The organism is Mediterranea massiliensis, assembly GCF_900128475.1.
In the GTDB taxonomy this organism is placed as follows: domain Bacteria; phylum Bacteroidota; class Bacteroidia; order Bacteroidales; family Bacteroidaceae; genus Bacteroides; species Bacteroides massiliensis_E.
In genome coordinates, this window is sequence record NZ_LT635838.1 from 658565 (window position 1) to 716235 (window position 57671).

General features: G+C 49.5%; 54 protein-coding genes and 1 pseudogene (1 of these 55 cut by a window edge). 21 read left to right on the forward strand and 34 right to left on the reverse strand.

Translation table 11 applies throughout. From position 1 onward, the window contains the following. The 15 genes from BQ7483_RS12635 to BQ7483_RS18190 form a co-directional block, all read right to left on the reverse strand. Positions 1 to 52, reverse strand: partial view of a glycosyltransferase family 2 protein gene (locus BQ7483_RS12635; protein WP_072546129.1) — the 5' portion only. 695 nt of this gene lie to the left of the window's left edge; only the first 52 of its 747 coding nucleotides appear in the window; it begins with the start codon at positions 50 to 52; the stop codon falls past the left edge of the window. Positions 53 to 56: 4 nt separating this feature from the next. Further along, the gene (locus BQ7483_RS12640) at positions 57 to 1148 is read right to left on the reverse strand and encodes a glycosyltransferase (protein WP_072546130.1); all 1092 of its coding nucleotides are present in this window, start codon (positions 1146 to 1148) and stop codon (positions 57 to 59) included. Between the two features lie 5 nt (positions 1149 to 1153). Beyond that, positions 1154 to 2242, reverse strand: coding sequence for an EpsG family protein (locus tag BQ7483_RS12645; RefSeq protein ID WP_072546131.1), 1089 nt, complete (start codon positions 2240 to 2242; stop codon positions 1154 to 1156). A gap of 494 nt (positions 2243 to 2736) precedes the next feature. Beyond that, positions 2737 to 3885 carry a non-hydrolyzing UDP-N-acetylglucosamine 2-epimerase gene (gene wecB, locus BQ7483_RS12650; RefSeq protein WP_072546132.1) on the reverse strand — a complete coding sequence of 383 codons (1149 nt, stop codon included), beginning with the start codon at positions 3883 to 3885 and terminating at the stop codon, positions 2737 to 2739. Positions 3886 to 3890: 5 nt separating this feature from the next. Further along, on the reverse strand, positions 3891 to 4619 hold the full coding sequence (locus BQ7483_RS12655) for a glycosyltransferase family 2 protein (RefSeq protein WP_235847360.1): 729 nt from the start codon (positions 4617 to 4619) through the stop codon (positions 3891 to 3893). A 415-nt stretch (positions 4620 to 5034) separates the two neighbouring features. Further along, the gene (gene tnpC, locus BQ7483_RS12660; protein ID WP_072544388.1) at positions 5035 to 6813 is read right to left on the reverse strand and encodes an IS66 family transposase; all 1779 of its coding nucleotides are present in this window, start codon (positions 6811 to 6813) and stop codon (positions 5035 to 5037) included. A 66-nt stretch (positions 6814 to 6879) separates the two neighbouring features. After that, on the reverse strand, positions 6880 to 7197 hold the full coding sequence (gene tnpB, locus BQ7483_RS12665) for an IS66 family insertion sequence element accessory protein TnpB (RefSeq protein ID WP_162274235.1): 318 nt from the start codon (positions 7195 to 7197) through the stop codon (positions 6880 to 6882). Between the two features lie 11 nt (positions 7198 to 7208). Next, complete coding sequence (locus BQ7483_RS12670; RefSeq protein ID WP_072544386.1) at positions 7209 to 7568, reverse strand: hypothetical protein; 360 nt, start codon at positions 7566 to 7568, stop codon at positions 7209 to 7211. Between the two features lie 509 nt (positions 7569 to 8077). Next, entirely contained in the window at positions 8078 to 8323 is a 246-nt protein-coding gene (locus tag BQ7483_RS12675) for a hypothetical protein (protein WP_072546134.1), read from the reverse strand. Further along, positions 8310 to 9461, reverse strand: a complete 1152-nt coding sequence (locus BQ7483_RS12680; RefSeq protein ID WP_162274255.1) for a glycosyltransferase family 4 protein — start codon at positions 9459 to 9461, stop codon at positions 8310 to 8312. Before BQ7483_RS12680 ends, BQ7483_RS12675 begins: the two co-directional genes overlap by 14 nt. 4 nt (positions 9462 to 9465) lie before the next feature. Further along, on the reverse strand, positions 9466 to 10746 hold the full coding sequence (locus tag BQ7483_RS12685; RefSeq protein WP_072546136.1) for a nucleotide sugar dehydrogenase: 1281 nt from the start codon (positions 10744 to 10746) through the stop codon (positions 9466 to 9468). 38 nt (positions 10747 to 10784) lie between these two features. Next, a complete protein-coding gene (locus BQ7483_RS12690) occupies positions 10785 to 11684 on the reverse strand; it encodes a glycosyltransferase (RefSeq protein WP_072546137.1) in 900 nt (299 codons plus the stop codon). A gap of 29 nt (positions 11685 to 11713) precedes the next feature. Continuing rightward, on the reverse strand, positions 11714 to 12847 hold the full coding sequence (glf, locus tag BQ7483_RS12695) for a UDP-galactopyranose mutase (protein WP_072546138.1): 1134 nt from the start codon (positions 12845 to 12847) through the stop codon (positions 11714 to 11716). Positions 12848 to 12853: 6 nt separating this feature from the next. Continuing rightward, positions 12854 to 14299, reverse strand: a complete 1446-nt coding sequence (locus tag BQ7483_RS12700; protein ID WP_072546139.1) for a flippase — start codon at positions 14297 to 14299, stop codon at positions 12854 to 12856. A gap of 311 nt (positions 14300 to 14610) precedes the next feature. After that, positions 14611 to 14739 carry a hypothetical protein gene (locus tag BQ7483_RS18190; RefSeq protein WP_262493923.1) on the reverse strand — a complete coding sequence of 43 codons (129 nt, stop codon included), beginning with the start codon at positions 14737 to 14739 and terminating at the stop codon, positions 14611 to 14613. A gap of 473 nt (positions 14740 to 15212) precedes the next feature. On the opposite strand from BQ7483_RS18190, the gene BQ7483_RS12705 reads away from it, so the two are divergent. After that, positions 15213 to 17297 carry a VapE domain-containing protein gene (locus BQ7483_RS12705; protein WP_072546140.1) on the forward strand — a complete coding sequence of 695 codons (2085 nt, stop codon included), beginning with the start codon at positions 15213 to 15215 and terminating at the stop codon, positions 17295 to 17297. 213 nt (positions 17298 to 17510) lie between these two features. Here the strand turns inward: BQ7483_RS12705 and BQ7483_RS12710 are convergent, their stop codons facing one another. Genes BQ7483_RS12710 through BQ7483_RS12720 form a run of 3 tightly spaced genes read right to left on the reverse strand, consistent with a single transcriptional unit; the run spans position 17511 to position 21373 of the window. Next, positions 17511 to 18632 (reverse strand): Wzz/FepE/Etk N-terminal domain-containing protein, encoded by a 1122-nt coding sequence (locus tag BQ7483_RS12710; RefSeq protein WP_072546141.1) that lies wholly within the window; start codon positions 18630 to 18632, stop codon positions 17511 to 17513. A 38-nt stretch (positions 18633 to 18670) separates the two neighbouring features. Beyond that, a complete protein-coding gene (locus BQ7483_RS12715) occupies positions 18671 to 21115 on the reverse strand; it encodes an SLBB domain-containing protein (RefSeq protein WP_072546249.1) in 2445 nt (814 codons plus the stop codon). A 39-nt stretch (positions 21116 to 21154) separates the two neighbouring features. Then, on the reverse strand, positions 21155 to 21373 hold the full coding sequence (locus tag BQ7483_RS12720) for a DUF4248 domain-containing protein (RefSeq protein WP_072546142.1): 219 nt from the start codon (positions 21371 to 21373) through the stop codon (positions 21155 to 21157). A 363-nt stretch (positions 21374 to 21736) separates the two neighbouring features. Here BQ7483_RS12720 and BQ7483_RS12725 point away from each other — a divergent pair, with 363 nt between their 5' ends. From BQ7483_RS12725 to BQ7483_RS12735, 3 genes are all read left to right on the forward strand, one after another. Then, complete coding sequence (locus BQ7483_RS12725) at positions 21737 to 22219, forward strand: HU family DNA-binding protein (RefSeq protein ID WP_072546143.1); 483 nt, start codon at positions 21737 to 21739, stop codon at positions 22217 to 22219. A gap of 128 nt (positions 22220 to 22347) precedes the next feature. Next, positions 22348 to 22455, forward strand: a complete 108-nt coding sequence (locus tag BQ7483_RS17750) for a smalltalk protein (protein ID WP_154673573.1) — start codon at positions 22348 to 22350, stop codon at positions 22453 to 22455. After that, on the forward strand, positions 22452 to 22862 hold the full coding sequence (locus BQ7483_RS12735; protein WP_072546144.1) for an N-acetylmuramoyl-L-alanine amidase: 411 nt from the start codon (positions 22452 to 22454) through the stop codon (positions 22860 to 22862). Before BQ7483_RS17750 ends, BQ7483_RS12735 begins: the two co-directional genes overlap by 4 nt. A gap of 124 nt (positions 22863 to 22986) precedes the next feature. On the opposite strand, the gene BQ7483_RS12740 is transcribed toward BQ7483_RS12735, so the two are convergent. Together BQ7483_RS12740 and BQ7483_RS12745 are read right to left on the reverse strand one after the other, a co-directional pair. Continuing rightward, a complete protein-coding gene (locus tag BQ7483_RS12740) occupies positions 22987 to 23628 on the reverse strand; it encodes a sugar transferase (protein ID WP_072546145.1) in 642 nt (213 codons plus the stop codon). 78 nt (positions 23629 to 23706) lie between these two features. After that, positions 23707 to 24249 (reverse strand): UpxY family transcription antiterminator, encoded by a 543-nt coding sequence (locus BQ7483_RS12745; protein ID WP_235847361.1) that lies wholly within the window; start codon positions 24247 to 24249, stop codon positions 23707 to 23709. A gap of 485 nt (positions 24250 to 24734) precedes the next feature. Between BQ7483_RS12745 and BQ7483_RS12750 the strand changes: the two genes are divergently transcribed. From BQ7483_RS12750 to BQ7483_RS12770, 5 genes are all read left to right on the forward strand, one after another. Beyond that, the gene (locus BQ7483_RS12750; RefSeq protein ID WP_072546146.1) at positions 24735 to 25607 is read left to right on the forward strand and encodes a hypothetical protein; all 873 of its coding nucleotides are present in this window, start codon (positions 24735 to 24737) and stop codon (positions 25605 to 25607) included. A gap of 220 nt (positions 25608 to 25827) precedes the next feature. Continuing rightward, entirely contained in the window at positions 25828 to 27315 is a 1488-nt protein-coding gene (locus BQ7483_RS12755; protein WP_072546147.1) for a TolC family protein, read from the forward strand. Positions 27316 to 27338: 23 nt separating this feature from the next. After that, positions 27339 to 28325 (forward strand): HlyD family secretion protein, encoded by a 987-nt coding sequence (locus BQ7483_RS12760; protein ID WP_072546148.1) that lies wholly within the window; start codon positions 27339 to 27341, stop codon positions 28323 to 28325. 146 nt (positions 28326 to 28471) lie between these two features. Beyond that, positions 28472 to 29647, forward strand: a complete 1176-nt coding sequence (locus BQ7483_RS12765) for an ABC transporter permease (RefSeq protein ID WP_072546149.1) — start codon at positions 28472 to 28474, stop codon at positions 29645 to 29647. Continuing rightward, entirely contained in the window at positions 29647 to 30897 is a 1251-nt protein-coding gene (locus BQ7483_RS12770) for an ABC transporter permease (protein WP_072546150.1), read from the forward strand. The genes BQ7483_RS12765 and BQ7483_RS12770 overlap by 1 nt, the downstream gene beginning before the upstream one ends. A 15-nt stretch (positions 30898 to 30912) precedes the next feature. Here BQ7483_RS12770 and BQ7483_RS12775 read toward each other — a convergent pair whose 3' ends face one another. After that, the gene (locus BQ7483_RS12775; protein ID WP_072546252.1) at positions 30913 to 31971 is read right to left on the reverse strand and encodes a porin; all 1059 of its coding nucleotides are present in this window, start codon (positions 31969 to 31971) and stop codon (positions 30913 to 30915) included. 210 nt (positions 31972 to 32181) lie between these two features. Between BQ7483_RS12775 and BQ7483_RS12780 the strand changes: the two genes are divergently transcribed. From BQ7483_RS12780 to BQ7483_RS12825, 10 genes are all read left to right on the forward strand, one after another. Further along, positions 32182 to 32676, forward strand: a complete 495-nt coding sequence (locus BQ7483_RS12780; RefSeq protein ID WP_022020994.1) for a 3'-5' exonuclease — start codon at positions 32182 to 32184, stop codon at positions 32674 to 32676. Positions 32677 to 32750: 74 nt separating this feature from the next. Beyond that, entirely contained in the window at positions 32751 to 33827 is a 1077-nt protein-coding gene (gene mnmA, locus BQ7483_RS12785; RefSeq protein WP_072546151.1) for a tRNA 2-thiouridine(34) synthase MnmA, read from the forward strand. Between the two features lie 18 nt (positions 33828 to 33845). Continuing rightward, entirely contained in the window at positions 33846 to 35210 is a 1365-nt protein-coding gene (locus BQ7483_RS12790) for a S8 family peptidase (protein ID WP_072546152.1), read from the forward strand. Between the two features lie 2 nt (positions 35211 to 35212). Continuing rightward, entirely contained in the window at positions 35213 to 36454 is a 1242-nt protein-coding gene (xseA, locus tag BQ7483_RS12795; protein WP_072546153.1) for an exodeoxyribonuclease VII large subunit, read from the forward strand. Positions 36455 to 36464: 10 nt separating this feature from the next. Then, positions 36465 to 36680 carry an exodeoxyribonuclease VII small subunit gene (xseB, locus tag BQ7483_RS12800; RefSeq protein ID WP_021846923.1) on the forward strand — a complete coding sequence of 72 codons (216 nt, stop codon included), beginning with the start codon at positions 36465 to 36467 and terminating at the stop codon, positions 36678 to 36680. 38 nt (positions 36681 to 36718) lie between these two features. Beyond that, positions 36719 to 36967, forward strand: a complete 249-nt coding sequence (locus BQ7483_RS12805) for a hypothetical protein (RefSeq protein ID WP_022020990.1) — start codon at positions 36719 to 36721, stop codon at positions 36965 to 36967. After that, positions 36961 to 37278, forward strand: coding sequence for a type II toxin-antitoxin system RelE/ParE family toxin (locus BQ7483_RS12810; protein WP_072546155.1), 318 nt, complete (start codon positions 36961 to 36963; stop codon positions 37276 to 37278). The genes BQ7483_RS12805 and BQ7483_RS12810 overlap by 7 nt, the downstream gene beginning before the upstream one ends. Positions 37279 to 37309: 31 nt before the next feature. Next, positions 37310 to 38329: a branched-chain amino acid aminotransferase gene (locus BQ7483_RS12815; protein WP_072546156.1), complete on the forward strand. Its 1020-nt coding sequence runs from the start codon at positions 37310 to 37312 to the stop codon at positions 38327 to 38329. Between the two features lie 11 nt (positions 38330 to 38340). Beyond that, positions 38341 to 39099 carry a tRNA (guanosine(46)-N7)-methyltransferase TrmB gene (gene trmB, locus BQ7483_RS12820; RefSeq protein ID WP_072546157.1) on the forward strand — a complete coding sequence of 253 codons (759 nt, stop codon included), beginning with the start codon at positions 38341 to 38343 and terminating at the stop codon, positions 39097 to 39099. Positions 39100 to 39113: 14 nt separating this feature from the next. Beyond that, positions 39114 to 40214 carry an Mrp/NBP35 family ATP-binding protein gene (locus BQ7483_RS12825; protein WP_072546158.1) on the forward strand — a complete coding sequence of 367 codons (1101 nt, stop codon included), beginning with the start codon at positions 39114 to 39116 and terminating at the stop codon, positions 40212 to 40214. Between the two features lie 163 nt (positions 40215 to 40377). Here BQ7483_RS12825 and BQ7483_RS12830 read toward each other — a convergent pair whose 3' ends face one another. Further along, complete coding sequence (locus tag BQ7483_RS12830) at positions 40378 to 42339, reverse strand: M56 family metallopeptidase (RefSeq protein WP_072546159.1); 1962 nt, start codon at positions 42337 to 42339, stop codon at positions 40378 to 40380. 98 nt (positions 42340 to 42437) lie between these two features. Continuing rightward, entirely contained in the window at positions 42438 to 42803 is a 366-nt protein-coding gene (locus BQ7483_RS12835) for a BlaI/MecI/CopY family transcriptional regulator (RefSeq protein ID WP_022020984.1), read from the reverse strand. Between the two features lie 251 nt (positions 42804 to 43054). On the opposite strand from BQ7483_RS12835, the gene BQ7483_RS12840 reads away from it, so the two are divergent. Then, the gene (locus BQ7483_RS12840; RefSeq protein WP_072546160.1) at positions 43055 to 43903 is read left to right on the forward strand and encodes an exodeoxyribonuclease X C-terminal domain-containing protein; all 849 of its coding nucleotides are present in this window, start codon (positions 43055 to 43057) and stop codon (positions 43901 to 43903) included. A gap of 4 nt (positions 43904 to 43907) precedes the next feature. Here BQ7483_RS12840 and BQ7483_RS12845 read toward each other — a convergent pair whose 3' ends face one another. The 7 genes and pseudogenes from BQ7483_RS12845 to BQ7483_RS12875 all read right to left on the reverse strand — a co-directional run bounded on the left by BQ7483_RS12845 (position 43908) and on the right by BQ7483_RS12875 (position 53669). After that, the gene (locus BQ7483_RS12845) at positions 43908 to 44897 is read right to left on the reverse strand and encodes a metallophosphoesterase family protein (RefSeq protein ID WP_022020982.1); all 990 of its coding nucleotides are present in this window, start codon (positions 44895 to 44897) and stop codon (positions 43908 to 43910) included. A 61-nt stretch (positions 44898 to 44958) separates the two neighbouring features. Beyond that, positions 44959 to 45438 (reverse strand): 2-C-methyl-D-erythritol 2,4-cyclodiphosphate synthase, encoded by a 480-nt coding sequence (gene ispF / locus BQ7483_RS12850; protein WP_022020981.1) that lies wholly within the window; start codon positions 45436 to 45438, stop codon positions 44959 to 44961. Between the two features lie 34 nt (positions 45439 to 45472). Continuing rightward, the gene (locus BQ7483_RS12855; RefSeq protein ID WP_022020980.1) at positions 45473 to 46090 is read right to left on the reverse strand and encodes a fumarylacetoacetate hydrolase family protein; all 618 of its coding nucleotides are present in this window, start codon (positions 46088 to 46090) and stop codon (positions 45473 to 45475) included. Next, positions 46090 to 46752, reverse strand: coding sequence for a redox-sensing transcriptional repressor Rex (locus tag BQ7483_RS12860; RefSeq protein ID WP_139247662.1), 663 nt, complete (start codon positions 46750 to 46752; stop codon positions 46090 to 46092). The genes BQ7483_RS12855 and BQ7483_RS12860 overlap by 1 nt, the downstream gene beginning before the upstream one ends. Positions 46753 to 46978: 226 nt before the next feature. Further along, positions 46979 to 49018 carry a RagB/SusD family nutrient uptake outer membrane protein gene (locus BQ7483_RS12865; RefSeq protein WP_072546162.1) on the reverse strand — a complete coding sequence of 680 codons (2040 nt, stop codon included), beginning with the start codon at positions 49016 to 49018 and terminating at the stop codon, positions 46979 to 46981. A gap of 11 nt (positions 49019 to 49029) precedes the next feature. Then, a pseudogene (locus BQ7483_RS12870) lies at positions 49030 to 52164 on the reverse strand (SusC/RagA family TonB-linked outer membrane protein). Between the two features lie 290 nt (positions 52165 to 52454). Further along, positions 52455 to 53669 carry a transposase gene (locus BQ7483_RS12875; protein ID WP_072545385.1) on the reverse strand — a complete coding sequence of 405 codons (1215 nt, stop codon included), beginning with the start codon at positions 53667 to 53669 and terminating at the stop codon, positions 52455 to 52457. 445 nt (positions 53670 to 54114) lie between these two features. Here BQ7483_RS12875 and BQ7483_RS12880 point away from each other — a divergent pair, with 445 nt between their 5' ends. Beyond that, positions 54115 to 54462, forward strand: coding sequence for a translation initiation factor (locus tag BQ7483_RS12880; protein ID WP_072546163.1), 348 nt, complete (start codon positions 54115 to 54117; stop codon positions 54460 to 54462). Between the two features lie 68 nt (positions 54463 to 54530). On the opposite strand, the gene tsf is transcribed toward BQ7483_RS12880, so the two are convergent. From tsf to rplM, 4 genes are all read right to left on the reverse strand, one after another. Continuing rightward, on the reverse strand, positions 54531 to 55523 hold the full coding sequence (tsf, locus tag BQ7483_RS12885) for a translation elongation factor Ts (RefSeq protein ID WP_072546164.1): 993 nt from the start codon (positions 55521 to 55523) through the stop codon (positions 54531 to 54533). A 130-nt stretch (positions 55524 to 55653) separates the two neighbouring features. After that, the gene (gene rpsB, locus BQ7483_RS12890; RefSeq protein ID WP_022020976.1) at positions 55654 to 56493 is read right to left on the reverse strand and encodes a 30S ribosomal protein S2; all 840 of its coding nucleotides are present in this window, start codon (positions 56491 to 56493) and stop codon (positions 55654 to 55656) included. Positions 56494 to 56673: 180 nt separating this feature from the next. Beyond that, the gene (rpsI, locus tag BQ7483_RS12895) at positions 56674 to 57060 is read right to left on the reverse strand and encodes a 30S ribosomal protein S9 (protein WP_021846901.1); all 387 of its coding nucleotides are present in this window, start codon (positions 57058 to 57060) and stop codon (positions 56674 to 56676) included. A gap of 6 nt (positions 57061 to 57066) precedes the next feature. Beyond that, positions 57067 to 57528 (reverse strand): 50S ribosomal protein L13, encoded by a 462-nt coding sequence (gene rplM, locus BQ7483_RS12900; protein WP_022020975.1) that lies wholly within the window; start codon positions 57526 to 57528, stop codon positions 57067 to 57069. Positions 57529 to 57671 lie beyond the last annotated feature (143 nt).

Sequence of the window (57671 nt, forward strand, 5' to 3'; positions counted from 1 at the left end):
CTTGACGTATAAAAGTACCAGAATTATAACAAGGCATTATAACCGAAAACATACCCTTACTTCAAGACATCTAAAAATTCAACAATGGGTTGAAACTGTTCGTTCCACCCGGACTCCTCTCCTTCATACCGTTCCAGAGCCTGCTTTTTCACTGACAAATCTTCTCTATGCTCCAAAACGTAATCTATAATTCGATTTATATCTGCCACATTATAAGGATCTACAACATAACCGATATTCTTCTCCGATACAAAATCGCCCAATTTCGTTTCTTTAGCATATACACAAGGTACATGATATGCAATAGATTCATGAAACTTGTTGGAAATGGCATACTTCACATTATAATCCTTGTTTGGGTAAGCCGCCCACACTAAATCTGCTCCAGCATACAAGCGAGGTAAATCTTTACCTTCATATCGACCGGTAAACGCCACATTGGAACAATTTTCCGCATACTTTTTCAAATCAGCCAAGTCCTGTCCTTCACCATGCAAAAACAGGAATACATTCTTACGTTCCCGTATTGCATCTATCAGATTTTTCAAGATATCTGCATACCTTACCAGGCCTATATACGAAATGACGAAACTCTCCGTATTCTTAGCGATGGGTGAAGAAGGGAATATCTGCAAAGGCTTGTTCTCCAACACGAACTTTTTCCCTGGGAAAAAGGTATATAAAGGCTCAAAAAAACGAGAAGCGAACACAATAGCATCTGTCCGTTTCAAAGCCCATCGTTCAATTTGCTCTAATATTTTCCGTACCCCCCGACAAGCAGCTGTAGGGATGTCCAAATTCTCATAAATTAAATACTGCCCTTTCTTTTTCATCAATGCGGCTAAGAACAGCATATCCCAATGCGAGGCTATAACAATTTTTGGATCCTTTAGCCGATTACATTCCTTCAAGAAAGAATAATATCCCACCAAATGCGTAAGCTTACTGAACAGATTTCCATAAGCAGACTTCGCACAATATATCATCATACCTGCATCAGTATCAACAATCTCCCTATCATCCCTATTCCAAGCCACATAATTCACTGCGTTATCTCCATAATAAGTTCGCAAGGTTTGCACAATGCGTTTATTTCTCGTATTTATTGGATATGAAGAGTCCAAAATCAAAAAAGGAAGTGAAGCCATAACCTTTAAAAAATAGTTTTATAGTAATAGAATTCCACTAGATGAGGAGTTGTTAATAATCGATGTAACAAAATCAAACTATATAAACATATTACAGCCGTAACCAACAATCTATTACGTTGTCCTTTAAATGCAAGGATCAAATAGGGTATTATAAAAATTTGAAATTCACGAAAGCCATAAGCCAATCGATGAGATAAAATCTCTATATTATTAAATATCAGAGAAATAAATATTGCAAAGAAAAATCCGTTTAACAACAAATTATACTTTTTTTCTGGCATATTTATCAATGCCCTGAATTTCAAGAATAAGATTAAAATAATAATTCGAAAGATAAGCCCTAAATTAAGTCCTACGCTTCTTGAATAGACATCAGACCTTAAATAATTATACAGTTTATCATATAAGTAGTTGTCATATCCTATAATGGTAAATATTAACTCCAACAAATCAAATCCTGTAACAACACATAATAGGCCCAAGCCCAATGAAATATAAATCCATTTTTCACTTAGCCGAACTCTTCCCAAAACAGGGATAAACATAAATAAAAATGAAGTATAATGAAATAGCCCGGCACATATTATAACAAAAATATATTTATACCACTTTTGTCCCTGTAAATACAACACACAAGCCCAATAAGATAATCCGATTGAAATACCTTGACGAATACCATCAAAATCACGTTCAAAGAATAGCCCAACCAAATATATCAATACAGAAACTGAAACAAAAGGAGATAAATATTTTATTACATAGAACTTTAGTGAGATGTTCAGGAACCCAGTTATCATCCAGAATATGGGAAAAGATGAAGTGAAAACAAGAATAACCTTCATCCACAGTAGAAATAAAGGTTCTACAAAATCTTCATTTATACTTGAAGGTTTTTCAAACATGTGCTGATATGAATAATAATCAGTTCCCACCGATCCCTTAAAACATACCAATCCAATTAAAATACTCCATATAATCCAAACGCCAAATCCCCTTATCTTTTGACAAATTGGCTCTACTCGTTGCCAAATATAAACCTCAATTATTGCAAATAAGGAGACTATTCCCCAAACAAAATAATATATCAGCATTTTTACCTATTATCAGTAAACACTTAATCAAGATACTCGCCCCTTAATATAAGAAACCACAATCAGGTTATATAAAATAATCAGTTTTGCAATTAGCATAAATCTGTAGTAAAAAAATCGTCCTATAATTATATCAATGAGCCAAGTATCCATTAAAATTCTATCCAATATAAATATTTTATACAACCACCACACATATGACATTATGATGAATAACAGCTATCTCTTATCTTCTATCATTCCTTGATATCATTCGAAATGCATACTTATGTTTGTCATACGTTATCCATTGGCTTTAAATTCTCGTCAACCCAGGCCGACACCTCCCTCATTGAACTTATAAATTAGGCAAAATCTTATTCCTCACAAAAAGGATAAAAGGATTCTAAAGCAATTCCTTACTCTGGTACATGGAATAAATATTTCTAAATATTCTGACTAGCAGCGTAGATAGAACATTCAAAACGACATGAATACTAACAAACCTACAGCAATCAAATCATTGTTACAATTCGACTACACGCCAATCCATCCCCATAAGGATTTATTGCCTTACTCATCTGATCATAACAATTTTGATTATCAAGCAATTCAGACACCTCTTGAACGATTTTATCATAGTCAGTTCCTACCAATTTTACAGTTCCTGCCTCCAGAGCTTCTGGGCGTTCAGTAGTATCGCGCATTACCAAAACAGGCTTTCCTAATCCAGGTGCCTCCTCCTGAATTCCTCCACTATCCGTCAGTACGATAGTCGATTTTTCCATTAAATAAACAAAACTCAAATATTCCAATGGTTCGATAAAGAACATGTTACCTAAGTTGGACAAATCCTCGCCAAAGACCTCATGAATCGGCTTACGGACATTGGGATTCAGATGCATCGGATAAACGAAGTCGACATCCGGATGTTTCTTCGTCAGATCCTTGATAGCCGTACACATGTGGATAAAACCGTCTCCAAAGTTTTCCCGGCGATGCCCGGTTATCAGAACGAGTTTCTTTCCATTAGCCAAACGATTGACATCATAACCGGCATTCTTCAGCAAAGCTTCCAGCTCTGCATCTAAGGCCTTGTCTCGCTTTATCTTATCCACTACCATATAAAGCGCGTCAATCACCGTATTGCCGGTCACGGCAATCTGATCTTCCTTGACACCTTCAGCCAACAGGTTCTGGCGGCTCAACGGAGTGGGAGCAAAGTGATACGTCGCAATGCGTCCTGTTATCTGGCGGTTCATTTCTTCGGGCCACGGACTGTAAATGTTATGGGTGCGAAGCCCGGCCTCCACATGTCCTACAGGAATCTGCTGATAGAAAGCAGCCAAAGCCGCTGCCGTAGAGGTTGTCGTGTCACCATGTACCAGTACCACATCCGGTTGGGCTTCCTTCAGCACATCACGCATGCCGGTCAGGACACGGGCCGTCACATCGTAGAGGTCCTGCCCCTGCTTCATGATGTTCAGGTCATAATCGGGTTTTATTGCAAAAATATGCAGAACCTGGTCGAGCATTTCACGATGCTGACCAGTCACACATACGATAGTATCGAATCGTTCAGGATATTTCTGAAATTCCTTCACTAAAGGAGCCATTTTTATAGCTTCGGGACGAGTACCGAAGACAAGTAAAATTTTTTTCATTTCTATTACTTAAACAGTTTCTTTATTAAATAAATTACACAAAACAGAAGATATAAAACGGAGCCTAACCATATAGAATACTTAATTCTAAAAATTTCTTTTTGTGTTCTCAAAGTTGACCTCGAAGAAATTCCTCCCGTTGCATCATATATCGCAACGATACAATTTACAAATTTATATTGCCAACCTGCTTTTTTGACCCTATAAAAAAAATCATAATCAGCAGCTATTTTATATTTAAGATTAAATGGAAAATCCAACAGCACTTGACGCCTACAAAAAATTGATTGATGGCAAGCAGGCATAACACTATGCATAGAACTACTTTTATATTCAATTAACACATCTTTTGCTGGATATCGAAAAATTGTATTTCCAAACACACTAGCAACATTTTCAGCTATAGACTCTACAAAAAGTGCAGAAATAGTTTCATTACAATAAAAGGAATCACCCGCATTCATAAAATTTATCCAATTACCAGAAGCAACAGATACCCCTTTATTCATAGCATCATAGATTCCATTATCAGGCTCACTGATCCAATAAGCCAACCGATCTGCATATTTTTTTATTATATCTACCGACCCGTCTATACTGCCTCCATCTATAATAATGTATTCAATATTGGGATAAGTTTGATTCAAGACTGACAATATCGTTTCTTCAAGTGTTGAAACTGCATTATAGCATACTGTTATAATAGAAATCTTTACCATTACAGAATATATCAAATAATTATTATCGTTTTCCTCACACCAAATTGTTTACAAAATCTTTATAAACCAAACCAACGCCTTCGTTCAAACTCACCAAAACTTTCTAAATCCAGGACTTTCGTTTTGGTTTACGTCCAACTATGTATACGGTGTGCCATTCGGGGGAATAGGTTTTCACGATATCTCCCCCATCGTAACCAATAATGCATCATAGTTTTACAGACTTCATTCTCTGTTCGCACAGATATTCAACTTTTCAGGATGACGTTCAAAAAACTTCACTAATTAATCACAACGTTAACAGTCTTTCTCAATAGTTCAAATCTAAAAATCTTCACTTACTGGTAAGCGTCCAATTTTGACGTACCCTACAGGGAAAGCCCCTTTGGGAAGCTTTCCTCTTAAAGTTTTCAAAAACCGGACTTGATTTTTAAAGTTTGTTAGTATTGATTCCGATGGTCATCGGTAGCAGATTCTCATAATCCCTACGCCCTTTGACCACCTCACGGAAAAATTTCTTTAAATAAGCCAGGGCGGAGATACCGTTGGCCCGGCAAGTAGATATCAAAGTATGATAGGCGGCTGACACATTCGCCATACGGTTGCTGCCAAAGAACAACGAGTTCTTCCGCTCACCCGCCAAGGGACGGATGAAACGCTCCGCAATGGTATTGTCGATGCTGTAGCGGCCGTCTTTCAAGTAGGCGAACAGCTGATTCCAGAAGTTCTTCAGGTAATTGACCGCCTTTTCCATCAGATCTCCACGGGGAGGATGACCCTCCGAAGTCAGCACATTCAGAAAACTGCGCATGCGGCCGATGACTTCCTTTGTCCGCAGGGAGTTCCGTTGTCGGGTTATCTCTTCAGCTGTCAGACCGGACTGGCGGTAACTGTCTTCCTGACCGTACAACCAGCCGATGTATTCCAGCATCTGTTTCGCATTCAGGTCACCGCCCTGCTCGTAGGCATACACGAACTTGGCACGCGCATGGGCCAGGCAGCAGAGATGTTCCGTGTCGTACAGCCTGTCTTCCAGATACATGTACACATTGTAGCCGTCCGACTGCAGCGCCCTGATCTGCCGGTCGCCCAAAATGTTCTTCAGGGCATCACGGCTGCGGGAACCTTCCTCATAACAATAGATGACAATCTTCTCTTCACGGTTGACCAGACACCAGATATATCTTTTACGATAACGGTCCTGTACCTTCACCTTGCACCAGGTCTCGTCGCAGTTCACGATGGCATCTTTCTCCATGGCCATATTCTTGAGCGTTTCAACCAGTCCCCTGGTAAACCCTGCACCTTTCTCAAGCCAGTTGGTCAAGGTCATGCGGCTCAGGAACATACCATGGTCGTTCAGACGGTACATCTCACGGTAATAAGGCACATCCAGCACAAAATGGTTGAAGGCCAGATGGGCCAGGAAATCAGCGGATGCATGGGTTCCCGGAACCACATCCATGTAATCGGGGCCTCCGTCTTTGGAAAGGTAGCCTTCGCAGATTCTACCGTCCGGCAGCTTGTAACGGACAACCTGATACCTGTGCTCCAGAATATAGCTCACTTGCTCGTAAGAATACTTGTGGAATGTCTTGATAATAACTGCTTCTTTCGGCAAACGGCAGAAATCGAAATCATGGCACACGGACTTATCTGCCTTCATACGTTTGTAAGACATTCCCTGGCGGTATGGCCGTTCCTGTTTACTACCGGCAGATGACGGAATGTCCGTTCCCCTCTCCTCCGAAGGAAGGTTGGGAGTGGAACTGCCGTCAAAATCTTCCTTGTCAGCTTCGCGGGAATCGGAGCCACGGTTCTTGGACGAAACCTTCTGGGTCTTGCCGTCGAAGCGGTTCTTGTCTGAAAGCTTCTTCTGTTCCTTCAAGGCGGCATTCTCCTTCCGGAGCTTTTCTATCAGCGCGTCACGATCCGACAGCATACGTTTCAGCTCATCAATCATCCTGGTTTGTGCTTGTGAGCTTTCATTCAGAGTCAGCAGCTGTTCGGTCATACGGTCGAGCTTCGCCAGAAGCCGCTCCCTTTCTGCCTTGTCAGCCTTGCGTAAGGCAAAAAGTTCGTCAAGCAACATTGATTTTTCCATGGAATTCATATCGGAATAACGGTCAGCCCAAGGTTCCGTCTCTTTTTCACGGAACCTCAGTTGTTCGGCCGAAGCCAATATCTTTTCAAATTCACGATCGTCCATGTCACTCTTTTTTATACCATAAAGATACTCATTTCCAGTGACATAAACAAATTATTTCACATTTATTTATCTGATATTCAACGAGTTGATCACAGGATCCTGTAACAGCACAACCACATCTTTCCATTGGATGCTATATACCGTTTCTTCACCCTGCCTGCATACCTGCATAAACTTATAACCCGAAGAGAAACGCTTCTCATACAGACTGAAGGAACGGCGGTCGTAAGAAAACAGCCTGACTTTCCGACGGTCCCTGGACATCACAATGAAGACTTCATCTTCTTCCGGCTCGCGGTTCAACTGCTGATGGATCACGGAAAGCACACGTTCATATTTGCAGCGCATGTCATGGAAGTTTCTCAGGTAATAAAACCTGTTCATGCCTGTAACATTCAGCATAGTCCCTCCAACTTCTCTACCAGGTCCTTCAAACCCTTGTAGCTTAAATTCCGTTGCTGGATGCGCATTCCACCCGTTATACGGATGTCTATCATGAATCTCAACGGAGGGGATGACAAGGCACCTCCCATCAATGGGGCGGAAGCTGAAAGATCCTTTTCCGGTTCTTGCTCCACCTGTTGTCCTTCTACCTGTACCGGGACAATGTGATGTCGGGTATCCTTGTACCATTTGTGAAACAGATTGTAGGGTACTTTGTTTTTCAAACAGAAGTCCTGGATGGACTCACCTTGCGGCATCGCCTCCGCTTTGTAACGGATGAACAGATGCTCAAAATCGCTGCTGCTATACATGCTTACTGGTTTTTGATTACAGCAGCGAAGATCGACTTTTTTATACTTTAGGGCAAGACGTCAAAATTGGACGCTTACCCCCTACCTACCTGATACTACGCATCACAAGACCTCATTGTACCAATATCGTCTATAAAATCTATTATATAGGAGGGCGTCTATCCACAGTTTTCAGAAGCAACTCATCAACCTAGATGAAACACCTCTAATTCTTTTCCGTCAGAATACTACAATCCGTATGTCGTACACTGAACATGACTCCTATAAAACATCCTAGAGAATTTTACTACATCAGACAATCTCTGAAAAATCTCTTGATTAAATTCTACTCTCTTCAACCCAGATATAATAGTGGTATTTCTCAAGCAAAAGGTCACTCCAAACATAATCTACACCTTCGAAATCTGTTTCCTTCGTATCGATATGTTTTCATCTTTACAGTAAGATTGTAACATGTGATTCCCTATTATTTGGATGTTGACAACCTTGGTTGTTCGAACTGAATAATCTTACCTAATTTCTCGCTCCACATTGGTGGAACCGCCATTCCATGAACCTGTGGTGTTTAACTCAATAAGTAACATAAAACTCACAAAAGCCCATGCTCTAACTGCATAATTTGTAAGATAGACACCTCCTGATAATCTACGATTTTTAACAACAATCATCGCAGAGGTATGCCTGAAGGCAATGCGTATCAAGGAGAAAAATAGTAGAGCAATCTCAGCTGATTTAACCATACTATTCTCTACCATTTGTTATTTCATCATATAATGCACAAATTTCTTCTGCATTAGCCTCTATTGTAAATTTCTTACTCGTTTTTACTGCGTTATCAATCATACAACTATATGATTCATAATTCTTTACAACTTCATCTATGCAGTTTGCCAAATCTACCACATTATTAACTTCAAAAACTAAACCATTTTGCTTGTTTACGATCAGTTCGGTATTAGCCCCCGAATTACTCACTATAGGAATCATCCCATTCCCCATGTACTCTATTGTAACTCTACCGAAGGCTTCATTTTCCGAAGCTAATATTCCAATATGACAGAATTGAGATTTTTCCACCACATTGGAAATGTATCCATAAAAGCTAACATAATCTTTCAATTTCAAATCGTCAACCATAGATAATATAGTAGCCTCATACCGTTTGTCGGAAAAGCCTCCAAATACATGTAAATGAACATTGTCTATATGATCAACATACACTACTCTATTCAAAGCCTTCAATATAACGTCAGGATGTTTCCCTTCATAAACAAGACCTATTACCGCAAGATGGAACATATTTTTCCCCTTCTCAACTATCATCTTATTACTTGTAGATACGCCATTATATATAGTGACAATCCTAGGTTTAGTTAAAAACTTAGAAAAGTAATCCCTTAATGAATTAGATACTGCGATAATAACTGTTGCACAATTATTCCATACGTAATATTGATATGCGTCCCCTAAATTAAATGAACATTTATAGTGTTCTTTTGCAAATTCCCTAAAATGCCAAACATGAGGGACCTTCATTAAACAAGAAAGATAGGCGCCAATATTGATAACACTTGAATTGGTATGGATCAAATTTATGCCTTTCTTTTTGAATTTCAAAAAAAGATAGAATGATACGAAACAATTAATAGCGGCTTTTATAAGATTCTTTATTTTGCTCAACCATCCCTTTCCTACATACATGGTTGAATATATGAAACATCTATGATACTCAATGCCCAAAGCATCAAGCTCAGAGTTAAAATCGCCTTGATGTCGAGGTACCAAGACAATAGGTGTATGATTTGTATGTGCCCTAACATATTTGAGCAGACCTAACAAAGAACGATTAGCACCTAATAACTCACTATAATGGGTCACATATAAAATTTTCATATTTTCACAACCTCCCATCAACCGTCTCCCGATCTAACACTTCTTTCACATCATACACTACACCGTTCTTGTCCTTCAAAAACTCACGAATCTCTATTTCCTTAAATTCATTATGAGCCACACATAATACCACGGCATCGAACTGGCCTTTCAGCTCGGAAAGTTTATGATTGGTAAGATCTAAGTTGTATTCATGTTTCACGTGAGCTACGTCGGCCCAGGGATCATATATAGTTATGTTATTAGTATACTCGTGTAAGGTTGAATAGATATCTACAATTTTCGTATTACGTATGTCAGGACAATTTTCCTTGAAGGTAATGCCTAAAAGCAGAATATGTGCGTCTTTCACAAGCACCCCTTTCTTGTTCATTAGTTTGATGACCTGGTGTGCTACATATTCCCCCATTCCATCGTTCAATCGACGAGCAGCAAACATTACGCGCGGCAATACCCCATACACTTGTGCCTTCTGAATCAAATAATAAGGGTCAACAGAAATACAATGCCCACCAACAAGACCCGGTTTTAGTTTAATGAAATTCCATTTGGAGGAAGCCGCTTCAATAACGTCATTGGTATCAATTCCCATTGCATTGAATATCTTAGCCAATTCATTCATAAAAGCAATATTCACATCACGCTGCGAATTTTCTATGATTTTGGAAGCCTCTGCCACTTTAATGGATGGGGCTTTATGCGTTCCATTTACAAGAACAGTATTGTACACACAATCCACAACATCCGCAATCTCAGGTGTAGATCCAGAAGTAACCTTTTTGATTTTCTCAACTGTATGTTCCTTATCACCCGGGTTAATACGTTCTGGCGAGTAACCAGCATAAAAATCTACATTAAACTTTAAACCGCTTACCCTCTCCACTACAGGTAAGCATTCTTCCTCTGTTACACCCGGATATACAGTTGATTCATACACAACAATATCTCCTTTTGATATAACTTTACCAACCGTCTCACTGGCCCCCCAAAGTGGACGAAGGTCAGGACGATTATTCTCGTCTACCGGTGTGGGAACAGCAACCACATAAAAATTGTAATCTTTTATCTCGTCCAGATTAGTTGTGCAACGGAAGCCATGCTTGTCAATTGCCTCTTGTAACAAATTATCATCCACTTCCAGAGTCGCATCATGTCCTGCATTCAGTGCATCAACCCGACTCTGATTCAGATCAAAACCGATTGTTTGAAATTTTGTTGAAAAAAGACGGGCCAAAGGAAGGCCTACATAGCCAAGCCCTATCACACAAATTTTAATTGAATTCATATTATAACTATTTCTTAATTAATCAATAACAAAAAACATCAATCCTTTTCAGGATAAACAACAACAGGATGAAAATTCACAAGAGAGAATATTGCCTTGAAGAAAATTCTTAAACGTTTTACATCAAAATGCACTATCAGCTTTGCAAACATTAAAAAAGATGATACTATCCATTTGAATTTTTCTTTCCAATTTTTATAAATTAAAGCAATGTGACCGTTATTTCTGATCTGATAAAAATAGAAATTCAATCTATTGGGATCAGTTTCTGTATAAAAGGACAAGGAGCATTGAATCTTTCTCTTATGTACCACTACACTACGACAGGCCATAAAACAATCATACTTGGATGAAATTCGTGAAGTATATTCGGTATCGTCACCCCAAATGAAATATTCTTTGTATGGTAAACCCATTTCTTTTATTGTTGCAATACTAAACAAAACTGATACAAAAGTAGCATCTACAATCTTAATCATACCGTAATCAGCTAACTCATGATAACAAGGATATCCGTTAGATGACGGGCGATTGTCCACGGTCGGGACATTCATCGGTTCTCCATCTATTCCCTTAACTCTACTGCATACAAAACCAATCTTTTCCTTCCTATAATAAGCCTCTAAAAGCTCAGCCAGTGCTTCTGGTGAGCAGATTACGTCATCATCCATTACCCAACAATAGTCATAATGCTGCTCTGCCACATATTTCATTCCGGTAAAAAAACCTCCTGCACCTCCCAAGTTCTCTTGCGTAATAGTTATTATATCACTTTGCTCATTTAACCAAGAAAGAGTATTGTCAGTTGAGCCATTATTTACAACTATAATATCAAAATTTGTATAAGTTTGTTTCCGTAAAGAAGTAATGCATTCTTTCAATAAAGATAATCTATTGTATGTAACAACTACGACAGCTACTTTTTTTGTATAATCCATAACAACACCTATTTAAAAAAGATAGATTCTTAAACTAGCCGAAATGCATTCATCACTTTCTCCACTATCGGTGCCATATCATAATATCTATACTCCGCCAATCGGCCACCGAATATTACCTTCTCCTCCTTATCAGCCAACTGTTTATATTGCTGATACAAACAGTTATTCCGTTCATCATTAACAGGATAGTACGGCTCCATACCTTCTACCCATTCTGTAGAATATTCTTTGGAAATAACTGTTTTTTGATAATCATAAACTTCCTGTCCAAACATCTCAAAATGTTTGTGCTCAATAATACGTGTATAAGGTACTTTACGTTCAGTATAGTTTACGACCGCGTTCCCTTGATAATTTGGTATATCAAGTATTTCTTCCTCAAATCGTACAGTTCGATATTCCAGTTTGCCAAAACGGTAGTCGTAATATTCATCTATCTTACCTGTAAAAACAATTTTTTCAGTAATATTTTCCCAATAGGTACGATTTGAAAAAAAATCTACTCCAGTCTTAGCTTCAATACCTTCCAGTAATCCATCAATCAATTTGTTATATCCACCGATAGGAATACCTTGGTATTTATCATTGAAATAGTTATTATCAAAAACCAATCTAACAGGCAGACGTTTAATAATAAAAGCAGGCAGTTCGGTACATTTTCGTCCCCACTGCTTTTCCGTATAACCTTTAATCAATTGTTCATAAATATCTTCGCCAATTAGCATTTGGGCCTGTTCCTCCAGATTGCGGGGCTCTGTTACCCCATCAGCCTTCATCTTTGCCACTATTGCAGCTTTCTGCCCTTCAATCTTTGCCATCGCTTCAGCTGGTGTAGTGACACCCCACATCTGATAGAAAGTATTCATATTAAAAGGCAGATTGTAAAGCTTACCTTGATAGTTAGCGACAGGAGAATTGGTATAGCGATTGAATTCCACTATGGAATTGACAAAATCCCAAACTTGCTTATTGGAGGTATGGAAAATATGCGCGCCATACTTATGTACATTAATCCCTTCTATGTTCTCACAATAGATATTACCGCCTAAATGCGAACGTTTGTCTATCACCAAGCACTTCTTACCTTCTTTATGGGCAAGATGGGCAAAAGTGGCCCCGTACAGCCCAGAACCAACTATCAGAAAATCGTATTGTTTCATAAAAAATTAGTGTTTTATCAACTTAAAAACGTATTGTAATACTTCACCGAACAACGAATCTTTCATTATCCACAATACGCCTACATAAACACATCCTCCAACAAGCGTAGAAAGAATTAGTAACAACAGAACGTTATTTAGCAACAAAGTCAGAGGAAATACCACAATTGCCATCACAAACGAAGCTATCAAATAATTTGCATTGCCCCTTTCGAAAAGTGAAAAAGGAATATAACGGTATCCCCACCAAATCTGTATCAACAGTACAGTTAATTCTGCTATGAAAGTAGAAATAGCTGCTCCCGTATATGACCAATATGGAATAAGTAATAAATTAAGTATCAGATTAATAACAGCTCCACCTACTGTACTCCAAATAACCAAATTTTCTTTGCCCAATGGATAAAGAATTTGGATACCAAACACATTACTCAAACCTATAAATATGATAATCGGAGCTGTCCATGCAAGAACCGATGCAGCATTCGCAAATTCCGGACCTCCAAAAAGAATTACAATCGGTGATGCCAATAGAATCAAACCAAATGTAGAGGGAAAGGAAAGAGCCAGCACCAGACGATATGACTTACGAGTAACAGCCGCAAATTCATCCATGCGCCCATTTTCAACCAAATTAGAACAGCGAGGAAGCAACACCACACCTAATGACGCCACAACAGTCAACACGATGTGGGAAATTTTATTACCTGCCGTATAATAGCCTACAGCACTGTCACCCTTCATAAAACCAAGCATTACTGTATTCAAATTCAAATATATACTCGTAACCAGATTGAATACAAAAATATGAAGCGAGGGCTTTAGATGTCTCCATACCTGCAAACGATTCCATGGGATTTGTTCTAAAGCAATATATTTACGAAGATGGATGAAATTGATGATGTTATTACCCACCGTAGATCCTACTATAACGAAAGCATATATCAACAAATCATCTTTCGTCTTGACAAATAGGAATAAGGCCATAGCCGCCAAAAGACGGAATATTACTGCCCGTACAGTAATAAATTTGAAATCTTCTATCGCCTGAAAAAACCAGTTTACACCCAGACTCGTAAATAGTATAGTCAAGCTCAACACATAGAACAAGGCCAGTTGGGAATGAATTTGAGGAATAAATTCCCCCAATATCCAGACAATGACATACCCACCTAAACATAAAATAAGGCTGAGCAGGGTTATCTCTACTGTAACCGTGTTTCGTTTGACAATATCATCACGGTATTTCGCCACTTCACGGACTGCATACATCGGAATACCCAGACTGGTAAGTAACACAATGTAGGCAACAATCGACTGAAGAAAGTTTACAGCACCGATACCGTCCGGCAACAATACACGTGCGGCATATGGGAACGTAATAACTGGAAAGACAATTCCAGTTATCGTATTCAAAAAATTAAAAACTACGTTCGCTTTTAAGGATGCCATAATAAATAGTTATTGTTTCGATTCAAAAGAAATTGATGATTAATAGTTAATAATGAATGATTAATGCCCCACGAGAAAAAAACTCGGGCTACACTTCGTACCACTAAGGGAATTACATCACAAGTTGCCACCCTGCCACCCCTCTCTACACACTTTCTCACGCGCGCGGGGGAGAGACAGTGTTAAATGCGTTAACACTCAGGTGGATATATACGTTCTATATAAAATGTCCGGTTTTCAGCATGCCAGGGTGTCAAGGCCGGGCGGAGAACAGGAACGGTTCGCACCGTTCCTGCCTTGCATGGACAGCATCAGTCACAACGGGACCGGCAATCAGCCTCCAGACTGCGGTAAAGCTCGCGGAGGAACTGACCGAGGGGCAGCTCACGACTGCCGGCACACACCGGTACGTAGAGCCGCAACACGACATAGTAGGGCATGAGGCGGGTTTCGACCCTTTTTTTACCCGTTTATAGGTCGACAGCGAAAGCCCTGTCTGCGTGGCAACCTCTTCGTTAGTCAGCGTACGCCCGTCCACAGGGACCAGACGTTGCAACAGCTGAATGTATTCGCCCAGATGGACGTGAATTTCAGTTTTTTTATTCATACAAAATCTCTTTTAAATTTTGAGTTCAATTGGATTTTGTACGCAACAGCTCTGCTAACGGATGTTAAGTAAGTTAATTTTTAACGGAATCAGTTCACACGTGCGGACCGACAGACTTGGCCGATTCACACAAAATTCGCTCCTTTACAGAGAGGAACAGTATGGATCCCGCATCAAGTGCGGGATGACAACCTGAATGCATCAAGCGCGGGATGACAACCAACATGCATCCGGTGCGGAATGACACATCGGGAAAAGGCCTCAATGTGTTATGATACAAAATTATTCACTTTAAAATCTGATAGGATGAAAAATCAAATTCTCAGCCTGTTTCAAGGCTACACGGACCTGCGTCCGACAAACACTACCCTGTCCAACCTGGCCGAACAAATCCGTACGGACGAACAGCTGAAGGCCTATACGGACAAACACCGGTACTACCTGAACCAGGAACAGGCCAAAGCGGCCGCAAGCATCAAGGCGACCTGCCCCTGCTTCGCCGTGTCGGTGCACTTCGACGGCGGAAAGCGCAAGGAGCACATCGACGGCTGGACGCACCTGTGCCTGGCGGACTTTGACCATATCGGCACCGGCAGCCTGGCGGACTGCCTGCGACGGGTGCGCGAGGACCCGCATACGCTGCTGGCCTATACCACCATCAGCGGGGAGGGGCTGCGCATCATCGCGGCCTATGAAGCGGCCGGGGACTACACGCCACGCTCGGAACAGGAGCTGCACGTGCTGGCCTTCCGGCAGATGAACGAGCATTACGCCCGCCTGACGGGACTGCCCTATGACGAGAAGTGCAAGAACTGCACCCGGCTGAGCGGACTGGCGCACGACCCGGAGGCGTACTTCCAACCGGCAGCTACGCCGTTCATCATCGCAAAGCCACGGCCGGAAGAACATCCGGCCCGGCTGAAGGCGCAGCGGATGAAGCTGCGCCGCCTGGTGGAGGCGGCGGAACGGGTGCTGGCCGACGAGGGCGTGGCCTACACGGCCCACCACCACAACGAATACATCATGCGCATGGGCTACCTGCTCAATGCCTACGGGGCCGACCGGGAGGCGGCTACCGACTGGGCGGTGAAGCACTTTGCCGACTACGACGGCGACGTGGCCGCCATACTGCGCTCGTGCTACCAGCGCACCGACGAACACGGCACGCGCGCTCCCGAAACGGACAACCGCCGCAAGCGGACGGCCGACAGCCCGGGAAAAGCCACCGTGGACGTCATCGAAGCCTTCCTGACCCGGCAGGGACGCTTCCGCAAGAACACGGTGACGGGAAAATATGAGTTCGCTCCCGAGGGAACGGAGGATTTCTGTGACCTGACGGACCGCGAGGTGAACTCGCTGTGGCGACGCCTGTGCAAGGAGGAAGCCCCCGCCCGCAAACAGGACGTGCAGACCGTCATCGAATCGGACTTCGTGGAGCTGTACAACCCCTTCCGCGAATATGTGGACGCCCTGCCCGCCTGGGACGGCACCACCGACTACATCGGCCGGCTGGCTGCCGCCGTACACGTCAGGGAGGACGGCGACCTCTTTGTCCGCTTCTTCAAGAAATGGCTCGTGGCAATGCTGGCCTCGCTGCTCGACGAGGAGACAGTGAACCACGAGATACTGGTGCTCATCGGCCGCCAGGGCATCTACAAGACCACCTGGCTGAACAACCTGCTGCCGCCCGAGCTGCGCCGCTACTTCTACCTGAAGTCCAACAGCCGCAACATCACGCGCGACGACCTGCTGACGCTCTCGGAGTTTGCCCTGGTGTGCCTCGAGGAGCTGGACGAGATGGAGAGCAAGGAGCTGAACCAGCTGAAGGCGCTCACCACCATGCGCCACGTGAGCGAACGGGCGGCCTATGCCCGCTACAAGGAGGTGCGGCCCCACATTGCCAGCTTCTGCGGCACGAGCAACAACCGCCAGTTCCTGAACGACCTGAGTGGCAACCGCCGCTGGATGCCTTTCGAGGTGGAGAGCATCGACAGCCCCTACGACCATCCGGTGGACTACCGGCACGTCTATGCCCAGGCATATGCCCTGATCCGCCGCGACTTTCCCTACTGGCTGGACGACGACGAGATACGGGCACTGAACCAGCACAACCGCCACTTCGAAGTGCCCTGCCTGGAACAGGAGCTCATCCTGACGCACTACCGCCGCCCGATGGAGGGCGAGACCTGCCTCTTCGTGACGAACGCGCAGATACTGGCGCGCATCAACGCGGGCCTGCGCCACAAGCTGAGTCCCGTGAAAATCGGGATGGTGATGACGCAGGAAGGCTTCCAGCAGATCCGCGTCAGCGGCAAGCGGGGCTACCGCGTCGTCGAGCTGACGGGCGACGAAATCTACCGGAACCAGCAGGCGATGGGGAGGTTTGCTTAATGAAGAATGAAGAACGAAGAATGGAGAATTCTAAAAACGGGATCCTTCACGATGTTCAGGATGACAGGTACTTCATTTTCAATTTCCCATGATCCATTATCATGTTCCTAAAGTCCATAGTTAGTGCGCTAATGTACATAGTTAGCGCGCTAAAGTAGGTAGTTAGCGCACGAAAGTAGGTAGTTAGCACACGAAAGTAGCTGATATCGGACTTTACTCCTCTTCTTTCTTTTTCCGGAATCCGGCCAGCAAATCACGGGCAAAGAGTATCCAGCCTACGGAACCGACACCGGCCAGGAAGACGAAGCCAATGAGAATCATGGGCTTGGAGGGCTTGGAGGCACGAAGAGGAACTGTAGCCTCCTGCACCACGGCATAAACAGGGGTACTCTCCTGCACCTTGGCTTTGGCCAACTGAAGTTGCTGGGCTGTCTGGTTATACAGATTATAAGCCAGATTCATCTCGTTCTGGAGACGTTCCTGACGGGTCTGTACACTGAGAAAAGACAAATTCTGGTTCATGTCCACAAAATCGGCGTAAGCCTGCTGAGCCTCATAATACTTCTGACGAGCCTCATCGTACAATTGCTGGGCGAATTCCAAATCGCCCCGTGCCTTGCTGGTGCGATAGTCCGTAATATATTGCTGAAGACGGTCCATCACCGTATCTGTCAACGTAGCAGCGATGAGAGGGTCCTGCATGGTGACCGACAAGGTTATCATATAGGTTTTCTTGTCTACGGATACGACAATACGCCGTCCCAAAGCCCCGACAATGCCCGCCTCCTCATGGGTCAGATGAAAAGGATTGACCGCAGCAGCAGACAGCGTATCAGCCTTTTCCTCACGGAAAAGCGAAAGCCCCCAGCCCAAACATCTGGAAGGGAAACCGATAACAGCACGCCACCAGGGGGCGCGTTGATAATCCTTCAGATATTCATACAAACTTATTTGCAGCGAATCGTCCATTCTGCGAAGAGGAACGGAAAACAGACTCGTGGAAAATCTCACCGAAGAGACGATGTCCGGGTAAAAATTAGGATTGATCGCATCGCGTGTATTGTTGGTCTGCAAATTGATGCCAGCAATACTGGCCAAACTACTCAGGCTACCGAGTGAAGAACTTCCTCTGGAGAACTCCGGAGCCAGCGTGACGGTAGCCGTATATTCTTTGGGAATGCTGAAGGCTACGACAAGAGCTACCAGTACGGCAATGCCGCAAGACTTAAAGATCAATTTACGACCGGCCCATACCCGGGCGATCAATGCCAGCAAATCAATTTCCTGTTCCCCTGATTTCGGAGTGACAGGATTCTGTCCTTGATTGGTTTCCATATGTTGTCAAACAAATATCAAATGAATAATGGGACTTTCTACTTCAACAAACTGGAAATAGTGGCGGCCATCGTACCCAAGGAAGCGGCCGAAGTGGTAAGAGATACAATCTCGGCAATGCTCATGCCCTTGCGTTCCTTCTTGGTGGGCACAATAATTTGGCATCCGGGTTCTATCTGCCCGCTCTTGAACCGCTTGATACGGGTGACAGTACCGTTCATACGAACCACATAGGCACTTCGCTTTTTGGCCATTCTGCCATAACCGCCGGCCTGGTCGATGTAATAGGACTTGGGCTTGCCGGCTATGTACGTGACCGTATTGGGGAACTGGACTTCTCCCGTAATCTTGACCGTACTGACATATTCGGGAATATATAAATAGTCTCCTTCGCGCAGCACCACATCGTAATCGGAACCGGGATTGGCCAACGCCTTGTCCAATTCGATACCCACCGTATACAAATCACTCAGACGAAGTTTTGCTACAGACACGGAATCGCTGCCGGCATTCATCAAAGCCATATCGAGGGCTGCCTGACGCTGAACACGTTCCTCTTCGTTCATCTTCCGGATGAGACGACCGCCCCGTACGTAGGCTTCAGAAGTAAGCCCTCCCGCACGCTTTACCAAATCGGAAAGCCGCTCATTCTTACGCGTCAGCGTATAGCCTCCGGCAAAAACCGCCTCACCGGCAATGGTAACACGACGCTGTATCTGATAACCGGGACTGCGGCGCACTTCAACAACATCATAAGGCTCCAGCACAAAACCGGGGGTACCGTCGATGACAAATCCTTCCTTGACAGCGAAGGTGAAAACTTGAGCTGTCTCCTTACCCACTTGCAAACTCTTGGGGTCTCGAAGACGACGGGAGATGTCTACACGTACCGTAGAAGCACTCTCGAGCAGACCTCCGGCCTGTACCAACAAATCTTCCAGGGTCGTGTTTTCAGCAAAGGGGTAAATGCCCGGGCGAGTCACCTCGCCTTCAATGGTTAAAGCACCCTGAGCCTGAAGTTCCTGAATACTGGGGATACTGAGCACGTCTTCGCGCTGCAAAGGGATATCCGGCAAACGGCCGCTCATCACGCCAGCCAGATCGACGGCTATCACTTCATGCGTAAGATCCTCGCGTTCGCGCGTAAGAATAACGCGTGAACAAAAGGCATCGCCCGTCAGCCCCTCGGCCCGGGTAACCAGATCTTTGACGGTTTGGAGGGTTCCACCCAACTCATACATTCCAGGGCGGTAAACGGCTCCCTCAATCTCGACACGATTGGCAAAACGGTCCAGAACAGCACCGACAGACACCGAATCGCCATCGGCCAGCATCCAGGTAGGATAAGAAGTGTCTACCACACTATAAATGCTGTTTTCGCGCCCACTGCGACGCACGACTGTAACTTCCTTGCGATAAGCATCGCCGGCAAAACCACCGGCATAACCAATTAAGGCGGCCAAAGGCTCATCCTGCTTCATCTCATAGAACATGGGGCGCTTGACTTTCCCCTGAATCTGCACCAACTGATCATAAGGCGGTACTAAAATGACATCCCCTTCTTCCAGACGGACGTCGTCATTGAGGGCCCCCTTCATCAGATAAGCATAAATATCGACGGTAGCTACCTGCCGGCCGGCACGCATCACACGGATGCCACGCAACGAACCAATGTCGGATACACCACCTGCCCGGTAAAGAGCATGGAAAACGGTTGAAAAGGAAGACAGACGATAAGTGCCGGGCACGGTAACTTCACCCATGACATTGACTTGAATGGTACGAATCTGTCCCAACGTAACCCGAACCTGCGATTCAGGATTTTCACCGGAAATGCCGGCATATTTACGGGAAAGGACCTCACGAATCTTATCGGCAGCCTGGGATATCGTAAGACCACTCAGATAAACAGGTCCTATCTGACTGATCATGATATTACCCTCTGGAGTAATTTCCTGACGAATAGTAGTTTCATTGGCACCCCAGATATCAACAATCACCTCATCACCAGGGCCCAAACGATAATTGACAGGAGTCGCCATATTTTCGTTAGGCTCGAAAGTAAGTTGACGATTGGTAAACAAATTATGTCCATAAATACGACGCTCGGGAGGAAGCTGTTCTTGCACTTGGGTTGAATCAGCAAAAATTTGCATCCAGGTATCCGTGCTATCCTCTGCTGCCGTTGTCATGAAATTCTCTACCAGACGGCGCTCCCTTAAACGGCTGTTCACACGGGGAGTAGGATCATTGGGATTGGCCTGCTGGCTTTTGTCGTAGTTTTCCTTTATACGCTGCAACTGCTCACGGGTAACGCCTCTGGAAACAAGCATCTTACCAATTTCCTCATCACTTTTTCCTGCGGTCTTTTGTTCTTTTACCAAAGCTATCACCTGATCGTCACTGATCTGCTGGGCATACAAAGATGCCGACAAACTAAAAAGGAGGAATGTCAATCCTAAAATACGAAAAAAAATCTTCATGAAGTAAAGTATCAATTATTTATCTGTTTATTTACAAAACTAAGGTTCCCCAATCGCCTCGACAATCATGCGGACATGCACGGGCATGTAGACGCGGGCATGCGGATTGCAGCCGGCGGCCCGAAGGCGTTCGCGCAGGTGGGGATAATAGTCAATCCAGCTCTGCAGCTTGCGATGGGCCACTTGCGGATTGAGCGTGGGAAAGTAACACTGGGCCAGCTCGGTGCGGCCATAGGCACGGATGGTAAATGCTTCCATAGGATGAATTCTGATTTTGTCTTTACTGACGTAAAGATACTGAAAATCAGGCAGAATACCATACACCGGAGCAACTATAATCAACGATAATCAACTTTAATCCATCCTAACCTACCCTTACCGACCGTTACGGACTTCCCAGGGGGAGGAGGTTGTATCTTTGTAACGTTCACCACGAAGGAAACTGAGCTTTCACCACAGATTACACTGATCACACAGATTTGCTCAAATATCATCAGTTGATTGCTTAACACAATCTGTGTAAATCTGCGTAATCTGCGGTTCAGAAAATACGCTGTGAAACTCTGTGTACTCTGTGGTGAGCAGTAATTTTATTTATTAACTTTCAATTATCAATTCACTATGATTCTCTACAGAAAAGTTCAAATCACCGGCGAGAACCATCCGTGCAACGGATTGTGGTATGCCCGCCCCGTCATCAACGAAACGCTGGACCTCGAAGCGCTGTCCAAGCACATGTCGAAACACAACACGCCTTTCTCGCCCGGCGTCATCAAAGGGGTGCTGGCCGAAATGGTGGCCTGCATCAAGGAGCTGATTCTGGACGGCAAGAACGTGAAACTGGACGACCTGGCCATCTTCTCGGTGGGCATCGTCAGCGACCACGGCGCCGCCAGCGCAGCCGAGTTCAAGGTGAGCGAGAACGTGGCGGGCCTGAAGCTCCGCGCCCGCGCCACCGGCGAACTGAGCAACGCCAAAATCAACCTGGAAGGCACGCTGCGCGAACAGAACGAGTACTCCGTCGAGGGCAGCAGCACGTCCGGCACGCCCGGCGGCAATAGCGGCGGCACCGGCGAAGACGACCAGGAAGGAAGTCCGCTGTAAGATAGCGGTAAACGGTCAGGGGTGAGTGGTGAGTATCCATTCGGATGAAATGCTCACCGCTAACCGTTAACCACGCACCACTCTATTAATTTTCAACTTTCAATTCTCAATTTTCAATTAACTTAAAAATGGCTCAAACCAAGAGAAACGTATGGAGCATTGTGCTCAAAGCTATTGTGGCCGTGGCTACTGCCTTGGCCGGAGTATTCGGTATCTCATCGTGCATCGGCCGATGAGAACCATCACCCTGATTATTGTCCATTGCTCTGCCACCCCTGAGGGGCAGAGCTTTGGCTTTGAAGCTTGCCGCACGGACCATGTGCGCCACCGCCGCTTCCGCGACATCGGCTACCACTTCTACATCACCCGCGACGGCGAAATACACCGCGGACGGCCGATGGAACAGGTGGGAGCGCACTGCCGCAACCACAACCGGCACAGCATCGGAGTGTGCTACGAAGGCGGACTGGACCGCCTGGGCCGTCCGAAGGATACGCGTACCCTGGCACAGAAAGGCAGCCTGCTGGCGCTGGTGCGCGAACTGAAACGCCGGTTTCCGAAAGCGCTCGTCGTGGGGCACCACGACCTGGACCCGATGAAGGCGTGTCCATGTTTTGAAGCGGCGAAGGAATATCGGTTTTAGGTTTGGCAGATGATTCATCAATCATTCAACATCAACCATTATATGAGATCCTTCACTTCGTTCAGGATGACAGAAAGAACGACAGGATGACAGAAAGAACGGGCCTCAAAACTCATACTTAAAACTAAAATTTCTTGCCAAAAACGATATAGATAAATGTTTTAGCCAAAATTTTAAAGTCGAACCACCAGGAACGGTGCTCCAGATAGAAGAGGTCGTAGCGCAAACGACGGAGCATCTTCTCGATGGTATCGGTATAGCCGTTATAAAGCGTGGCATAGGACGTGACCCCCGGACGAATCTGGAACAGATAGCGATAGCGGGGGTCATGTTCCATAATCTGCTTGATGTAATACTCACGTTCGGGACGGGGACCGATAAAGGCCATCTGCCCGCAGAACACATTCCACAACTGCGGCAATTCATCCAAATGATGGTCACGCAGGAACCTGCCCACTTTCGTCATGCGGTCATCATTCTCACCCGCATAAAGTGCCGGTCCATCCTTTTCAGCATCTACCTTCATGCTGCGGAACTTATAAATATAGAAAGGACGACCGAAACGCCCGATGCGTTCCTGCTTGAAGATGGCAGGACCGCCGTCTTCGCGCTTCACGGCAATGTAACAAATAAGGAACAAAGGTGAAAATACGATCAATGCAACCAGAGCGGTCAAACAATCTGCTATACGTTTGACATTCCGTTCAAATCCGTTCATCCCATCGGGGATGTAATGATCGTCCTTTTCGATTTTTTCAAAATCCATATAAAGTATAGTTTAGTATAATATCCAAATAATCAATATCAAACAAATGCCACGTCACCCATTTCATGGAGGCCATGTTCATAGAGGCTCTACGAGAGAAGGAGGAACAAAGGTAGTGGCTACCGCCGTAATTCCTTCGATGCACACCACCACCCGACGATCGTGGCGTACACGGATAAAAACGCCTTCCACGCCCTCGAAAACGCCTCCGGTGATGCGGACACGAGTACCTTTCGACAACTGAAGATCAACCGGATCCAAATACAGAACACTCTCCTCGTAATTGCCTGCCACGGCAATAAAATTCTGCATCTGACTGTCAGGGATGACAAGCGGACGGCGGGTCTCGCGGTTATAAAAGTGACGCACCGGTACAGGCAGTTCCGGATGACTGCAAAGAGACTCAAGTCCCCGGCGGCTGGTATGGACAAAAACCAGATTGTGAACAGCCGGAACCAATTTACGCAACTTACGCCCCTCCTTCTCTATCAGTTCGTACCGCATGGGGACAAAATTGACTGTTCCTTGCTCATCCAACCAGGACTTCAAGACCAGCTCACGGCAATAGGTAACCCGCAAGGCATACCAATGCACGGGTGCAACCACTTTATCCAAGTCCAAATCAATTCTTTTTTTCAACAACAAATATTTTTCAAAAAGACATTCTTCAAGGACACCGGGGTGGCCAAGCACCTTCCGGTCAAACCATGAAATGCGAATAGTAAAGCGTAAGTCTATGCACTCATTTCTATTCAAAAAGTATCCACTATCCCAGAAGGATGCCTTCCGAACCATTATTTTCACGAGCAACTACAATAATATAGTGCCTACAGATTTGCAAAGTTAAGAGAGTTTTTCGGACTGACAAAACATTTTACGTTAAAAACGCCCCTCATCTTAACATTATGGGAGATTGAGAATCATAAAGTCTGCGGGATTAAATAAAATATTCAAACAAATAAAAACAACTTCAACACAGCAAAATCCAAGGGGAAGCAGAGATATTTCAAGCACATCTTAAAAAAATATGTTATTAAGGCAACGAGAAGTAGCTGAAATCTGACAGATTATCACTAATTTTGCGACCAAATTTGAACGAACTTTTTATGAACAAGAACAAATCACTGATAATCATAGGAGCCGCGCTGGTGGTACTGCTGATAGGCGTAACCGTGCTGCTGGTGATGGAAAAAACAACGAACAAGGAACTGGTACAGGAGTTCGAACTGGAAAAGGAAGACCTGGAAAACGAATATACCCGCTTCGCCCAGCAGTATGACGAACTGAAGCTGACCGTATCGAACGACTCGCTCTCGGTACTGCTGGAACAGGAGCAGCTGAAGACGCAACGCCTGCTGGAAGAACTGCGGACGGTGAAGAGCAGCAACGCCTCGGAAATCAGACGACTGAAGAAGGAGCTGGCCAGCCTGCGCAAGGTGATGATCAGTTACATCAATCAGATAGACTCGCTGAACCAGCTGACAGCCCACCAACAGGAAGTGATCAAGGACGTCACGCGGAAATACAACGCAGCCTCACGCCAGATCAGCAGCCTGTCCGAAGAGAAGAAGAGCCTCAACGAGAAAGTGGCCCTGGCCGCCCAGCTGGACGTGACGAACATCCGCATCACCACCCAGAACAAACGCGGAAAGCAGACGGACAAGGTGAAGAACGTGGTGAAATTCAAGATTGACTTCAGCATCGTGAAGAACATCACTGCACAGACTGGCGAAAAGACCATCTACGTGCGCATCGCCAAGCCGGACAACAGCATCCTGAGCAAGAGCGACAGCGGCACCTTCGACTACGAAAACCGCCAGCTGACCTACTCCATCCGGAAATACATTGAATACACGGGCGAAGAACAGGCCGTCACCATGTACTGGAACGTGGAGGAATACCTCTACGCCGGCCAATACCGCGTGGACATCTTTGCCGACGGAGCCCTGATCGGGTCGGGGACGTTCCAGTTGAAATGACAACAGCGGTGAGTGGTTAGTGGTGAGCGGTGAGCAGCCATGCGGGCGGATACTAACCACTCACCACTAACCGCTCACCACTAACCACTCACCGCTAATCAAATTTTCCATAAAAATTTGCTTGGAGTATCGAGAACTTTTCTACCTTTGCATTGTTGTTTATGCAATCATTGCCGATGCTTGGAGGCAATCAACAGAAACGTAAATTACAATGAATGCAATGAAAAAGTTCTTATGTTCCACCTTATTAGCCCTGACGGCCTATGCGGCGGGCGCCCAACAGGTACTGAGCCTGGATAGTTGTCGTGCATTGGCCATGGCCAACAACAAGGAGCTGCTGATAAGCCAGGAGAAAATCAACGCCGCACACTACCAGAAGAAGGCGGCCTTTGCCAACTACCTGCCCAAGCTGGACGCAACGGGCACCTACATCCGCAACCAGAAAGAACTGTCGCTGCTGAGCGACTCGCAGAAAGAGGCGCTGTCCAACCTGGGCACCAACCTGAGCGGCGCCCTGCAGAGCGGCGTGCAGAACCTGATAGCCCAGAACCCGGGCCTGCTGCAGAACCCGCAGTTCGTGCAACTGGTACAGGCCTTCGGGAGCATAGACCTGGCCGGACCGCTGAACCAGGTGGGCAACTCGCTGGTGGACGCCCTGCGCACCGACACGCGCAACATCTTTGCCGGAGCCGTCACCCTGACGCAACCGCTGTACATGGGCGGAAAAATCAGAGCCTACAACAAAATCACCAAATATGCGGAAGAACTGGCCCGCCAGCAACACAGCACGGGCATGCAGGAAGTGATACTGAACACCGACCAGGCCTACTGGCAGGTGGTGTCGCTGGTACACAAGAAGAAGCTGGCCGAAGGCTACCTGGAGCTGCTGAAAAAGCTGGAAAGTGATGTGGACAAGATGATCAACGAAGGCGTGGCCACCAAGGCCGACGGCCTGTCGGTAAAGGTGAAGGTGAACGAGGCCGAAATGACGCTGACCAAGGTGGACGACGGCCTGAGCCTGTCGCGCATGCTGCTGTGCCAGCTGTGCGGACTGGACCTGACGACGGACATCGTGCTGGAGGACGAGCGGGAAGAGAGCCTGGCAGAAGCCGGAGCGGCCGGCAAGGAGTTCAACATGGAAAGTGTATATGCCACGCGCCCCGAAGTGCGCAGCCTGGAGCTGGCCTCCAAGATCTACGACCAGAAGGTGAACGTGACCCGCTCGGAAATGCTGCCCTCCATCGCCCTGATGGGAAGCTATATCGCCACCAGTCCGTCGGTGCTGAACAGCTTTGAGAAGAAGTTCAAAGGCATGTGGAACGTGGGCGTGATGGTATCGGTACCTCTGTGGCACTGGGGCGAAGGCATCAATAAGGTGAAGGCGGCCAAGGCGGAAGCCAACATCGCCCGCTTCCAACTGGCGGAAGCCAAGGAAAAAATACAGCTGCAGGTGAACCAGTCGGCCTTCAAGGTGAACGAGGCGGCCAAGAAACTGGTGATGGCCGAGAAGAACCTGGAGAAGGCGGACGAGAACCTGCGCTACGCCACCCTGGGCTTCGAGGAAGGGGTGATACCGGCCAGCAACGTGCTGGAAGCCCACACGGCCTGGCTGTCGGCCCAGTCGGAGAAGATCGACGCCCAGATAGACGTGAAGCTGACAGACCTCTACCTGAAGAGGGCAACGGGAGAACTTATAAATGAAGAATGAAGAATTAATTTTCAATTATAGAAATGGATACAAAATCGCAAAACAGTAACATGCTGCTGGCCTTCCTGACACTGGTGGGCGTCATCGCAGTAGTGGCCCTGGCAGGCTTCTTCATGCTGCACAAAGGGCCGGAAATCGTTCAAGGACAAGCAGACGTCAACGAATACCGCGTATCGAGCAAGGTGCCGGGACGCATCCTGGAGTTCCGCGTGAAGGAGGGACAACAGGTGAAGGCGGGCGACACCCTGGCCCTGCTGGAGGCACCGGACGTACAGGCCAAGCTGGAACAGGCACGGGCCGCCGAAGCCGCCGCACAGGCACAGAACGAGAAGGCCATCAAGGGAGCACGCCAGGAGCAGATACAGGGCGCCTACGAGATATGGCAGAAGGCACGTGCGGGGGTAACCATCGCCGAGAAGTCGTACAAACGAGTGAAGAACCTGTACGACCAGGGCGTGATGTCGGCGCAGAAGCTGGACGAAGTGACGGCGCAGCGTGAGGCGGCCATCGCGACGGAAAAGGCGGCCAAGTCGCAGTATGACATGGCCCGGAACGGTGCCGAACGCGAGGACAAGGAGGCTGCCGCAGCCCTGGTGCAGCGTGCGCGCGGAGCCGTGGCCGAAGTACAGTCGTACATCCAGGAAACGTACCTCATCGCCCAGACGGCGGGAGAGGTATCGGAAATCTTTCCCAAGGTGGGCGAGCTGGTGGGAACGGGAGCTCCCATCATGAACATCGCCGTGATGGAAGACATGTGGGTGAGCTTCAACGTGCGCGAAGACCTGCTGAAGGGACTGACCGTGGGTACGGAGTTCGAAGCCTATGTGCCGGCCCTGGACCGCAACATCCGGCTGAAGGTATATTATATGAAGGATCTGGGCACCTATGCCGCCTGGAAAGCCACGAAGACCACCGGCCAGTTTGACCTGAAGACGTTCGAAGTGAAGGCCAGTCCGCTGGAGAAGGTCGAGGGACTGCGGCCGGGAATGAGCGTGGTGCTGGAGAAATGAAGAATGGGGAAAATGAAGAATGAAGAATGAAGAATGAGGAATGAAGAATGCTGTGATGGAGATCCTTCACTACGTTCAGGATGACCAATACTTTCATTTTCAATTCACAATTCTCAATTTTCAATTATCAATTTTCAATTAAATAAATGAACGCAACAAAATACAAAGCCTTGTGGAACGTGATGAAGCGCGAGGGAAAGCGCCTCGTGTCGCGGCCGCTGTACCTGTTCTGCATGGTGGTGGCTCCACTGTTCTGCTACGTGTTCTTCACCACCCTGATGGACTCGGGGCTGCCGCAGAACATGCCGGTGGGCGTAGTGGACGAAGACATGACGACCACCTCGCGACAACTGGCGCGCAACCTCGACGCCTTCGAGCAGACGGCCGTCGTGGCCCACTATCCCAACGTGACCGAGGCCCGGCAGGCCATGCAGCGGGGCGACATCTACGGTTTCTACTACATTCCCGACGGCACCACTGCCAAGGCGCAGGCCCAGCGGCAGCCCAAAGTGTCGTTCTACACCAACAACACACTGCTCATTGCCGGCTCGCTGCTCTACAAGGACATGAAGATGATGAGCGAACTGGCCTCGGGAGCCGCTACCCGCTCGGTGCTCTACGCCAAGGGAGCGACGGAAGACCAGGCCATGGGATTCCTGCAGCCCATCGTCATCGACACGCACCCGCTGAACAATCCGTGGATCAACTATTCGGTCTACCTGAACAATACGTTTGCACCGGGCGTACTGATGCTGCTCATCTTTATGGTGACGGTGTTTTCCATCGGTGTGGAAATCAAGGACCGCACCGCCCGCCAGTGGCTGCGTACCGGCAACAACTCCATCTGGATATCGCTGGCCGGCAAGCTGCTGCCCCACACCGCCGTGTTCTTCCTGATGGGCATCCTGTACAATGTCTATCTGTACGGGTTCCTGCACTTCCCCTGCAATAGCGGCATCGGGCCGATGCTCTTTGCCACCCTGTGCCTCGTACTGGCATCGCAGGGCATGGGCATCCTGATGATCGGCGTCCTGCCCACCCTGCGCCTGGGGCTGAGCTTCGCCTCGCTGTGGGGCGTGCTGTCGTTCTCGATGTGCGGCCTGTCGTTCCCGGCCATGGGCATGCACCCCACGCTGCAGGCACTGGCCAACCTCTTCCCGCTGCGCCACTACTTCCTGATCTACGTGGACCAGGCGTTGAACGGGTATCCGATGATCTACTCGTGGACCAACTACGTGGCCCTGCTGCTGTTCATGATGCTGCCGTTCCTCATCGCCCACCGGCTGAAGGCGGCCCTCATTTACTATAAATACGTACCGTGATGAAAAGAATGACCTTCAGACAAAGAGTCGTACAAGGCATCTACGACTTGTTCTATATATGGAGACAGGAGTTCCGCACCACCCTGCGCGACCAGGGGGTACTGATCTTCTTCATCCTGGTGCCGCTGGTCTACCCGCTAATCTACTCGTTCATCTACACCAACGAGACGCTGCGCGACGTGCCCGCCGTGGTAGTGGACTGCTCGCGCAGCTCGCTGAGCCGCCAGTACGTGCGCATGCTCGACGCCAGCCCCGACATCCGCGTGGTGGCACAGTGTGCCGACATGGAGGAAGCCAAGCTGGCCTTGCGCGAACGTGACGCCTACGGCATCGTCTACCTGCCCGAGACCTTCAGCGACGACATCGCCGCCGGACGGCAGACGCAGGTGAGCATCTTCTGCGACATGAGCGGACTGATGTACTACAAGGCCATGCTGAGCGCCAACACGGAAGTGTCGCTGGAGATGAACGCGGAAATCAAGATAGCCCGGGCCGGAAACACCACCGACCGGCAGGACGAGATTACAGCCTACCCCATCGAATACAAGGACGTGGCGCTGTACAACCCCACCAACGGATTTGCCGCCTTCCTGATACCGGCCGTGCTGATACTGATCATCCAGCAGACGCTGCTGCTGGGCATCGGCCTGTCGGCAGGAACGGCCCGCGAGAAGAACCAGTTTCGAGACCTGGTGCCCATCAACCGCCACTACAACGGCACGCTGCGCATCGTCATGGGCAAGGGACTGAGCTACTTCCTGGTGTACACACTGGTGTCGGCCTACGTGCTGTGCGTGGTGCCCTGGCTGTTCAGCCTCAACCAGATAGCCCTGCCGGGCGAACTGATTCTGTTCATTCTGCCCTACCTGAGCGCCTGCATCTTCTTTGCCATGACGGCCTCCATCGCCATCCGCAACCGCGAGACGTGCATGCTGCTCTTTGTCTTCACCTCGGTGCCGCTGCTGTTTCTGTCGGGCATCTCGTGGCCGGCTTCGGCCATCCCGCCCTTCTGGCGCTACTTCTCGTACCTGTTCCCGTCGACCTTCGGCATCAACGGATATGTACGCATCAACAGCATGGGCGCCACGCTGAACGAAGTGCAGTGGGAATATCAGGCCCTGTGGCTGCAGACCGGCATCTACTTCCTGACCACCTGCCTGGTGTACCGCTGGCAGATTATCCGCAGCCGCAGGCACGTAATCGAAGCCTACAGGCGGTACAAGGCTATGAGGGAAGCGGCCGGCAAATAGAAAGACTGTGCTGAATCAGAAGCGGACCATCAGTTCGAGCACCACCTTGTCCTGCTCGGACTCCTTGGCGATGCTGCCCGCGGGATAGAAATACTTCTCATAGTTCAGGCGGAGGTCCGTACGGAAAGCCTTGCTGAGACTGAAGGTGATGCCTCCCGTCAGGCGGTGGCGCTTGTAGTCGGTGACGGTCAGGGCGCCGGTGGCCTCGTCGCGGGTCTGGGCATCGCTTTGGTCGGTCATCATGTCGTAGCGGGCCAGGAAAGACATCTTCTGGAAAACTTTCTTTAGGGGCAAGTCGTAGTTGATGAAGGCGTCGACCGAATGGACGTCCTGAAAAGCGTTATCAGAATATTGCTTGTAGAGGTATTCACCCTCGATGTGGAAACGGCCCGCTTCGTAATAGGTACCGATGTCGTAGGAGCGCATCCACACCTCTTCGGGCTTGATGCCTTGGACACTGAGGGTGAAGTTCCATCCGTCAGCAGGCAATACCACCGCCTTGGCGGAGTAGTTCACCTCCTTGTGCCACACTTTCTGGTTGGTAAGACCCGTACCGTTGTAGAGTCCGCCCTCCAGCGTGACCGGCAGGCTGACGGGCAGCTGATAACCCAGCGTGACGCCGACATCGCGCACGTTGCCCACCTGCTTGGCGATGAACGAACGGTTGGCGAAGTACTGCTCGTGGGGCGAACGGTGGGCATCGATGGTAAAGGGCACACGCATCTGTCCGGCCGTCACCGTCAGGCCCTTGGCGGGGAACACGCGGGCGTAGGCGTCGAGCATCTTGATCTGTCCTTCGTCGGATAGGTCTATCTCGGCCTTGTAGGCCACGATGGGAAGAATGTTGCCCGTGAGGCTGACGCGCGCGTTGCGTACCTCGAAGCGTCCGGCTCCCATCCCCGTCTGATATTCGTACTTGGCACGGATGGTTCCGTTCACTTTCGGCAGGTAGTCCTTGCCTTCCAGACGTTCCTTGTCGATTTTCTTTCCGTCTTCATCGTTTCCCGCACTTTGCGCGGAGAGAGTGGTTGCGGCCAGCAGGGCAGCCGTCAGCAGGAGAATGCTCTTCTTCATCATATTTTGATCTTGTCTTGAAATGGGTTGTTCACTCGTTTTTCGGCCGCAAAGCTCGGAAATATGCGTTATGGGAATGTGTCATACGTGTTTCGTTTGTGTTACAGCGGCGGAAGGCGGCCCGGGACAGCCCAAAGAAAAAACTCCGTATTTCGTTTGACTATCCGCCCTACTTTCACTATTTTCGCCCGAAGTTAAAGAAGAACAAGGATGAAAGACTTTGCAGCCATCGATTTTGAGACGGCCAACGGCGAACGGAGCAGCGTGTGCAGCGTGGGTATCGTCATCGTGCGCGACGGGGTAATCAAAGAAAAGATCTACCGCCTGATACGCCCCTACCCCAACTACTACAGCTACTGGAACACGCAGGTACACGGACTGACCCGCCGCGACACGGACGCTGCACCGGAGTTTCCGACGGTTTGGCAGGAAGTGGCCCCGCGGCTGGAAGGACTGCCGCTGGTGGCCCACAACAGTCCCTTCGACGAAGGGTGCCTGCGGGCGGCGTTCCAGGCTTTCGACATGGGCTATCCCGACTATGCCTTCTATTGCACCTGCCGTGCCTCACGGCGCACCTTCGGGAAGCAGCTGCCCAACCACCAGCTGCAGACGGTGGCTGCCCGCTGCGGCTACGACCTGACGCACCACCATCATGCCCTGGCCGATGCCGAGGCCTGTGCCTGCATCGCCCTGGCCATCCTGTGAGAAGAGGGGGATGAACCGCATGCCGAAAGATTTTGTTATATAGACTTTCATCCATTTAATAGAAATTACTGCTTATGAACGGACCTGAAAAGAGAGTTTTGGTGGGCATGAGCGGCGGCATAGACAGCACCGCCACGTGCCTGATGCTGCGCGAGCAGGGCTACGAGATTGTGGGGCTCACCATGTGGGTGTGGGGCGACGAGCCGGTGGAGGCACGCCGCCTGGCCGAGAGCATGGGCATCGAGCACCACGTGGCCGACGAGCGCGAGGGCTTCCGCCGCACCATTGTACAATATTTCATCGACGAATACCGCGCGGGACGCACGCCCAACCCCTGTGTGATGTGCAACCCGCTGTTCAAGTTCCGCATCCTGACGGAGTGGGCCGACCGCCTGGGTTGTGCCTACATCGCCACGGGCCACTATACGCGGCTGGAAGACAGGAACGGCAAACGCTACATCGTGGCAGGCGACGACGACAAGAAGGATCAGTCGTACTTCCTGTGGCGGCTGGGGCAGGACGTGTTGCTCCGCTGCCTCTTCCCCCTGGGCGAATACACCAAGCTGAAGGTGCGCGACTACCTGCGCGACAAGGGCTACACGCTGAAGGCCGACGAGGGCGAGAGCATGGAGGTGTGCTTCATCAAGGGCGACTACCGCGACTTCCTGCGCGAGCACAGCCCCGAGATAGATACGGAGGTGGGCAAGGGATGGTTTGTGAACGCCGAGGGCGTGAAGCTGGGCGAGCACAAGGGCTTCCCGTACTACACCATCGGGCAACGCAAGGGGCTGGAGATAGCCTTGGGCAAGCCGGCCTACGTGCTGAAAATCAATCCGCAGAAGAACACCGTGATGCTGGGCGATGCCGAACAGCTGAAGACGCGCTACATGCTGGCCGAGCAGGACTGCCTGACGGACGAGGCGGAGGTGTTCGGAAGCGACTGCCTGACGGTGCGCATACGCTACCGCAGCCGTCCCATTCCCTGCACGGTGAGCCGCCTGGAGGACGGACGCCTGCTGGTGCACTTCCAGGAAGAGGCATCGGCCATCGCACCCGGCCAGTCGGCGGTGTTCTACATCGGCCGTCGCGTGGTGGGCGGAGCGTTCATCGCTTCGCAACGGGGAATTGGAATGTTTGTTGAAAATGGATAATGGAAAATTGGAAATGATATGAAACGAATGATTGGGTTATTGGTTGGCATCCTGACCGTCCTGTCGGCGGGTGCACAACAGGACACGCTGAAGTATCGCATCTGCCTGAAGGACAAGGCGGCTACGGAGTACTCCTTGCAGCGTCCGGAAGAATTCCTGTCCGCGAAGGCTTTGGAGCGCCGCCACCGCCAGGGGTTGGAGGTGGACTCTACCGACCTGCCTGTATGTCGAAGCTATGTGGACGAGATACAGCGGCAGGGAGTGAACATCGTGGTGACGGGCAAATGGGAGAACTTCGTGACGGTGTCGTGCAACGACTCGTCGGCCATCGGCCGCATCGCCGCCCTGCCTTTCGTGCGCTCCGCCGAACGGGTGTGGATGCGCCCTGCCAAGGAGGTGGTGACGCCCCAACGCGACTCGCTGGTGAACCGCCCCGAGAAACATCCTGAGAGATACTACGGTGCAGGCGCCGCACAGATACAGCTGAGCCGCGGCGACAAGCTGCACGAGGCGGGCTTCCGCGGGCAGGGGATGACCATTGCCGTCATCGACGCGGGTTATCACAACGCCGACCGCATCACGGCCTTCGACATGAACCGCGTGCTGGGCGTGAAGGACTTCGTCAATCCTCGTGCCGATATCTTTGCCGAGCAGAGCCACGGCATGGCCGTGTGGTCGTGCATGGGGTTGAACCGTCCGGAGGTGATGGTGGGCACCGCTCCCGAGGCTTCCTACTGGTTGCTGCGTAGCGAGGACGACTACTCCGAGAACCTGGTGGAGCAGGACTACTGGTCGGCCGCCGTCGAGTTTGCGGACAGCGTGGGGGTGGACGTCATCAATACGTCTCTCGGTTATTACACCTTCGATGACCCTTCGAAGAACTATGAGTTCCGTCAGCTGGACGGCCGGTACGCACTGATGTCGCGCCAGGCTTCGCACGTGGCCGACAAGGGCATGGTGCTGGTGTGCAGCGCGGGCAATGCGGGTGCAGGGCCGTGGAAAAAGATTACCCCTCCGGCCGATGCCGACAATGTGCTGACCGTGGGAGCGGTGGGAAAGGACGGCGTGCTGGCCACTTTCTCGTCCATCGGCAATACGGCGGACGGACGCATCAAGCCCGATGTGGTGGCCGTGGGCTACAAGGCCGACGTGATGGGTACCGACGGTAACCTGACGCAGGCCAACGGCACTTCCTTTGCCTCGCCCATTATGTGTGGCATGGTGACCTGCCTGTGGCAGGCCTGCCCCAAGCTGACGGCCAAGGAGGTAATCGAACTGGTACGTCGTTCGGGCGACCGCGCCGCTTATCCTGACAATATTTATGGCTATGGCGTGCCCGACCTGTGGCAGGCCTATCAGGAATACCTGTCCCAATCCCGCTGACCATGGACGCTTTATCCCTATACGACCTCAACGCCCTGGTGCGTCGAAGCCTGGAGCAGTGTCTGCCCGATGAATATTGGGTACAGGCCGAGCTGAGCGAGGTGCGCATGCATCCCGCTACGGGGCATTGCTACGTGGAGTTCGTGCAGAAGAACCCGCGGGGCAACAACCTCGTGGCCAAGGCGCGCGGCGTCATCTGGAGCAACGTCTTCCGCCTGCTCCGTCCCTACTTCGAGGAGAGCACGGGGCAGGCTTTCGAGGCGGGTATCAAGGTGCTGGTGCAGGTCAGCGTCTCCTTCCACGAGCTCTACGGCTACAGCCTCACCGTGCACGACATCGACCCCACCTATACCCTGGGCGACATGGCGCGCCGCCGCCGTGAGATTCTGAAACAGCTCGAAGAGGAAGGCGTACTGACGCTGAACAAGGAGCTGCCCATGCCTGTGCTGCCCCAGCGGGTGGCCGTCATCTCTTCGCCCACGGCGGCAGGTTATGGCGATTTCCGCCATCAGCTGGAGCACAATCCGCGTGGCTATGCCTTCCAGGTGACCCTCTTTGCCGCCGCCATGCAGGGCGACCGTGTGGAGGCATCCATTCTCGAGGCGCTGGACGCCATCAACAACCGGGCCGACCGGTTCGACGTGGTGGTCATCATCCGGGGCGGAGGCGCCACGTCTGACCTCTCGTGCTTCGACACATACCTGCTGGCCGCTGCCTGTGCCCAGTTCCCCCTGCCCATCATCACCGGCATCGGGCACGAACGCGACGACACCGTGCTCGACTCCGTGGCCCACGTCCGCGTGAAGACCCCGACCGCCGCCGCCGAATACCTCATCGCCCGTATGGACGAGGCGGCCGACCACCTGAACGAACTGGCCGTCCGTCTGCACGAAGGCGTGACCGCCCGCCTGGAGCAGGAGCGCCGGCGTCTGTACCAATGCCGCAACCGCATCCCCGCGTCGGCCGTCCGCCGCGTGTCGTCCGCCAAGCTGGAGCTGCTCACCGCCCGCAAGGACCTGCACCGCTCGGTGGAGACGCTGCTGGCACGTCACCGTCATCGGCTGGAACTGCTCCGCCAACGCCTGGCCGACGCTTCGCCCGAGAAGCTTCTGGCCCGTGGCTACAGCCTGACGCTGAAGGACGGGCGGGCCGTGAAGGACGCCTCCCGGCTGTGCGAGGGCGACGTGCTGGTGACGCAGGTTCATAAGGGAACATTCACTTCAATCGTAAAAAACATCAAATAGTAATCAAGATATGCCCGTACCCAAGAAAAAAGAAACCTACTCGCAGGCCATGGCCCGCCTGGAAAAGATTGTCAACCAGATTGACAACAACGAACTGGAGATTGACCAGCTGGCCGAGAAAATCAAGGAAGCCAACGAAATCATCGCCTTCTGCGAGAGCAAACTGACGAAAGCCGACCGGGAAATCGAAAAAATACTGGCCGAAAAGCAAGAAAGTGAAGAATAAAGAGTATTTTTGCCTGAGAACAAAAACGTAAGCAAGTTATGAGTACAATGAAGCTGAGGCAACAGGTGTTGCAGGATGTCATTTCCCTGATGGACAAGGACTGGGCTATGGATGTGCTTCAAGCCTTTCTGCAAGATTTGAAGGAAAGGGAGAAAGACGGACGTATCCCGGGATTGCCTTATACGGAGGAGGAACGGAGGGAAGACCTGATACAGGCCGAAAAGGAGATTGTGGAAGGAGAAGTCACTCCATGGGAAACCTTTAAAGAGGAGATGCAGGCATGGTAGTTATCGTGCGAAACGGAGCGAAGAGGCAAATCCGTGAGATATTCGATTATTATCGTACAGTAGCAAACCGCAAAGTTGCCAAGAAGATTGTTTCTAAGATCAGTGAAACAATTGATCTGCTGACCGTTCATCCCCATATAGGGGGCATTTTGTCAGATTATGCAGATTTGCCGTTCACATACCGATCCATCGTCGCACATCCGCATTATAAGGTCATCTATCGTGTGGAGGATGACAAGGTGATTGTCATATCCGTATGGGATTGCCGTCAGGACCCTTCGGGATTGGACAATGAGCTTCAAGAGGAATAATTTGGAAAACAACATATAACATCATAAAATTATGAAAGAAATTGATTGGTCAAATCTGTCCTTCGGATACATGAAGACAGACTACAACGTGAGAATTTACCATCGTAACGGTCAGTGGGGCGAGCTGGAAGTATGCAGCGAGGAAACCATCCCCATGCACATGGCAGCTACCTGTCTGCACTACGGACAAGAAGCCTTCGAGGGCCTGAAGGCCTTCAAGGGCAAGGACGGCAAGGTGCGCATCTTCCGCCTGGAGGAGAACGCCGCCCGCCTGCAATCCACCTGCCGCGGCATCCTGATGCCCGAACTCTCGACCGAACGTTTCCGCGAGGCCGTGCTCAAGGTCGTGAAGCTGAACGAACGCTTCATCCCGCCCTACGAGAGCGGTGCGTCGCTCTACATCCGTCCGTTGCTGGTGGGCACAGGGGCACAGGTAGGCGTCAAACCCGCCAATGAGTATCTGTTCCTGATTTTCGTCACGCCCGTAGGCCCGTACTTCAAGGGCGGATTTGCCACCACTCCCTACGTCATCACGCGCAAGTACGACCGTGCGGCTCCGCTCGGTACCGGTACGTTCAAGGTGGGCGGCAACTATGCGGCCAGCCTCCGCGCCAGCAAGGAAGCCCACGAGGGCGGCTACTCTGCTGAGTTCTACCTCGACGCCAAGGAAAAGAAATACATGGACGAATGTGGTGCCGCCAACTTCTTCGGCATCAAGAACAACACCTACATCACGCCGTTGTCCACCTCTATCCTGCCCAGCATCACCAACAAGAGCCTGATGCAGCTGGCCGAGGACATGGGCTTGAAGGTAGAGCGTCGTCCTATCCCCGAGGAAGAACTGGCTACGTTCGAAGAGGCGGGTGCCTGCGGTACGGCCGCCGTCATCAGCCCCATCCAGCGCATCGACGACCCCGAGAACAACCGATCCTACGTCATCTCGAAGGACGGCAAGCCGGGCGAAATCAGTACCAAACTCTATCACAAGCTGCGTGCCATCCAGTATGGCGACGAGCCCGATGTTCACGGCTGGGTAACGATTGTGGAATGACAAACTGATTTATGGGAAAAGGAAAATTAGCGAAATTTGCAGATATGGCACGTTATCCACACGTGTTCGAGTATCCCTACTCGGCGGTGGACGACGTGCCATTCGACATGAAAGGCCGGTGGGGCGAGGCGTTCTTCAAGAACGACCGCCCCATTGTGCTGGAATTGGGTTGCGGCCGCGGCGAATACACCGTGGGCCTGGGCCGACTCTTCCCCGAGAAGAATTTCATCGGAGTGGATATCAAGGGGGCTCGCATGTGGACGGGAGCTACCGAGTCGCTGCAGGCGGGCATGACCAACGTGGCCTTCCTGCGCACCAACATCGAAATCATCGACCGCTTCTTTGCCCCGGGCGAGGTGAGCGAGATATGGCTCACCTTCTCTGACCCGCAGATGAAGAAGGGCACCAAGCGGCTGACGTCCACCTACTTCATGGAACGCTACCGCCGCTTCCTCGTGGACGGCGGACTGGTGCACCTCAAGACGGACAGCAACTTCATGTTCACCTACACCAAGTACATGGTGGAGCACAACCACCTGCCCGTCGAAGTGATGACCGAAGACCTCTACCACTCCGGCCTGGCCGACGAGATACTTGGCATCCGCACCTACTACGAGCAGCAATGGCTGGACCGCGGCCTCAACATCAAGTACCTCCGCTTCCGACTGCCGCACGAGGGCATCCTCACGGAACCCGATGTGGAAATCGAGCTGGACGACTACCGGAGCTACAACCGCAGCAAGCGGAGCGGACTTCAGACAAGCAAATAAAAAACAGATATATTATGACTCTCTATCCGAAACTCATTCTCGACGCACTGGCCACCGTGCGCTATCCGGGCAACGGCAAGAACCTTGTCGAAGCCGAAATGGTGGCCGACAACCTGCACATCAACGGCATGAAGGTCAGTTTCTCGCTCATCTTCGAGAAACCCACCGATCCCTTCATGAAGTCCATGCTGAAATCGGCCGAGACGGCCATCCACACCTACGTGTCCCCCGACGTGGAGGTGACCATCACCACCGAAAGCCGGCAGGCCGCCCGCCCCGAGCCGGGCAAAATGTTGCCGGGCGTGAAGAACGTCATCGCCGTATCGAGCGGCAAGGGCGGCGTGGGCAAGAGCACCGTGGCCGCCAACCTAGCCGTGGCCTTGGTGAAGCTGGGCTACAAGGTGGGCCTGCTCGACGCTGACATCTTCGGTCCCTCCGTTCCCAAGATGTTCCAGGTGGAAGACGCCCGTCCCTACGCCGAACGCATCGATGGTCGCGACCTCATCGTCCCCATCGAGAAGTACGGGCTGAAGCTGCTCTCCATCGGTTTCTTCGTCAACCCCGAACAGGCTACCCTGTGGCGTGGCGGCATGGCCAGCAACGCCCTGAAACAACTTGTGGGCGATGCCGACTGGGGCGACCTGGACTACTTCATCCTTGACACCCCTCCGGGCACGAGTGATATCCACCTGACGCTGCTCCAGACACTTGCCATTACGGGCGCCGTCATCGTCAGCACGCCGCAGCAGGTAGCCCTGGCCGACGCACGCAAGGGCGTGGACATGTACACCAACGAAAAGGTGAACGTACCCATCCTGGGACTGGTGGAGAACATGGCGTGGTTCACTCCCGCCGAACTGCCGGAGAACAAGTATTACATCTTCGGCAAGGACGGCTGCAAGCAGCTGGCCGAAGAATTGCACGTGCCGCTGCTGGGACAGATTCCCATCGTGCAGAGCATCTGCGAGAGCGGCGACAAGGGTACACCCGTAGCTCTTGACTCGGACACCGTCACCGGCCGCGCCTTCCTCCAGCTGGCTGCCGCCGTGGTGCGCCAGGTAGACAAGCGCAACGTGGAGATGGAGCCGACACGGATTGTGCAGGTAAAGAAATAAAAAAATCACCACAGAGCAACGAGGGCGTTTCTGTTTCACCACAGATTACCCAGATTGACGCAGATATTTTGTTCATCTGTGATAATTCGGATAATCCGTGGTGAATATTTTCGGGAGCACCCTGTCCTCTGTGGTGAATCAATTATGTATAAGAGAGAATTTACTATTGCAGACGGAACGTGATCGGGAAGGAGTACTTCACGTTTACCGGCGTGCCGTCCTTGGTACCGGGTGTCCAGTCGGGCATGGTACCGGCCACGCGCAGGGCTTCCGCATCCAGACTGGGGCTGACGCTTTGGACAATTGTGGCGTTGGTCGCTTTTCCTTTGGTGTTGACAATCACCGATACGACGACTCTTCCCTGTATACCCTTCGCGCGGGCGTCAGCCGGATACTTGACGTTTTTGCTGAGGTATTGCATCAGGCCTGTCATGCCGCCGGGAAATTCGGGCATCTTGTCCGCGACTTCATATACTTCGCCCGTCACGGGGGCGTCGGGGGTTCGGTAGCCCACTACTATCATCTCGTCTATCTTCTCCACCGGTTCGGAGGGGATGCGGAACATCACGGGGACCGTATATTTCACTCTGACCGGCTTGCCTTTATGGGTACCCGGTTCCCATCGGGGCATCATCTTGATAACGCGGATGGCTTCAGCATCCAGGTCGGGATTGACACTTCTCAGTATTTTTACGTCATCGATGCTTCCGTCCTTATCGACAATAAACTGCAGGGTGACGCGTCCCTGCACTCCGGCCTTGATGGCAGCTTCGGGATAGCGGATGTTTTCGTTCAGATACTGCATCAACGCCTGCATACCTCCGTTGGGGAAGCGGGGCATGTTTTCCACGACTTCGTAGATTTCATCATCGGCAGTAGAATGCGTAATGTTTGCCGGAATCAACTCAATGACCATCTTCTTGGAATCCATTTGAGCCAAAAATTCAGGTGTACACCACCGCATCAACATACTGCCGTCACCTTTGGCATGTTCAAACAGAATACTCGCTTGAGGTGAAGTCACTATATGAAACTCTCCTTGAGCGTTAACCGTACTTGTGGTAACAGACTGGAACTTCTGGTCGATGATAATTCTAACCTTTCCAATCGGATTGCCCGCTTCGTCTACAATCTTTCCTTTATAGGTCACCAGCTCAGTTTTCTCCTGTTGTGTCGATGGGGCCCAAAGCTGTGCTTCAGGCGTTTCGGCAGGCGTGACGGTCTCGAAAACTTCAGCTGTAATTCTCTGTGTGGCACGTGCCACGGCCTCGATGTTGCTGACAATCATCAGCAGGGCGGCCAGCGGGAGAAACATCAGGTACTTGGTTCTCCCTATTGCTCGGGTTCTTCGTTTGTTCATCATCATGATACGCTTTTTTAAGGGTAAGACATTGAAACTATTATATATGGTTGCTGCAGCCTTATGATGTGACAAACCCAACAGGTGATATTGGTAGGTACGCGAGTCGTGGCCGGTCTCCAGAACCTTTTCATCGGCCAGATACTCCAGGTTGGTCCGTATCTCCCGCTTCATGAGCCAGGCAAAGGGATTGAACCAGCAGACGATGCACGCCAGCTCTCCTATCAGCACGTCGATGGAATGCCATTGGCGGGCATGAGTACACTCATGAGTCAATATCTCGTGCAATTCTTCGGCAGTATGCGTACCGGGACAGACAAATATCCAGTGGAAGAACGAGAACGGGCCTTCCGGTCGCGGAAGCAGGTGTACGGTAGTCCCGTCTATTTTCTGCGTAGGGCAACGACGTGCCAAGCGGACGATGCCTGCCAGCTGTACAAGACAACGCACGGCCAGCAGGACTGCCACAGCCCAGTAGGCCATGCCGATACCGTCGGCCATCAGCAGCTTCCTGTCGGTTTCCGTCTGCACCGTGGGAGTGATTTCCGGCAAGACCACGGTTGCATAGAGGTCGGCCACGGCCACCATCGGTTCCTGCCGCTCGACCCAGGTCTGGATGTTGAACAGCGGTACCACAGCCGACACGGCAAAGAAGCACAGCAGGGCCGTCCGTCTCCAGACGAAGAACGTATCCTTGTAGAAAAACAGCCGGTAGAAGGCATAGAACAAGGCAATCGCTACATTGATTTTCAGAAAATAGACCATCGTATCAGTGGTAAATGGTTAATGAATAATGGTTAATGACGAGAGATGGAAAGCAGGCTGGCGGTTTGCAATGCGCGCCGCCCACCGTTCACCGCCCATCACTTCTCCTTGCCTTTCTCTATCATCTCAATAATATCTTTCAGTTCCCCGGCCGAGATCTTCTGATCTTTGGCGAAGAACGACACCATTTCCTTGTATGAATTGGCAAAATAGTTGCGCACAAAGCCGCTCATGAACGTCCGCTTGTACTCACTTTCCGGAATCAGCGGTTTGTAGTAGTAGGCATTTCCCACATGCGACGGCTTCACATACTGTTTCCGCTCCAGGTTCTTCACTACCGAAGCCACCGTCGTATAGGGAGGTTTCGGTTCGGACATCTCAGCCAGAATGTCTTTGATGCAACAATTCTCCAGTTTCCAGATGTACAACATCACATCTTCTTCTTGTTTCGTTAATTTTTCCATGGAATAAAGTTCTAAAATTGAATTCGCCACAAAGCTACGATTAAATCGTAATATAGCAATAAGCAGAGCGTTAATAAGTATAAAAGAGTAGAAAATATTTTCGGGAAGCACAAAGGGCACAAGCTGTTCCTCCCATCAAGCATGACAGAAGACAGCCGGTACAAGCCATCACCGGCACTCACGATTTTCCTTGAAAGATTTGCTTTTCTCGTCCGAAATCACTATCTTGGACAACAGATAAACCGACGGCCATGGCACAACTGAAACTTCCGCATCTCTCCGACAACGAACAAGCCCTGCTGTACCAGAAACTCAACCAGTACAACCGGGGAAGAGCCTCCTACAAAGAGGCCGGTGCCTACCTGCTCGTGCTTCCGCGCGAAGGCAAACCCCTGTACACCCTTTGGATTTATGCGCCCCTGCCCAGCCGGCAGTCCATCTTCTACCTCTGCGACCTCTCGGCCAACATCCACGAAGCCCTGCGCATGGCCAGCACCCTCTGCTTCTACTCCACCCGCTGCCTGTTTCTCATGGAATACAACGCCAAACGCATGCAAAGCAAAGGCGAAGACCTGATACCCTTCGGCAAATACCGCGGCCACTTCCTGCACGAGATTCTGAACATCGACCCGGCCTACATCGGCTGGATAGCCTACAAGTTCGAACCCCGCATCCCCAAGCAGGCTCGCCTCGCCCTTATTGCCCGCATCTACTACACGGCCTATCAGGACATCCAACGCAGGAGAATGTATCAGAAACCTACAGGCAGCTTCCTCGGAAAAGAGGGGGACAGGCTGGAAAACCTGACACTGACGGTGACCGCCGTACGGATAGAAGACAATCCCTACCGGACCTGCGTACGCAACGGAACTCCCTTCTTCTACGTCCGCCAGCAGCTCCGGCTGAAGGACGCGGAGGGCAACTGCGTCGCCCTCACCGTCAACGCCCGCACCGCCAGCCGCCACTCGTGTACACTACCTGCCACGGAGCACGCCTACCAGGTGGGCGAAACCCTGAAAATAGCCTCGGCACGGGTGGCCCGCACCTACATGGTGGGACGTACACCGTACACAAGGCTGCACTACGTCCGACTGCTGTAACATCCTATTTCTTCACGAAGCTGTCGGGATAAGTCGCACGGTTCACCTGCCGCCCGCCAGCCAGGTCAATCCACGTATCAAACGTACGCCGGCCTTCCTTCAGCACGATGACACGTGCGCCGTTGGACAGGTGGTTGTAAACGGTGTTTCCGCCCGTATAGCGTCCGTAGGCCAGCAGGATGCCATGCCACATCACGGCATAGTCGTTGTCATGGTCGTGCCCCACGAAGACGCCCATCACATCGCCCGCCTCCTTCATGGCAGTGAACATGCCCGTATTCAAAGCGGGTGCACAAGCTTTCTCCATGCGTGTACCCACCAGAATGGCCCCTTCATCGGAAGCAGCCCGGTTGAATTCGGGTAGCGGAATGTGAAAGAAAGACAGGGCTGGCAACGGCTGTCCCCCGTTGGCCTCCGTAAACGCAGCACTCTGGCGGCGGTAGTTCTCCACCTGGTCGAACGTCAGCCAGTCGTACCCCTTCACATCCTCCAACTTGGAATACGAATGGGAATCGAAGAAATAGAGCACGGCAGCATGACCGCCTTTCCCGTCGGACGACTGCACCGTCAGCGTATAATCCGGCGAAGCCTGCCCGGCACGGTCGGGCATCAGGCAGCCCGGTACGGAGCGGATGAGGTCGTACAGCTGTGTACGGGTCATGCCCTGCTCGTCGTCATGATTCCCGAACGTTACAACAAACGGCACCTGATGGGCCGATACCCGTTCGAGCACCGTCCGCATCCCCTTGTCGGCAGGTGCGGCATAGATGACGTCGCCCGTCAGCACCACCAAGTCGGGACGCTCCGCCTCCAGCACTTCATCGATACGCTCCAACGCGATGTCCGAGGCCGGATTGCCATACTTGAAATGCACGTCGGTAAACTGGACAATCTTGAACTCACCCGCCTGGTTGAACTTCAAGGTAGCGCTCTGGGCATACAGGGTGACCCACCCCATCCCCAGCAGAAACAGGAAAGACAAAATACGTTTCATGGGAAAAGAAACCAAAGAAATAAATTATGAATCGTGAACAATAAACGCCGATACCTCAAACCTATTCTTTCACCACCAGCACCGTCGCATACGCCGAAATGCCTTCCTCGCGGCCTGTGAAGCCCAGCTTCTCGGTCGTGGTGGCCTTGATGGACACGTCGTCCTCGTCGACCCCCATCACGCGGGCCAGCGTCTGCTGCATCTCGGGGATGCGTGCCTTCAGCTTGGGGCGTTCGGCACAGACGGTAGCGTCGATGTTTCCCACCGTGTAGCCCTTGGTGGCAATCAGTTCCACGGTCTTCTTCAGCAGAATCTTGCTGTCGATGTTCTTGAACTCACCGGCCGTATCGGGGAAATGGTAACCGATGTCACGCATATTGGCCGCCCCCAACAGGGCATCACAGATGGCATGTATCAGCACGTCGGCATCGCTGTGTCCCAGCAATCCTTTCTCGTGCTCCAGGCGTATGCCGCCCAACCACAACTCACGGCCTTCCACCAGCTGGTGGACATCGAAGCCGAAACCTACACGTATTTTCATAATGGAAAATGGAGAATGGATCATTGAAAATTCTTCATCGGATATGGAAGTCGAGCAGCTTCTCGTCGCCCAAATACCCCTGCAGATGCTGGCCGATGCTCACCGGCCCCACACCGACCGGCGTACCGGTAAAGAGCAGGTCGCCTATCTTCAGCGTCATGAAGCGGCTGACGTAGGCGATGATGTCGTCCACGCGAAACAGCATGTCTGCCGTACAGCCGCGCTGCACCGTCTGTCCGTCGATATCCAGGTGGAAGTCCAGCCGCTGCACGTCGCCCCCCACCTGCTCCAGCGGTACAAAAGTGCCGATGGCCGCCGAGTTGTCGAAGCCCTTGCAGAGTTCCCACGGATTGCCCGCCTCGCGAAAGCGTCGCTGCAGGTCACGGGCCGTAAAGTCGATGCCCACCGTCACCGCATCGTAATACCGGTGCGCAAAGCGCGGCGCGATGTGCTTGCCCAGGCGGCAGATGCGCACCACCACCTCGGTCTCATAATGGACCTCGTTCGAGAAGTCGGGAAGGAAAAACGGCTTGCCATCCTTCAGAATGGCCGAGTCGGGCTTCATGAAGATGACCGGTTCCTTGTTTTCCTGCCGATGCCCCAGCTCCTGGTTGTGCAGGGCATAGTTCATTCCTACAGCTATAATCTTCATTATTTGATTTCATTAAAGTTCAGACGGTTGAACATCACGGCCAGATGGGCATACAGCGACGTGTTCTGTACGACGATGTTCTCGGGCACCCGGATGCGGAAGGGGGTAAAGTTCCACACGGCCTTGATGCCGCCCTCCACCATGTAGTCCGTAATCTGCTGGGCAATCTCGATGGGTACGGTCAGCACGCCGATATGCACGTCGTACTCCTTCATCTTCCGGGGGAATTCATCGGTATGAAAAATGGGAATGCCGTTCAGCTTCGTGCCGACCAAAGCGGGATTGACGTCAAAAGCCGCCACAATCTCCAGGCCGAAGTGCCGCAGACCGGAGTCGTGGAGCAAGGCGCCTCCCAGACTTCCCACACCGAACAGGAACGCCTTGTGCAGGTTGGTGAAGCCCAGGAAATCCTCGAGCACGGCAATCAGGGTATCCACCTCATAGCCCACCCGCGTACGTCCCGAAATATTGACATACGAAAGGTCCTTGGCTATCTGCGAGGCGTCTACATTGATTTCCTTGGATATCTGGGTGGAAGACACATAGCGTTCTCCCTTCTGTTTCAGCAACTTGATATTGGAAAGATACCACGGAAGACGGCGCAAGGTAGGCTCGGGCACTGTCATACGATTCTTAAGTTGAATTGCCAAGTTCGTGGTCATTCTATTCATTATAATATCGTTAATAGTTTGGCAAAAGTAGTTCTTTTTCCGCAAAAGGCGGATGACAGTTAACATAATTTCCACTTTGAAACAGGTTATCCGATCACAAGGTCCCTTTACTTTTTACAGTTTCCGATAGGAGCCGTACCTTATCTAACAAAAACTGCCCGCACACCCTCCTCAAAGGATGTACAGGCAGTTATGAATTCAGGCAGTCATGCCGTCTTTATTTCTCTGCTTCCATATTAGGTTTGGTAGGCCATCCCCAAGTCTGGTAAAGGACAGACGTATCAATCGACTCATCTGGCGACAATAGTTCGATTTCACGAATCGGCATCGGAGAATTATAGTGAGCGTTCATCCAAGTATAACCATTGAAGACAGGATTGCTGCTCTGGATGCGATAAGGACGAACATACTTGCTCTCGGCACTGGAAGAGATGTTGGCTTTCTCATTCTCTGGTCCTTCAACAAATGTTACAATATTCTTTTCATCATAACCTTCGCCGTCATAGATTGCTGTCCGGTACATACTTGTCCAAAAGTTACATCCTTCGGGAATAAAGTAGGAACCAACCAATTGATCCATAGCCGACCAGCGAACAAGATCATCCCAACGCATGGCCTCACCAATAAACTCACAACGACGTTCACGACGAATGTTGTACAAAGTAGCATCAACCAACTGTCCTTGTGAATAGGCTCCCCAGTCGCCCTTGGCCTCCTGGGCCATGTCAGTAGCGTTGATGGTCTTATTAAAATCGGCATCCACTCCGGCACGTGTACGGACAGCTTTCCAGTAAAGTTCTGACGTAGCATCCAATCTTCCATCTTTCATGTACTGAGCTTCGATGTAGTTCAGATAAGCCTCTACACCACGGAACAAGATCTGGCCGATGGTCCCCTCTGCCTTACCATATACGTTTTGGGTCTTGTCAAAGCTTTCGCCCTTACGCATACGGTAACCGGTCATATCACCCATTTCGTTGACACGTTGCGGAACCAGTACCGGCAAGAACTTATGCACCTCATCATTGCCAGTAGAAAGGATAGGCAAGTTATTACTTTCACCAAACACGAACAACTGCAGACGTCCGTCTCTGTTTGCTTTCACATTGTCGAGTGTTTCATCGCCCATATAGGGTTTCTCATCAGAAGCAGCATAAATAGGCAAACCGTCCTCCATCAAGAAGCTCTCAATGTAGCCCTTGAGCAAGCCATTATAGGAACCGGTAACAATATAGGCCGACACACCACTGGCAATAGTAGCCGTACCAACCGAACCATAGGCTTTCCACATCAAGACTTCGTCAATCCCTGAAAGATCCTGGGAAGAGAACATCTCGAAATAGGGATTCCAACCGGTAGAAGGAGACAGAGGATTCTGGTCCAGCACCATAGTATTGGTAGTCAAGGTTGTAGCATCGGCCACCGCCTTGGCTGCCTCCATAGCCTGCGTCAGCAAGGAATTGACATGCGCATTTACATCCAGCTGATATCCCGGATGTACTTTTTCGCCCGGCCATCCTTCATCACCCGGTACTCGTCCGGTTCCCTTGTGATATTTCTCATAGGAGGCTTCGTACAACGCCACACGCGACTTAACGAGCAATGCCACCTGCTTGTTGATTCTGTTGTTTGCTTCAAAACCTTTTTCATGCAACATACTGATTGCTTTATCCAAATCGGAAAGAATAAAATCAGCCACTTCATTACGGGGCATACGTTTACCATGAGCAATCAGGTCCTCTTTATTGTCCGTCAGTACATCAGTTACAATAGGGTAGTCACCGTAGGTCTTCAAGCGAGAAAAATAGATCCAAGCTCTGATAAAATACATCTCACCAATATAATGTCTGGCATCAGCCTCATTGCTTGCCGCATATACACCGGCCTCGTATTTAGGAAGAACGGTCTCAAAGAAATAGTTACAATAACGGATCAAAGACATACCCAAGTCGCCACTCTGAGAAACTTTCCAATAGTCTTTGGTAAAGCGCGACTGGTTGGCCGCTCCAGCCACCATATTATCAGTATTGGCGTCACCATTCAGAACACTACCCTGGCTCCATCCTGTCGGATAAGTAAACAGATTGTTATATTGGGATATTGCATACGAACCTAATTGGTCTGATGTCTCGAAATATACTTCCGGTGTCACCTGATCCAACGGAGCCAAGTCCAAAAAGTCGTTGCAAGAGGTAGCAAACAGACCTGCACCTGCCAGCATATATGCTGCAAAAATGCCTTTATATTTTTTTATCATTTGTCTTTTTTTTAGAAGTTAATATTTACACCCACAGAAATGACGCGCTGCAAAGGATAAGTTTTACCAGAATCGCCATACAACGAGCCGATGTTTTCAGGGTCGAAAATCTTACTCATCTGAGTGAACGTAAGCAGGTTATCGCCGGATACATATACTCTGACGTTCTCAATACCAGCCTTTCTGGTCAGAGTCTGAGGCAACGTATAACCCAATGTAATATTCTTCAGACGGCAATAAGCACCGTTCTGCAGATAGCCGGTCTGTGTCTGATGGTTACGGCCAGTCCAGGACGGACGTGCATAATACGCATCAGTATTTTCGGGTGTCCAATAATCCAAGTGTTCAGTGAACACATTAGACTGCCACATGCCACCATTCGTACCCCAGAAATAGGTACCGCCCAACCACAGATCACGCTTGGCTGTACCCTGGAAGAACAAGCGCAAATCAAATCCTTTCCACGCACCATCCAGAGTGATACCGTAATTGTATCTGGGAGTTGAGTTTCCGATTACTCGTCTGTCACCCGGATCGTCTACAGTATTAGAACCCGAGTTAACTCTTCCGTCGCCGTCCAAATCAGCGTACATGATATCACCGGCACCCCATCCGCTGCCCAACGAGCTCTGGTCTGTGTTAGCCAGATGCGCCTGCATTTCTGCATCGCTCTGGGCTATGCCGATTGTCGTATAACCCCAAATCTCGTTCAGCATCTTACCTTCATAATAAGCCTGATTAAGGGACTTGGAAGGATTCGGGTAGCGTGTAACCTTCTGTTGTGCATCAGACAGATTGAAGTTCACACCATAGGAGAAATCACCTATCTGGTCACGCCAGCCAACCTCTAATTCAAAACCGTAGGACTTCATATCACAATTGTTCACATCAGGAACCGATGATCCCAGCAAAGAAGAAAGTTCGGGAGCAGGACCAACCATATCCAATGTTTTACGCTGGAAATAACCGATGCTACCAGTCAAACGATTGTTCAACAAGGCAAAATCAAGACCGACATCCCAAGAGCGGATGGTTTCCCACGTCATAGACGCACTGACGATACCTGGGTTGCTGGCATAACTGGGCAAAGTTCCGTTGATAATCCATGAATAGTTTGTACCTTGAGGCAGAGACTGATAGAAAGGATACCAGTTGTCGATGTTTGTATTGCCAAGTTCACCCCACGAAGCTCTCAGCTTCAAGGTAGAAATCGTCGTCTTTTCTCCAAAGTCCTCAAAGAAGCTTTCGCGTGCAATATTCCATCCGGCAGAGAATGAAGGGAAGAAGCCTCATCGTTTGTTGCCTATAAATCTGGAAGAGCCGTCATAACGACCGTTCGCTTCGACCATATAACGGTCCTTGTAACTATAGTTGATACGGCCAAAGAAACCGGCTACCGCATTATGGGCATAGCCACCACTGGCGATATCAGCATCCGTAGCGGTGTCCAATGTAGGAACATCCGATGAAATCAGACCGTCACGCTGTGCTGTAATGTTACGGGTAGTATATTTCTCGGCGTTAAATCCCAACAATACTTTAAAGTAATGCCCGCTGTCAAAAGTTTTCGAGTAGTCCGTATAAATATTGGTTGCGAAATAGTTCTCTTTATAAGTATATTCCTGAACACGACTCTGTCCCGGTGAATAAGTTCCGTCACCCATGCCCCATGCCATCGGTTGTTGGTTTCCATTCACGTCCCAATAGTAGACCGGAAGTACTTCCCAATGTTGGTAGGTAGTTTGTGTGCGCATGGTACCGTCCACATTGATATGCCAATCCTTGATGGGTTCGAACACAAATGCCAACTGGTTGGTATAATAATCTTTCTGATTCTTGTGACGTCCACCGTTCTCCATCTGTTCGATTTCACTTTCGTTCATAGGATAGCCATTCGGATCATATGCCGGCTGAATGGGCCATTTTCTGGCAACATTGTGGAAGAACAGACCAGTCATGTAAGTCGGACGGCTAAAATCTTCACGGGTCCAGCGGGTAGTATACGTCACCTTGGCCCAGCTTGCGAGTTCGGCAGTAATTTTACCATTCATCGTGTAACGGTTCATTTTGTCTTCACCATGACGGCTCAGACCGTTTTGTCCCAAGAAATTACCGCTAATCATGTATTGCACCTTCTCATTGCCACCACTGATGCTAAGGTTGTGCTCCTGAGAAGGCACCCAGCTTTTATAGAACTCATCAAACCAGTTGACATTGTCATAGGCACCTTCGTTCCACTTGGCCCAAACATTGCCGTTTGCCACAGTAGACTGTTTCAACTTACCGTCCAAATAATCCTTGATATTCTGCATATAAGCATCATTGAAGATAGGAGTTCCACCGTCATTTACATTAGCTGCGTTGAACATTTGGGCAAAGCTGTATGAATCAGCCACATCAGGCACACCGATACCGTCATTGAAACGGACATTACCCGAATAGTTCACACGGGTCTTGCCAGCTTTACCGTTTTTGGTGGTAATAAGGATAACACCAAAAGCCGCTCTTGCACCATAAATAGAAGAAGAAGAGGCGTCTTTCAATACCGAAATGTTTTCAATGTCATTGGGGTTCAGAGCATTCATATCACCCTCAACACCATCTATCAAGACCAGCGGAGAAGCACTCGAGCCAGAACCGATTGTACCGGCACCACGAATGTTGAAACTCATTGTACCATCCAGTGAACCTCCATTATTACTTACGGACATATTCAGACCGGGAATCTGGCCTTGCAGAGCTTGAGAAACGTTAGCCACCGGACGAGACTGCAACACCTCAGAGTCAACCATAGAAACAGCACCCGTCAAATTCACCTTTTTCTGAGTACCATAACCTACCACTACTACTTCATCCAGCATCTGAGCATCTTCCAACAGAGTAATTTTCAAAGGTTGTCCGTTCCACACAATTTCCTGAGAGACATAACCCACAAAAGAGATTTGAAGTGTAGCACCCACTTCCACACCTGACAATGAAAAGTCACCATCCAATCCTGTTATAGAACCATTGGTGGTACCTTTCACAACTACAGATGCACCGATCACACTCAAACCGGCAGCATCCAACACAACACCCTTACACATTTTGTCCTGTTGCTGAACAATGGCAGACTTAGTGCCATAATCAGGTATTGCACTTACCATGCCCGTAGTCATAGAGCTTAGGAAAAGCAGCATACCTACTGATTTCGTGATTTTAACCATATACTTATCTTTAAAAATTAATAAGGTCAACAAACAATCCTTCAGCCAGAACCGAATAGCACCTTTCAGCTGAAAAAGCATTCATTTTTGCAAATATATATAATTATTTTTACACTACTACTATTTTCACAAGTTTTTTTCAAACTTTATATTCAAAAGAGGCCGTTTATAGCCATTTCCATTTATTCTAATTTTGTTTAATACAATAGTTCGTTAACCATTAGCCTAGCCTAAGCGGCTTTGGCAGTAAATAAAATGAGTTCTTTGAAAAGTCTGTCAATTAAATGCGTGTCTGGTTCAATCCCAGACACGTGAATAAATCGTTCAAGCATGTAAGCATTGTGTATGACTGACTTGCATGATGATATGGAATATTTTATTCCCATCCTCTTACAGGCAGCCTTGGCAAGGTTTATCGCTGCAAGTGATGCATTAAAGTGAAATGCCAGTTTCCTGAAGTCTGTAGACTGACAGTTTGTTATTCCGGCATATTGCTTGGCATCACGAAAGCAAAATTCGAGTTGGAAACGTGTCCTGTAAAAGTCCAGAACATCCTGTGCGTTCTGTGTTTCGTCCGTAGAGAAATACAGCTGCCATTTGTCCGTTCCATCCATAGGATACCATACAGCCAGGCTCACAAAGCGTTTGAGCGCTTTGGAGTATGCTTTCAGTCCGTAAAGTTTACCCTTGTTCACTTTGTACTCGGTACATCTTGTGATGTCCAGATTTTCAAAGTCAATTTTCTCGTCATGTAATTTTGGACGTCCGCGTTTTCCTGTCCTATTTTCTAAGGTGGGATAAAACAATACGGCATCATTCCTGAAACGGCTTATTACGTGGAAACCGTTATCGTACAATGGTTTGATGAAAGTTGCCTTTGAAAAGAACGCATCACATACGACTGTGCCAGAAATACGTTTCAGCTGTTCCTGTATGCTGATAAGGTAAGAGCTGTACCAGTCAACAAGATTCTTCTCACAGCTTTCCAGCGTTGCGTTGTCAGGTGTCTGTACAGAACCCAAAGTCATACATTCATGGTTGTCAACGTCTATAACTCCAATACCGGTTATTTCCAGTCCGCGTTTGTATTCACCGGCACAACCGGACCAGAAATAGCCAATCCATGGCGTTTTGCTGCCTGATTTTGGAATGAAAGACGGATCAACGGCTATCGCCTTACGACCACCTTTAAGGTGTTCTCTAATGATGGCTTCATTGAAGGAAAACCAGTCAAAGCCATCATTCTCAAAATTGTTTCGGTATGTCTGTTCTGAGAAACATCCATATCGTCCCATTTGTAGGAAATTGATGCGGTCAGGTATGGCCATGAACAATTTTATTGCATCCATGAATACTTTCTGGAAAGATTTGCTTATATTTACAACTGATTCGAGAGCATTCCTGCACTCGGATTGGTATTGCATAAGGAGTGATTCTTTGGTCATAATTAAAAGTGGTGAGATACTTCTAATTTACTAATAATCAACAAATTATGCAATACTTTCATGCTTTATTTTCAGCTATTTATCATATATTTTTCATCACTTTTCTTACCCCTTAACGATTCATTCTTGACAGTATTTCAATGATCTCTTTAATAATATTGAACTGGCTAACACCGATTCTATTATTTAATTAAATTTATCGGTAAAAATTTACCGAAGTATTGTTAATAACCACCAATATCATCTTGAAAATATCAAATTTTAACCAATAAGATAAAATTCCTCCTGTATCGAAAAAGGAAACATACAAAAACAAATATCAAGACAGAAGTCTGACAGGGAAAGGGCACATCAGAAAAAAAGCAACACCATTGCAAAATAGCCCACAAAATGCTATATTTGTTCAGACAAAAAGAACAAAAAGTAACCCCAAACAAGAAAAAAAATGAGAAACAACGACTGGAAAGACCGCCTGAACGTGGTCTATTCCACCAATCCCGACTTCCGTTATGAGATTAGGGACGAAGAGGAAACCTCCACCCTGCCCCCTTCCCAGCAGAAGCTGCGCGTGCAGCTCGACCGCAAGAACCGCGGCGGCAAGGTAGTGACCCTCGTCACCGGCTTCACCGGCAGCGACGACGACCTGAAGGAACTAGGGCGGCTGCTGAAGAGCAAGTGCGGCGTAGGCGGCACGGCCAAGGACGGCGAGATCATCGTCCAGGGCGACTTCAAGCAGAAAGTGCTGGACCTGCTGAAGCAGGCCGGCTACACACAGACCAAGCCGGTGGGATAAACCCGCAAAAAAAGAGAGCGCATCCGCAGATACGCTCTCTTCGTTTATTTCGACATCCGGACCGGATATTATTCGGCACGCAGAGTGAAACGCTTGAAGTCTACCACCTTCAGTTCGGGATCAGCTTCCTTCAGCACTTCTCTTACCGTCTTCTTGGCGTCCATCACGTCTTCCTGGTTCAGCAGGCAGACTTCCTTCAGGAACTTGCCCAGACGACCCTTGGCAATGTTCTGGATCATCTGTTCGGGCAGGTGGGCAGCCTTTTCGGCAGAAACCGTAGCGATGATTTCCTTTGCCTTGGCTACATCCTCAGCCGTGATCCAGCCCTTGGCCATGTTGCTTTCCATGTGCTCTTCGCTGTCCACGTGGGCAGGATTGATGCCGGCTTTCTTCAGGGCAGCCTCTACAGCCTTCTGTACCTGCTCGGCCTTGGTCTTCTCGATAGCCACTTCAATTTCTTTCTGCTTTACGTCCTCGGGCACACCGTCTTCGTCGATGGCGATGGGGTTCATGGCAGCAATCTGCATAGCTACCTGCTTGCCCAGCTGCTCGTCCACCTTCTTGTTGAAGGCTACGATGGTGCAGAGGCCGTTGCGGTTCATGTGGTTGTAAACCACTGTGTCGGCACCCTGAACAGTCAGATAACCGTCGAGTTCCATCTTCTCGCCCGTGATACCGCTGCGGTCTGTCACAGCCTGAGCCACCGTTACGTCGCCCAGCTGCAGCGCCTTCACTTCGTCCAGCGTCTTGCACTTGTTGGCAACGGCCAGGTCCAGGATGTCCTGAGTCAGTTTCACGAAATCAGCGTTCTGAGCCACGAAGTCAGTTTCGCACTTCAGGGCGATGATTACGGCAAAGTCGCCGGTTGTCTTAGCCAGCACGCAGCCTTCGGAAGCCTCGCGGTCCGAACGCTTGGCAGCTACGGCCTGTCCCTTTTCGCGGATAATCTTCATTGCCTTGTCGAAGTCGCCTTCTGCAGTGGTCAAGGCGTTCTTGCAGTCCATCATACCAGCACCGGTCATTTTGCGGAGCTTGGTTATATCAGCCATTGTTACAGCCATAATTTCTTCTATCGTTTTAAAGTTAATAATACTCTTGTTCAGAAAGCAGTTGAGAGTTGAGAACAGAGAATTGAGAATTGCCGTTTAAAGTAACTCTCAACTTTCAATTCTCAACTCTCAACAATATGTTTTAAGCCTCTTCGTCTTCCTTCATGAAGGCAGCAGCCTTGGAAGCGTTGATAGCTTCTTCGTCCGACTTGTCCAGACGAGCCTTGGCAGCTTTCTTCTTGCCACCCTTGTTGGCAGGAGCCTCACCGGCAGCTTCCATGTCAATCTTCTCGGCCTTGCGTTCTTCCAGACCTTCCTGCATTGCAGCGCAGCAAGCGTCCAGGATGACCTCAACAGACTTGGTAGCGTCGTCGTTGGCGGGGATTACGAAGTCTACATTCGTAGGATCGGAGTTCGTGTCCACGATACCGAATACGGGGATACCCAGACGGTTGGCTTCGCGAACGGCGATGTTTTCCTTCATTACGTCTACCACGAACAGAGCAGACGGCAGACGGGTCAGGTCAGCGATGGAACCCAGAGTCTTGTCCAACTTGGCACGCTGACGGGAAATCTGCAGGATTTCTCTCTTGGAGAGGTTCGAGTAAGTACCGTCGTTAGTCAGCTTGTCGATGGTAGCCATCTTCTTAACGGCCTTACGGATAGTCGGGAAGTTGGTCAACATACCACCCGGCCAGCGCTCGATTACATAAGGCATGTTTACAGAGGCAGCCTTGTCGGCAACCACCTGCTTAGCTTGTTTCTTAGTAGCAACAAACAGGACTTTCTTTCCTGATTTGGCGATTTGCTTCAAAGCTTCGGCAGCTTCGTCAATTTTAGCAACCGTCTTGTTGAGGTCAATGATATGAATACCATTGCGCTCCATGAAGATATAGGGAGCCATTGCGGGGTTCCACTTTCTTTTCAGGTGACCGAAGTGGCAACCGGCCTCCAGTAATGTATCAAAATTTGTTCTTGACATTGTCTTTTTAATCTTAAATCGTTTACTTTCTTTTTTGTTTTTCTAAACCAACCGCCGGGTAGCCTGGTCCGTAGGGAGAAGAGTCCCGGTAGTTTAGATGCTAAACGCTTTTTCAGTTGAGAGTTGAGAGTTGAAAGTTGAAAATCATGCAACTTGTCCGCCCCAACCAATCTGCAACTCTTAACGTTTGCTGAACTGGAATCTGCGACGTGCTTTGGGACGACCCGGTTTCTTACGTTCAACAGCACGCGGGTCACGAGTCATGAAGCCTTCGGCACGCAGGGCAGCCTTGTCTTCCGGATTGATCTTCACCAGTGCACGGGCGATAGCCAGACGCAGGGCCTGAGACTGGCCGGTGAAACCACCACCGCAGAGGTTTACTTTGATGTCATACTTTTCAGCTACGCCGAGCTTGTTCAGCGGCTGCTTAACCACGTACTGGAGAATGCTTGAAGGGAAATACACAGCAAGGTCTCTCTTGTTAATGGTAATTTTTCCAGTACCTTCGCTTACGAAAATACGTGCAATAGCACTTTTACGTCTGCCTAATGCATTTACTACTTCCATCATCTCTTATTTAAGTGCGTTAATATCTATCATTTTGGGGTTCTGAGCCTCATGCTTGTGTTCGCTGCCGGCATATACATACATGTTGCCCAGCAGTTTGGCGCCCAGCTTGTTCTTGGGGAGCATGCCCTTCACTACCTTTCTCAGCAGCTTGTCCTCGCCGTTCGGTTTGGCCTTCAGGCGGGCGGGGGTCATCTCTCTCTGGCCACCGGGATAGCCGGTATAGGACAGATAAATCTTGTCGGTCCACTTGTTGCCAGTCATTTTCACTTTGTCGGCATTGATAATGATTACATTATCGCCACAATCTACGTGAGGGGTAAAGTTGGGTTTATACTTTCCTCTCAACAGTTTCGCAACTTTTGCGCCCAGACGGCCCAATACCTGGTCTGTAGCGTCAACGATGACCCATTCTTTCGTCACCGTAGCTTTGTTTGCAGAAATGGTCTTGTAACTTAAAGTATCCACTCTTAAATGTTTTTTAAAATGTTACTACTAAATGTTTTTCTTCACCACCAGCCAACCGCCCCGGACAAAGGTCGATTAACTCGCTATGAATTAATTGCTTATCCTTTTTAGATAATAATCGGCTTGCAAAGGTACGGTTTTTC

Bases quoted from the DNA above. Each gene is read 5' to 3' on its own strand.
- BQ7483_RS12640 (WP_072546130.1), bottom strand. From the start codon at position 1,148: ATGGCTTCACTTCCTTTTTTGATTTTGGACTCTTCATATCCAATAAAT.
- BQ7483_RS12645 (WP_072546131.1), bottom strand. From the start codon at position 2,242: ATGCTGATATATTATTTTGTTTGGGGAATAGTCTCCTTATTTGCAATA.
- wecB (WP_072546132.1), bottom strand. From the start codon at position 3,885: ATGAAAAAAATTTTACTTGTCTTCGGTACTCGTCCCGAAGCTATAAAA.
- tnpC (WP_072544388.1), bottom strand. From the start codon at position 6,813: ATGGACGATCGTGAATTTGAAAAGATATTGGCTTCGGCCGAACAACTG.
- tnpB (WP_162274235.1), bottom strand. From the start codon at position 7,197: ATGAACAGGTTTTATTACCTGAGAAACTTCCATGACATGCGCTGCAAA.
- BQ7483_RS12670 (WP_072544386.1), bottom strand. From the start codon at position 7,568: ATGTATAGCAGCAGCGATTTTGAGCATCTGTTCATCCGTTACAAAGCG.
- BQ7483_RS12675 (WP_072546134.1), bottom strand. From the start codon at position 8,323: ATGGTAGAGAATAGTATGGTTAAATCAGCTGAGATTGCTCTACTATTT.
- BQ7483_RS12680 (WP_162274255.1), bottom strand. From the start codon at position 9,461: ATGAAAATTTTATATGTGACCCATTATAGTGAGTTATTAGGTGCTAAT.
- BQ7483_RS12685 (WP_072546136.1), bottom strand. From the start codon at position 10,746: ATGAATTCAATTAAAATTTGTGTGATAGGGCTTGGCTATGTAGGCCTT.
- BQ7483_RS12690 (WP_072546137.1), bottom strand. From the start codon at position 11,684: ATGGATTATACAAAAAAAGTAGCTGTCGTAGTTGTTACATACAATAGA.
- glf (WP_072546138.1), bottom strand. From the start codon at position 12,847: ATGAAACAATACGATTTTCTGATAGTTGGTTCTGGGCTGTACGGGGCC.
- BQ7483_RS12700 (WP_072546139.1), bottom strand. From the start codon at position 14,299: ATGGCATCCTTAAAAGCGAACGTAGTTTTTAATTTTTTGAATACGATA.
- BQ7483_RS18190 (WP_262493923.1), bottom strand. From the start codon at position 14,739: ATGCCCTACTATGTCGTGTTGCGGCTCTACGTACCGGTGTGTGCCGGC.
- BQ7483_RS12705 (WP_072546140.1), top strand. From the start codon at position 15,213: ATGAAAAATCAAATTCTCAGCCTGTTTCAAGGCTACACGGACCTGCGT.
- BQ7483_RS12710 (WP_072546141.1), bottom strand. From the start codon at position 18,632: ATGGAAACCAATCAAGGACAGAATCCTGTCACTCCGAAATCAGGGGAA.
- BQ7483_RS12715 (WP_072546249.1), bottom strand. From the start codon at position 21,115: ATGAAGATTTTTTTTCGTATTTTAGGATTGACATTCCTCCTTTTTAGT.
- BQ7483_RS12720 (WP_072546142.1), bottom strand. From the start codon at position 21,373: ATGGAAGCATTTACCATCCGTGCCTATGGCCGCACCGAGCTGGCCCAG.
- BQ7483_RS12725 (WP_072546143.1), top strand. From the start codon at position 21,737: ATGATTCTCTACAGAAAAGTTCAAATCACCGGCGAGAACCATCCGTGC.
- BQ7483_RS17750 (WP_154673573.1), top strand. From the start codon at position 22,348: ATGGCTCAAACCAAGAGAAACGTATGGAGCATTGTGCTCAAAGCTATT.
- BQ7483_RS12735 (WP_072546144.1), top strand. From the start codon at position 22,452: ATGAGAACCATCACCCTGATTATTGTCCATTGCTCTGCCACCCCTGAG.
- BQ7483_RS12740 (WP_072546145.1), bottom strand. From the start codon at position 23,628: ATGGATTTTGAAAAAATCGAAAAGGACGATCATTACATCCCCGATGGG.
- BQ7483_RS12750 (WP_072546146.1), top strand. From the start codon at position 24,735: ATGAACAAGAACAAATCACTGATAATCATAGGAGCCGCGCTGGTGGTA.
- BQ7483_RS12755 (WP_072546147.1), top strand. From the start codon at position 25,828: ATGAAAAAGTTCTTATGTTCCACCTTATTAGCCCTGACGGCCTATGCG.
- BQ7483_RS12760 (WP_072546148.1), top strand. From the start codon at position 27,339: ATGGATACAAAATCGCAAAACAGTAACATGCTGCTGGCCTTCCTGACA.
- BQ7483_RS12765 (WP_072546149.1), top strand. From the start codon at position 28,472: ATGAACGCAACAAAATACAAAGCCTTGTGGAACGTGATGAAGCGCGAG.
- BQ7483_RS12770 (WP_072546150.1), top strand. From the start codon at position 29,647: ATGAAAAGAATGACCTTCAGACAAAGAGTCGTACAAGGCATCTACGAC.
- BQ7483_RS12775 (WP_072546252.1), bottom strand. From the start codon at position 31,971: ATGAAGAAGAGCATTCTCCTGCTGACGGCTGCCCTGCTGGCCGCAACC.
- BQ7483_RS12780 (WP_022020994.1), top strand. From the start codon at position 32,182: ATGAAAGACTTTGCAGCCATCGATTTTGAGACGGCCAACGGCGAACGG.
- mnmA (WP_072546151.1), top strand. From the start codon at position 32,751: ATGAACGGACCTGAAAAGAGAGTTTTGGTGGGCATGAGCGGCGGCATA.
- BQ7483_RS12790 (WP_072546152.1), top strand. From the start codon at position 33,846: ATGAAACGAATGATTGGGTTATTGGTTGGCATCCTGACCGTCCTGTCG.
- xseA (WP_072546153.1), top strand. From the start codon at position 35,213: ATGGACGCTTTATCCCTATACGACCTCAACGCCCTGGTGCGTCGAAGC.
- xseB (WP_021846923.1), top strand. From the start codon at position 36,465: ATGCCCGTACCCAAGAAAAAAGAAACCTACTCGCAGGCCATGGCCCGC.
- BQ7483_RS12805 (WP_022020990.1), top strand. From the start codon at position 36,719: ATGAGTACAATGAAGCTGAGGCAACAGGTGTTGCAGGATGTCATTTCC.
- BQ7483_RS12810 (WP_072546155.1), top strand. From the start codon at position 36,961: ATGGTAGTTATCGTGCGAAACGGAGCGAAGAGGCAAATCCGTGAGATA.
- BQ7483_RS12815 (WP_072546156.1), top strand. From the start codon at position 37,310: ATGAAAGAAATTGATTGGTCAAATCTGTCCTTCGGATACATGAAGACA.
- trmB (WP_072546157.1), top strand. From the start codon at position 38,341: ATGGGAAAAGGAAAATTAGCGAAATTTGCAGATATGGCACGTTATCCA.
- BQ7483_RS12825 (WP_072546158.1), top strand. From the start codon at position 39,114: ATGACTCTCTATCCGAAACTCATTCTCGACGCACTGGCCACCGTGCGC.
- BQ7483_RS12830 (WP_072546159.1), bottom strand. From the start codon at position 42,339: ATGGTCTATTTTCTGAAAATCAATGTAGCGATTGCCTTGTTCTATGCC.
- BQ7483_RS12835 (WP_022020984.1), bottom strand. From the start codon at position 42,803: ATGGAAAAATTAACGAAACAAGAAGAAGATGTGATGTTGTACATCTGG.
- BQ7483_RS12840 (WP_072546160.1), top strand. From the start codon at position 43,055: ATGGCACAACTGAAACTTCCGCATCTCTCCGACAACGAACAAGCCCTG.
- BQ7483_RS12845 (WP_022020982.1), bottom strand. From the start codon at position 44,897: ATGAAACGTATTTTGTCTTTCCTGTTTCTGCTGGGGATGGGGTGGGTC.
- ispF (WP_022020981.1), bottom strand. From the start codon at position 45,438: ATGAAAATACGTGTAGGTTTCGGCTTCGATGTCCACCAGCTGGTGGAA.
- BQ7483_RS12855 (WP_022020980.1), bottom strand. From the start codon at position 46,090: ATGAAGATTATAGCTGTAGGAATGAACTATGCCCTGCACAACCAGGAG.
- BQ7483_RS12860 (WP_139247662.1), bottom strand. From the start codon at position 46,752: ATGACCACGAACTTGGCAATTCAACTTAAGAATCGTATGACAGTGCCC.
- BQ7483_RS12865 (WP_072546162.1), bottom strand. From the start codon at position 49,018: ATGATAAAAAAATATAAAGGCATTTTTGCAGCATATATGCTGGCAGGT.
- BQ7483_RS12875 (WP_072545385.1), bottom strand. From the start codon at position 53,669: ATGACCAAAGAATCACTCCTTATGCAATACCAATCCGAGTGCAGGAAT.
- BQ7483_RS12880 (WP_072546163.1), top strand. From the start codon at position 54,115: ATGAGAAACAACGACTGGAAAGACCGCCTGAACGTGGTCTATTCCACC.
- tsf (WP_072546164.1), bottom strand. From the start codon at position 55,523: ATGGCTGTAACAATGGCTGATATAACCAAGCTCCGCAAAATGACCGGT.
- rpsB (WP_022020976.1), bottom strand. From the start codon at position 56,493: ATGTCAAGAACAAATTTTGATACATTACTGGAGGCCGGTTGCCACTTC.
- rpsI (WP_021846901.1), bottom strand. From the start codon at position 57,060: ATGGAAGTAGTAAATGCATTAGGCAGACGTAAAAGTGCTATTGCACGT.